Below are 40,657 nucleotides of genomic sequence, written 5' to 3'. Positions count from 1 at the left end.
GCTAATGACCCAAACAGGATAACGCGAGAAGTGGTGGGTCATGATGGATTCGAACCATCGACCAACGGATTAAAAGTCCGCTGCTCTACCAGCTGAGCTAATGACCCAAACAGGATAATGAGAAGTGGTGGGTCATGATGGATTCGAACCATCGACCAACGGATTAAAAGTCCGCTGCTCTACCAGCTGAGCTAATGACCCAAACAGGATAATGCGAATTGGTGGGTCATGATGGATTCGAACCATCGACCAACGGATTAAAAGTCCGCTGCTCTACCAGCTGAGCTAATGACCCAAACAGGATAATGCGAAGTGGTGGGTCATGATGGATTCGAACCATCGACCAACGGATTAAAAGTCCGCTGCTCTACCAGCTGAGCTAATGACCCACTTCGAATTTACTTGTTTGCGCGATGTTGGTGGGTCATGATGGATTCGAACCATCGACCAACGGATTAAAAGTCCGCTGCTCTACCAGCTGAGCTAATGACCCCCACCGCGGACGCATATCTTACTGATTTACGGAATTTGTGCAACCAAAAACTACGAAAAAAAGCGATCTGGACGCCTGTTTGCTTAAAATGCCAGCGGATTGATGGCGGAGCTCTTGGCAGCAATTAGGTATAAAATTGCTAAACACCATAAAGAAAAAACCCGGCACCAGGCCGGGTTGATCATTTCAGCGCATCTACTCGTTCTTTTGCCAACCTGGCAGCTGTGGAGCTACCATGGGCCGACACGACTTTACGGTAGTGTGTTAAGGCCGCAGCCTTATCATTTTCCCGCTCTGCAATTTGTCCGAGTTTTAACAAGGCATCTGCTACCTTATTTGAGTCAGCAAAGTTATTCACTACGCGCTCAAACTGGGTTTTTGCTTTTGCCAGCTCGCCGTTGTTAAATAACAACTGACCAAGCCAGTAATGAGCATTTGGCGCATACACCGAGTTCGGGTAGGTACGCAAAAAACTCTCAAATTCTGGAATAGCAGCATCATAGCGCCGGTCTTTCAGCACCATGTTGACCGCTCTGTCATAGGCGTCATTTTCCGAGGCATTGCCCGAAACCGTGACTGCCGGGCCACTCGTGGCGTTTGGTGTCGTATTGGCAGTGCTGTTACCAGCACTACCCTGCACGGCACTTACCCGCCTCTCGATTTCCTGGTAAATATCACGTTGCCGCTGAATAATTTCATCCAGCTGATACGAGTGGGTTTCAGTGACCCCGCGCAGCTCGCTTACTTCATCCAGCAAGACCTGCAACTGTTGCTGCATTCTTACCTGCGCTTCGGCGCGGGCTTCAACCACCCGCTCCAGCGCAGCCAGCCGCTGCTCTACCGTACCGGTGGCAGCTGCAGCCGTAGAGGAAGCAACCCTGCCGCTTCTGCTTATCTCAGTAACCGGCGCCGGATTCGCCCAAGCGCCGATACTGACTAAGGACATCGCTATAAGCAGAGGTTTCTTCACTGTCATCCTCACTCGTACCCTTGGTTAATTAGTATACTAAAACTGCGCGACGGTTTTTCGCGTAAGCCGCTTCGTTCGTTTCACGAACTACTGGCTTCTCTTCACCGTAGCTAACAGTAGACAGTTGACCAGCGCTTACGCCCAGGTTCTGTAAGTACTGTACTACAGACAGTGCACGGCGCTCGCCCAGGGCGATGTTGTACTCTGGCGTACCACGCTCGTCAGTGTGACCTTCGATAGTCACGCGAACGCTTGGATTTGAACGCAGGAATTCACCGTGAGCTTGTAATACTTCGGCGAACTCAGGACGGATAGTCGCTTTGTCGAAATCGAAGTATACGGTGTTCTCGCGACGCAGCGCTTCCATTTTCTGACGCATTTGCTCAGCAGCAGTTACTGCTGGATCAACGCGCTCTACCTGTACAGTTTGGTTAGTGGCTGAAGTATCAGCATCACCAGCACCAGTAGAAGATTTAGAGCTACAAGCTGCCAGTGCTAATACTGGAACTGCAACTAATAAACCTTTTAACACTTTGTTTAAGTTCATAATGTTGTCCTTAGATTATATTTACCAAGTTTTACCAAGTTTTTGTTTTATAAAAAAGGTGACCAGGCCGGCGATTTAACTTGTCCATCAGACGCCGGTAGTCGTGCTTTAAAACGCCCATCCATAGAAACCAGTGCCAGTACCTGCGAACGACCATGCATAGTACTGTAAATAATCATTGAGCCGTTTGGTGCAACGCTGGGCGACTCATCAAGGTTCGTCGCGGTCAGCACTTGCAGGTAACGGCTTTGTCTATCCAATCTTGCTAAATGATAGCGCCCATTTGTACGATTTACCATCACAACCGATTGACCATCAGGCGAAAAAGTACCGGCCAGGTTCATTTCACCTTCAAAGGTCAAACGACGGGTATCACCAGTGGCTATATTAACGGTATATAACTGTGGATTACCGCCGCGCTCAGAGCTAAATACAATTTCCTGACCGTCTGGTGACCAACTCGGCTCCGTATCGATAGCACGGTGGCTGGTGATTCGGGTTAAGGCTTTGGTGGCAATATCCATTACGTAAATTTCAGCGTTACCATCTTTTGATAATACCATCGCCATCTTACGGCCATCCGGCGACCAGCGCGGCGAGCTGTTAATACCCGGGAACGCGGTCAAAATGGTACGCCGACCAGTATAGATATCCTGGATATAAATCTGTGCCTGACGCTTTTCAAAAGTCACATAAGCCAGCTTAGTGCCATCCGGTGACCAATCTGGTGACATTAATGGCTCTTTCGAGCGCAGCAATACCTGCTCGTTATAACCGTCGTAATCTGCAACCACTAACTGGTATGGAAATTCTGCGTTCGGCCGTACCAGCACATAGGCAATTTTGGTTAGAAACGCACCGCGCTCACCAGTAAGTTTCTCGTAAACGATATCGCTAATGCGATGTGCATACTGGCGGAATTGACCGCCATTAATGGTGGTTTCACGGGCATCCAGAATAAACTGACTGCTACCGACGAGCTGGCCAGCATTTAACATCTGAGTGCTGATACCGCTATTACCTTTAAGCACGTCAATCAATTCAAAACTTACCGAATAGCGGTCAATCCCTACCTCGGTAATTTCACCCATCACAATGGCTTCAACCCCTTCGCGTGCCCAGGCTGAAAAATTTATTTCTGCGGACTTTGACGGCCGCTGCGGCATTTTAATAAAAGGGATCGGGCTGAACTTGCCACTGCGCATTAAGTCTGCGGCAACCACTTCGGCGATATTTTCTTTCGGTAAGGTCGTACCCCGGAAGGTAAAAGGCAGGACGGCGATAGGCCGCGCTGAATCCACACCGTCAGTAATAATAATTTCCAGTGAAGCTTGCGCCTGCACTGTGACCAGCAGCAAAACGCTGCAAAATAGGCTTCGTAATAACTTTGTCATCATCAGAATTCAGGTGCCACCGTTAAGTTTATATCTTTTAACTGATTATACACATCCGGATCCTGCGACATAGGGAAGGTTCCGGCCCGGTTTACCGCCCGCACTGCGGCGTCACATACTGCGCGATCGCCATTGACCACGCTAACACTGGTTACAAAGCCGTTCGACGCCAGACGCAAATTCAAGCGGCAGGAACGCCCGCGCATCGTCGATTCATCTTTGATCAGATTACGGGTAATCGCATCACTGATCATCGCCGTGTAACGTTGTACTTCTGTTACCGCTTGTTGCGCTCTGGCCCGACGACGGGCATCGGCTTCCGCAGCCATTTGCTCTTGTAACATTCTTTCCTGCTCAGCACGTTCGCGTTGCTCCCGCGCCTGACGCTCGCGTTCAGCCTGGGCTTTGGCTAATGCCTCCTGCTCAGCTTTGCGTTTCGCTTCAGCGGCTTTCGCTGCTTCTTCAGCTTTTTTACGCTCTTGTTCACGCGCAATGCGCTGCTGCTCAGCGGTGCGGGCTTTAGCTGCTTCAGCTTCCTGTTGTTTTTTCGCTTCGGCTGCCGCTTTACGCGATGCGGCAGCTGCCTCATCGGCTTTACGCTTTTCTTCCGCTACCCGCTTTAAGCGCGCTTCTTCCTGTGCTCTGGAACGTTCAGCCTGCTGCGCCCGACGCTCTAAATCGCGGATCCTTTGCTCTTCTGCTTTACGAGCATCATCCTGCTGCTTTTTGATCTCAGCAACCCGCTGCTCTAACACATCTTTGTCTATCGCCACTGCCTCTACCGGTGCCGGCGGCGGTGGCGTACTGCTGGCAGCGCCAGCTTCACCAGACAGCGTTATTTGCGTTGGCTTAGGCCAAAAGCTCAGGCTGCTGATGGTTAACCCCAGCACTATGCCCAAATGTACCCAGGCCGACTTTGCCCAAGCCGTTTGCCACCACTTTTCGGTTAACTCAGACTTCATTATCAGTCATCAACCCGACAGAGGGTGCTCCGGCTTGCTTTAATACATTGATCAGGCGGATCACAGAATTGTAATCAACACGACCATCGCCCTTCACGATAACCTGAGTGCCAGGCTCAATACTTAACCAACTGGCCACTTCGACCTGTAACTGCGACGCGGTAAAAGGCCCCTGTTGGTTACCGTCTTTTTCAAAATAATACAAACCGGCTTCATCTACCGTGGCAACCAGCGGTGTTTTGCCATCTTTCATCTGTTCAATCGGCTCAGCTGCAGACTTCGGCAACTCAACCTTGACGCCCTGAGTAATAATTGGCGTCGTAATCATAAAAATCACCAGCAACACCAGCATCACGTCGATGTAAGGCACGACGTTAATTTCGGCGACCGGACGACGTTTTTTACGGGTATACATCAGGCGGCTTCTCCGCTGCTAACCTGTCGATGCAGAATATTGGCAAACTCTTCGACGAAATTCACATAGCTGCTTTCCAGCTGTTCGACCTGATGTGAAAATTTGTTATAGGCAATAACGGCTGGAATAGCGGCAAATAAGCCAATAGCTGTTGCAATCAAGGCTTCTGCGATACCAGGCGCGACCATCGCTAACGTGGCTTGCTGCACCGCACCCAGCGCAATAAACGAATTCATAATACCCCATACCGTACCAAACAAGCCGATATAAGGGCTGATCGAGCCGACGGTCGCCAAAAACGGTAGGTCTTGCTCCAACCGTTCGACTTCACGCGATAAACCAACGCGCATCGCCCGATGGGTACCATCCATCACAGCGGTCGCCTGGCGACTGCTCTTGTGCAGGCGGGCAAATTCCTTAAAGCCGGCTTTAAACAGCGACTCCAGGCCATCAACTTGCTGGCGGGCACTGACTTCGGCGTATAGCTTTGACAAATCGATACCAGACCAAAACCGGTCTTCAAACTTACGGGCGTCTTGCAGGGCTTCTTTTAATACTTTTTTGCGTTTGAAAATCATCGCCCAGGAGGTTACAGACATACCAACCAGGATCAACATCACTGCCTGCACCACAATACTGGCATCGAGTAATAAATGCAGAATCGAAATTTCACCTGCCACGCGTTAGTACCTCTGTAACTATATTGTTTAAAAATCTTATCAGACCTCGTTAAGGTACTGATTTGCTTGTACAGCGTCAACCTTTTACCGGCCTGCGAACCTATGTTCAGCGTTATACAAACACAAAATTTGCGCCACTGTTTCCATCTGCCAGATTTTACACCATCAAACTGCCATCCGCCCTTCTATGCACCCAGCCATTAGCTGCGCGTTTTATCCATATAATTCAGGTGGTTAGTTTGAAGCACCAAACTTACCGAAGTGCGTTTTGTCTTGATAAACCGCACTGTGGTGATGAGGTGGTTTTACTGCGTCTGGATCCATGTAATTTCGCGCCTGTATGATAATTAAGCCTGCAACGGAACTCAATCAGCCAACTGCCGTTTTGGTAACTATATTTTTTTACTTCGACCACTTGTTTTTTTACAAAATTTCAGGGCTTGCAGCCATTGACCCGATAGCCAGGCTGAAGTTCCGTTGTACCGTCAATATTTCAGGGACAGCAGATACCTTTCACTGCAAAAAAGTAATCTGGCGTCTATCTTCTGTCCTTTAGCTGAACCCCAGATGAACATTGCAACTAAAAGGCTGTTTTATTATCACAGCGAGAACACTCAACACCTTTATTTGTGATATTGCATTAGTTTTTCTTATAACAAAGCGCCAGTTTTTCTCGTTTGAAGTAATTGCTCCAAATCTTTAAGATACGCAGGTGTTCTGAGCTAGCGCAAAGACAATCAGAAAGTTGGTAGCGAGTTTTGGTTGTTTAGACAGTTCACTTAACAATGAGACTTTGTGAGAGAGGTTTTGTTGTTTGCTCCAAACATGTTCCCTGGATTTATTGAAGCACTCCTTCAACTTGTTGCTTGCCCGCTCATTGAGCGGGCTTTTTTTTTAACTCGACTTATTTCGATTCAGGCAAATCAAAGCCCAGATGACGATAAGCTCTTGCTGTGGCGATACGGCCACGCGGTGTACGCTGAATAAAACCCTGCTGAATTAAAAAGGGCTCTATCACATCCTCAATGGTTTCTTTCTCTTCCCCGATGGCGGCTGCCAGGTTATCCAGCCCGACCGGCCCGCCCATAAAGCTGTCAATAATCGCCGTTAACAGCTTACGGTCCATATAATCAAAGCCCTCGGCATCAACATCCACCATTTTTAACGCGGCTGAGGCAACCTCGATAGACACGATACCATTGGATTTTACCTGCGCATAATCGCGCACCCGGCGCAGTAGCCGGTTCGCAATACGCGGTGTTCCGCGGGAGCGGCGGGCAATTTCGGTCGCCCCTGCCACGTCCAGCTGCATATTCAGATAATGGGCCGAGCGCTGAATAATCTGGCTCAGTTCCTCGACCTTATAGAATTCCAGCCGCTGCACTATGCCAAAGCGGTCGCGCAGGGGTGAGGTTAAGGCACCGGCACGAGTGGTGGCACCCACCAGCGTAAAAGGGGGCAGATCGAGCTTGATCGAGCGGGCAGCAGGCCCTTCGCCAATCATAATATCCAGCTGATAGTCTTCCATCGCCGGATACAGGATTTCCTCTACTACTGGGCTTAAGCGATGGATCTCATCAATAAAGAGCACATCATTCTGCTCCAGATTGGTTAGCAACGCGGCGAGATCTCCGGCTTTTTCCAGCACCGGGCCAGAGGTAGTTTTAATATTGACACCCATTTCGTTAGCGACAATCATCGCCAGCGTGGTTTTACCCAGACCCGGCGGGCCGAAAATCAGTAAGTGATCCAGTGGATCGCCCCGGCCGCGGGCAGCTTCGATAAAGATCGCCATTTGTTCGCGCACATGCTGCTGACCGGTATAATCTGCCAGACTTTTTGGCCGTATCGCACGGTCAATCACTTCTTCTTCTTTTAATATTCCCGGCTGCAGCAGGCGATCGGCTTCAATCATGGCTTAAATCATACTCTTTAAGGCTGCCTTGATTAGCTGCTCGCTGCTAATCCCCGGCGTCAAATACTGTTTTACCGCTTTCGCGGCCTGTGCCTGACTATACCCCAAGGCCAGCAAAGCGCCAATCGCATCCTGCTCAGCGGTGGCTGGTGGCGCGAAAATGGCTTCATCATCACTGAGCAGTAGTTTATCGGTTACCGGTGTTTGAGGTGTCACACCCCAATCCTTTAAGCGATCGCGCATTTCAATTACCAGCCGCTCGGCCGTTTTTTTACCGACCCCGGGTAGCTTAATTAAGGTGCTGATATCGTCAAACTGCACACAACGCACAAAATGTTGCGCGGTCATGCCGGATAAAATAGTCAGCGCCAGCTTGGGGCCGACGCCATTGGCTTTAATCAACTGGCGAAATAAACTGCGCTCGGTCGGATTGCTAAAACCATAGAGCAGCTGTGCATCTTCACGCACCACAAAGTGGGTATAGAGGATAGCGGTTTTGCCCACTTCCGGTAATTCATAAAAGCTGGTCAGTGGCAGCTGCACTTCATAACCCACACCACCGACATCAATAAGCAGGTCCGGGGGTTGTTTTTCCAGAATAGTGCCTTGTAAACGACCAATCATCAGCTTTCCTTATTTACGTAAACGACCGCGTACCGTTTTACTAGCCTGCCCGGCCAGACTGACCAGACTTTGCTGGGTATGGCCATGGCACAGCGCTACTGCCAGTGCATCGGCGGCGTCGGCTTGCGGGTTGGCCGGCAGCTTTAACAGATAGCGCACCATATGCTGTACCTGCGCTTTATCGGCCGCGCCCGTGCCAACCACGGCTTGTTTCACCTGGCGGGCAGAATACTCAAACACCGACAACCCGGCATGGCAGGCAGCGACGATGGCCGCCCCCCGTGCCTGCCCCAGCTTTAACGCCGAGTCAGCATTACGCGCCATAAAGACCTGCTCAATCGCAAACACAGTGGGCTGAGTTTGGGCAATAATCTCACTTACGCCATTAAAAATGCGGATCAACCGCTCTGGCAGCTCATCGGTACCGGTACGGATACAGCCGCTGGCGACATAACTAAAGTTACCGCCAAGCTGCTTAATCACGCCATAACCGGTCAGCCGGCTGCCGGGGTCAATACCCAGAATAATGGCCAAGCTTACTCCAGAGTTGCCATAATGTCGTCGCTAATGTCGGCATTATGGTAAACGTTTTGCACATCGTCAGAGTCTTCCAGCGCGTCGAGCATTTTAATAAACCTGGCCGCGGTATCGGCATCAAGCTCAGCGCGGGTGTCCGGTAACAAGGTAATTTCTGCTGATTCGGCAGTAAAACCGGCCGCCGCTAACGCATCTTTGACGGCACTGAAGGCGTCCGGGCTGGTCAGCACTTCCTGACTGCCATCATCATGGCTTTGGACATCATCGGCACCGGCATCCAACGCTAATTCCAGCAGCTGGTCTTCATCAATGCCCGGCGCAAACAACAACACGCCCTTGCGCTGAAACATGTAAGCGACTGAACCGCTGGTACCCAGGTTACCACCGTATTTGCTAAAGGCATGCCGTACATCCGCCACAGTGCGCTTATTATTGTCGGTCATGGTTTCAACGATCACCGCGACACCGCCCGGCCCATAGCCTTCATAGACCAGCTCTTCGTATTGCTCACCGTCCTGCATACCGGCGCCGCGTTTAATGGCGCGCTCAATGGTATCGCGGGTCATATTTTCACTTAAGGCTTTGTCGACGGCCAAACGTAAGCGTGGGTTGGCGGCAACATCGGGGCTGATGCGGGCTGCGGTGGTCAGCTCGCGGATCATCTTGGTCCAGATTTTGTTTTTCTTCGCATCCTGGCGGGCCTTACGATGCTTCATATTGGCCCATTTACTATGTCCAGCCATCGGTGCTCCTGTGCTTGTAAAAACTGCGGGGTAAAGACGCAGTGGGCAATGCCCACTGCACAAGCTTAGCGATTGTTTCGCTGCTTAAACTCAGGCTTTGACCGCCACCTGAATACCCAGTTCGGCTAGCTGGGCTGGATTAGCGGCACCCGGTGCGTCCGTGAGCGGACAGGCTGCAGTAGCGGTTTTCGGGAACGCCATCACATCACGGATTGAGGTCGCGCCGGTCATCAACATCACCAGGCGATCCAGGCCAAAGGCCAAACCGGCATGCGGCGGCGCGCCGTATTTTAAGGCTTCGAGCAGGAAACCAAATTTCTCGGCCGCTTCTTCATCGCTAATGCCCAATAAGGTAAAGACCTTGGCCTGCACTTCAGCGGTGTGGATCCGCACTGAGCCACCACCTAATTCAGTGCCGTTTAATACCATGTCATAGGCATTGGATAACAGCTCACCAAGCTTGAGCTCGTTATTCGGGGTATTCAGGAAATGCGCCGTGTCCAGTGGCGAGGTAAACGGATGGTGTACTGCCGAGTAGCTGCCATCATCGTTTTCTTCAAACATCGGGAAGTCTACCACCCATAACGGTTTCCAACCCGGTACCGTCAGTTTTAAGTCTTCGCCCAGCTTTAAGCGCAGTGCCCCCATGGCTTCGCAGACAACCTTGTAACTATCGGCACCAAAGAAAATTAAATCGCCATTTTGAGCGCCGGTGCGGGCCAGAATTTCGGTAATGATCTCTGCGCTTAAGAACTTAGCTACCGGTGACTGGATACCTTCAGCGCCTGCTGCCAGATCGTTAACTTTCAACCAGGCTAACCCCTTGGCGCCATAGATGCCAACAAAGCTGGTGTAGTTATCGATATCTTTGCGGGAGATTTTCTCGGCAGCGCCTGGCACTTTCAATGCCACAACGCGGCCTTTTGCATCATTGGCCGGGCCAGAGAAGACTTTAAATTCAACGTCTTTTAATAAGTCAGCCACATCGACAAACTGCATCGGGTTGCGTAAATCCGGCTTGTCGGAACCGTATAAGCGCATCGCTTCCCAATACGGCATCCGTGGGAAATCGCCTAAATCGACATTCAGCAGGCTCTGGAACATCTCACGTACCATCTGCTCTGTCACCGCCATCACTTCCGGCGCCGTCATAAAGGAGGTTTCGATATCGATCTGGGTAAATTCCGGCTGGCGATCGGCGCGTAAGTCTTCATCACGGAAGCATTTCACGATCTGGTAGTAGCGATCCAGACCTGACATCATCAACAGTTGCTTAAACAGCTGTGGTGATTGTGGCAACGCAAAGAACTGGCCTTTGTGCGTGCGGCTGGGTACCAGATAATCGCGCGCGCCCTCTGGCGTGGCCTTGGTCAGGATCGGCGTTTCGACATCTAAAAAGCCCTGGCTGTCCATAAAATTGCGCACAAAGCTGGTGACCTTGGCGCGGAATTTCAGCCGGTCGCTCATCAGCGGCCGGCGTAAATCCAGGTAGCGGTATTTCAGGCGCTGCTCTTCACTGTTTTCGTGGTTAAAGTCCAGCGGCAGCGGCGCGGCTTTATTCAGAATAGTCAGCTCACTGGCATAAACTTCTACCGCACCGGTGGCCATCTCCTGGTTTACCTGCGAGGCCGGGCGCGCCCGCACCTGGCCTTTTATCTGAATGCAGTATTCATTACGCACGGTATAGGCAACATCGAACAAATCTTTTAAATCCGGGTCACAAACGACCTGCACCAGACCTTCACGGTCACGCAAGTCAATAAAAATCAGACCGCCCAGATCCCGCCGCCGGTTGACCCAACCACTTAAGGTGACGTCTTGCCCAACTTCTGTTGCCGTTAACTTACCGCAATAATGGCTACGCATTAACCTTTCCTTTCATTCAAGCTGAAGTGCTACACCTGTCATCTGGCGACAACCACGGTTTTTGTCTGCGCGGCTGTCGAAATTGATAGTGTATCTATTTAATGGGCGCTAATTATAGCGAAATGCGCTTTAATGTCACTGCCCGCTTTGGAAAAGCAGTTAATGCGTGTTGCTAACCATCTTGGGCAGCGATTAACTGCAGAAAAGTACCCGCCTTTGCGTTAAAATGCTGCCCATATCGTGCCCTTATTGAGAAATTAAGATGCAAAAAGATCAGGTATATGCCGATCCGCTGGCCCATATTGCCGATTTTCGCTTTGACGCGGCCGTGGCCGAAGTATTCCCGGATATGATTCAGCGCTCGGTACCCGGCTATCAGACTATTATTCAGACCATTGGTAAGCTTACCGCCCGCTTTCAACAGCCGGACAGTCATTATTATGATCTCGGTTGCTCACTGGGCGCCGGTACGCTAGCGATGCGCCGCAATATTAGTGCCGCTAATAGCAGGATCATTGGTGTCGATAACAGTGCAGCCATGGTCGAGCGTTGTCAGCTGCACTTACAGGCATTTCGCTCTGAGGTGCCGGTGGAGATCCTGCTGGCCGATATCCGTGATGTGGCGATTGAACATGCCGCCGTGGTCGTGGTGAACTTTACACTGCAGTTTTTAGCGCCTGAGGATCGTAGTGCGCTGATTAATAAAATTTATCAGGGCCTAAAGCCAGGGGGCCTGCTGCTCTTGTCCGAGAAATTTATTAACGACGATAGCCTGACCAATGAATTGCTGATTGACTTGCACCACGACTTTAAACGCGCCAATGGCTACAGCGAGCTGGAAATCAGCCAAAAGCGTACCGCACTGGAAAATGTGATGCGCCCGGATAGCCTGCAAACCCACCGCAGCAGACTGCAGCAAGCAGGTTTTAACACGCAAACACTGTGGTTTCAGTGTTTTAATTTCTGCTCGATGCTGGCGATTAAGGATTAAGCATGCTGGATTTTTCTCCCTTTTATGCCGCCTTAGCGCAAAACCAGTTAAGCGCCTGGCTGGAAACCTTACCGGCCCAACTGGCCAACTGGCGCAAAGAAGCGCTACATGGTGACTTTGCCAGCTGGCAAAAGGTGTTGCAGCATTTGCCCGTAACCAGGCCCTCGGTCGTTGAGCTACAGCAGGAGGTGAAATTCGGTACCGCCGCTGATATCAGCGCCGGCGAAGCCGAACGCATTCGCTATTTATTACAACAATTAAAGCCCTGGCGCAAAGGCCCCTTCTCTATTCATGGTATAGAGATAGATACCGAGTGGCGCTCGGATTGGAAATGGCAGCGCGTATTGCCGCATATCCGTAATTTAACTAACCGCACTGTGCTCGATGTCGGCTGTGGCAGCGGCTATCACTTATGGCGGATGCGCGGTGCCGGCGCCCGTTTTGTAGTCGGTATCGACCCGTCGCAACTGTTTTATGCGCAGTTTCAAGCCATTAAACACTTTAATCCGGATCCGGCGGTGAATTTAATCCCGATTGGAATCGACGAGATGCCCGCCTTAAAGCAGTTCGATACGGTGTTTTCAATGGGGGTGTTATACCATCGCCGCTCACCGCTGGATTTTTTACAGCAATTAAAACAACAACTGCGGCCGGGCGGCGAGCTGGTGTTGGAAACCTTAGTCGTCGAAGGCGACGAGCAGACGGTGTTAGTGCCGGGTGAGCGCTATGCCAAGATGCGTAATGTCTGGTTTATTCCCAGTACCGCCGCCTTATGCCATTGGTTAACCCGGCTTGGCTTTAAAGATGCACGGGTGGTTGATTTAAATACCACCAGCCTGGAGGAACAGCGCGCCACGGCCTGGATGGAAAATGAAAGTCTGATTGATTTTCTCGATCCGAATGATCATAGTAAGACCATTGAAGGTTATCCGGCACCGATACGTGCCGTTGTGATTGCCGGCGTTTAACGCCGGCATAGCTGCAGCAGGAGCGCACCAGCACTATGCCCTACCGTCCCAAGTCAACGCTGGAACAATGGCGAATTTTACAGGCTGTGGTCGATGCCGGCGGTTATGCCCAGGCGGCGGATCTGCTAAATAAAAGCCAGTCGTCGTTAAACCATGCCGTCGCTAAGTTGCAATCACAACTGGGAGTCGAGCTATTGGAAGTGATTGGCCGCAAAGCACAGCTTACCCCAGCGGGCGAGGTCATGCTGCGCCGCTCACGCATTCTGACCCAGCAAATTGAAGATTTAGAGCTGTTAGCCGATAACCTTGATAAAGGCTGGGAGCCAGAAATTCGTATCGCTACTGAACTGGCCTATCCGAAACCCTTTTTATACCAGGCGCTGCAGGCCTTTTACCCAATTAGTCGTGGCAGCCGGGTGCAAATTATTGATACGGTACTCACTGGCACCAGCGAGATTATTACCCAGAAAAAAGCGGATCTGGTGATTACCGGCGTAGTACCCAAAGGCTATTTAAGTGAACCGCTGTATGTGACCCGCTTTATTCCGGTGGTCGGTTGCCAGCATCCGCTCGCCAGTATAGACAGCCTGGATCAAAATGAGCTAAGCCAACAGCTGCAAATTGTGATCCGCGATACCGCCGTCAAGCCGCAGGAGCATATGGGCTGGCTAAAAGCGGAACAACGCTGGACCGTGAATAATTTTCACGAGGCAGTCGATATCTTACAGCTTGGCTTAGGATTTTGCTGGTTACCCGACTTTGTGGTGAATCCACAGTTGGAAACAGGTCAACTGTGCCGTTTACCGCTAAAACAAAGTACTGAACGCCTGGTGCCAATGAGTTTGCTGGCACCACAAGAAGAAACTCTGGGGCCGGGTAGCCGGCAATTACGGCAGTTGCTACTGGCCGCACATCAAAAATAACAAGGACCTTTTATGCAAGCGCAGGAACTACATACCCTGATGCAACAATCGGCAGCCGATGCCGTCAACTTTGCGGCTGAGCAATATCAATTAACGCTGGATGGCAGTGTGGAAAGTCTGCATCAGGTTGATACGTTGCTGGCCAAGTTGTATCAGGATCAACAGGCAAAACCGCACTCCAGTGAAATGCTTTTTACGCTGTGTAATATTATTGGTGCCTATGTTGGGGAAGTTTTTATCCAACACGTCGGTGGCCAGTGGCAAAATAATACGCAAGATCAAAGCGCCCCTTACCTGGCAGTAGGCTTTGCCGATAAAGAATTTCCATTTGCATCAGTGTGTTACCACAAGATTGTTAATGATAACAGCATCAGCCTGCAAGATTACCTGCGCCAGGCACGTGAGAATGCCACACAGTAAGGCTTTTGTCGGCGCCGTTAAAAAGGTAAAATGGTGCCCTCTTTAGCCAACCCCCAAGCCATTCGAGGAAAGCCGTGAGCGAGCAGAAAACATCTTTAAGCTATAAAGACGCCGGAGTAGACATAGACGCAGGTAATGCGCTGGTTGATCGGATCAAAGGCGCGGTAAAGCGCACCACCCGTCCGGAAGTCATCGGTGGCCTTGGTGGTTTTGGCGCGCTATGCCAAATCCCTGCCGGTTATAAAGAGCCGGTACTGGTGTCAGGTACTGACGGTGTCGGCACCAAATTGCGCTTAGCGATGGATTTAAAGCGCCATGATGGTGTGGGTATCGATTTGGTTGCGATGTGTGTGAACGATCTGGTAGTACAGGGTGCAGAACCGCTGTTTTTCCTCGATTATTACGCTACCGGTAAATTAGATGTCGATACGGCGTCGCGGGTCGTTGCCGGTATTGCGGAAGGCTGTGTGCAGTCGGGTTGCGCCTTGGTTGGCGGTGAAACCGCTGAAATGCCAGGCATGTATCATGGTGATGATTACGATATCGCCGGTTTCTGCGTTGGTGTGGTGGAAAAAGCCGATATTATCGATGGCTCCAAAGTCCAACCCGGTGACCAGTTGATTGCTCTGGCCTCTTCTGGTCCACACTCCAATGGTTTTTCACTGATCCGCAAGGTACTGGAAGTGTCAGGTCAATCTCCTGAGACCTTACTGGACGGTAAGTCGATTGCCGACCACCTACTGGAACCGACCCGTATCTATGTGAAAAACCTGCTGGCACTGTTTAAAACCACACCGGTACATGCGCTGTGTCATATCACCGGCGGTGGTTTCTGGGAAAATATTCCACGGGTACTACCGGCTGATACCAAAGCGGTGATTAATGGCAAAAGCTGGCAGTGGCCGGCAATTTTTGACTGGTTACAGCAACAGGGTAATATCAGCCGCCATGAAATGTACCGTACCTTTAACTGTGGTGTCGGTATGATCGTGGTGGTCCCTGCCGCTGAGTTAGATCAGGCGCTGTCGAAGCTGCAACACGCTGGCGAAACCGCTTGGCATCTGGGTGAAATTCAGGCCGCTGCGACCGGCGAGCAACTGGTTATTATCAACGAGTAAGAAGGCAGCATGAAATCTATCGTCGTGCTGATCTCAGGCAGTGGCAGCAATTTACAGGCCCTGCTGGATAGCTGTGCTGCGGGTTTTATCCCCGGTAAGATTACCGGGGTGATCTCGAATAAAGCCAATGCCTATGGCTTAAAACGGGCTGAAGCCGCAGGTGTCGCGACTGCGGTCCTCAGCCACAAAGGCTTCGACAGTCGGGAAGATTATGATCAGGCGCTGATTGCGGCGATTGAGCAATTTAAACCCGATTTAATTGTGCTGGCCGGTTTTATGCGCATTCTCACCGCAGAGTTTGTGCAACATTTTTCCGGTAAATTATTGAACATTCACCCTTCTTTGTTACCTAAGTATCAGGGATTGGCGACGCATCAGCGGGCGATTGACGCCGGTGATACCGAACATGGCTGCAGTGTGCACTTTGTCACTGAACAGCTGGATGGCGGGCCGGTAATTTTGCAAGCCAAGGTGCCAATTTTCCCAGGCGACGATGCTTCAGTCGTGGCAGAGCGGGTGCATGCACAAGAACACCAAATTTATCCGTTGGTGGTGCGTTGGTTCTGTCAGGGCCGTTTACATCAAAAGGTAAATGAGGCATGGTTAGACGGTAACTTACTTCCAGCACAAGGTTATGCCCAGGATGAGGATGATGTCGAGGTGGCGCCGTAACGCAGCCGTTTTGTTTACCACCTTTCTAATCAGCACTGCAGTTTCAAGCACTGCAGTTGCAGAATCTACAATAGAAAGCCCTGCTTTTAGTACTTTTAATGCCGAATATCTGATTTACCGTGGCGGTAAAAATCATGGTAAAGCCAAACGCTATCTACACCAGCAAGCAGACCACTATGAAATGGGTTACAGCAGCGATATTAGCTGGCTGGTATTTAGTGATAAACGCAGTGAAACCTCAACCTTTATCGTGCAGGATGCGCAGATCCGACCGCTACATTACCTGATGAAACGCAGTGGTACCGGCAGTAACCGCCATTATGAATGGCGTTTAGACTGGCAACAGCAACAGGTACTTACCGGTAAGAAAGCAGCCGTAAAAGCCATACCGTGGCAGGATAACTGGCTGGATCCGCTCAGCTATCATCAGCAGTTGATTAATGATTTGAAAGCGGGTAAAACCGAATTCAGCTATGACGTACTCAATCGTGATGGCAATAGCCGTACCTACCACTACCGGGTAGAACTGGAAGAACCGCTGGCGCTGCCCTACGGCAATGTGCGGGCAATCCGTATTGCCAGAGTGGAAGAGAACAGCGAGAAACAAGTGTTGGCCTGGGTCGCGCCTGAGCTGGACTATATGTTAGTGCGACTGTGGCGCGGTGAAGACAACGTGGAACAGTTCGATGTCCAGCTGCATAAATTAGAGTGGTTACAGCGCTCGGAGCACGAGCGGCTCACCGAAACGGAATAACTGCGCCTCGCCTGGCCGCATCTTATGCCACTGCTCGTTATTGGTCAGTGGCTCAGTGGCAATGATGGTGACCACATCCTTGGGGGTGGTTTCCCGGCTAAAATCAATATCGACATCCACATCCGACAGCCGTGCCACACCAAAGGGCGCGCGTCGGGTGATCCAGTGCAACTTGGTAGTACAAAATGCCAGCACGTACTCACCGTCACTCAGCAGCATATTAAATACCCCCAATTGTTGCAGCTTGGGTAATAATCCGGCGATAAAGCGCATTGCCGCTTTAGGTCCCGGGCTTTGGCCGGGATAACGTTTTACTAACTCACTTAATAAGTAACAAAAGGCGCGCTCACTGTCTGTGGTTCCGACAGGCTGAAAGCGCTCAACCGCTAACTGGCGGAAATCTTTTAACTGACCATTGTGAGCATAGGTCCAGTAACGGCCCCATAGCTCGCGGGTAAAAGGATGGGTATTCTCCAGCCCCACCCGGCCACTGTTAGCCTGCCGCACATGGGCTACCACGGCCATACTTTTAATCGGATAATCGGAAACCAGGCGGGCAATTTCCGACTGATAGCTCGGTAAAGCATCCTTAAAGGTACAAACGCCCTTCCCCTCGTAAAACGCCACGCCCCAGCCGTCTTTATGCGGGCCAGTTCTGCCACCGCGCTCTTTTAGTCCTTTAAAGCTAAAACAAATATCGGTTGGCACATTGGCTGACATCCCCAGTAATTCACACAAGTGCCACACTCCCATTCCGGCAAAACAACAGTCTGGTTGCTATGCTAGAACGTACAAACAGTGTCTGCAACTTTTGTTGACAGTTATAGCTAGTGCGCTGCGGCACGAAGTGCTTGCAACTTGGCGCAAAGCATTCTAAGCTAAGACTTTAGTGGTCAGACCTCTTATCACAGGAGTTTACAATGAGTGTGTTTCTGTTTTGTATGGCATTGCTGGTAGCGACAGGCGTACTCGCCTATCACCGCGCCAGCCTGACATTATTTACCGCGGTACTTGGCGCTATTCTGTTAGTAGGTACCTTTAGTGGTGTGGCCGGCTTTTTTGCCTGGTTGGTATTTTTAGTTATCGCGCTGCCGCTGAATATCGCCTCGGTACGCCAGCAGCATCTGACTAAGCCGCTGTTAAAGCTGTACCGCAAAATTATGCCGGAAATGTCCAGCACCGAAAAAGAAGCTATTGATGCCGGTACGACCTGGTGGGAAGGGGATCTGTTCCGCGGCAATCCGGATTGGCAAAAAATGCATAACTTCCCGCAACCACGCTTAAGCGCTGAAGAGCAGGCGTTTTTAGACGGCCCGGTAGAAGAAGTGCTGGCCATGTTTGATGACTGGCATGCCACCCATGAGCGGGCCGATCTGGCACCAGAAGTCTATCAGTACCTGAAAGACAAAGGCTTCTTTGCCATGATCATCAAGAAAGAATACGGTGGTCTGGAATTCTCTGCCTTTGCCCAGTCTTGCGTGCTGCAAAAGCTGACCAGTAAGAGCATGATGTTATCCAGTATCGTCGGCGTACCTAACTCCTTAGGCCCGGGCGAACTGTTGCAGCATTATGGTACGGATGAACAAAAAGCTTATTATTTACCGCGTCTGGCGAAGGGTATCGATGTGCCTTGCTTCGCCCTGACCAGCCCGGAAGCCGGCTCAGACGCCGGTGCTATTCCGGATTTTGGTGTGGTCTGTAAAGGTCAGTGGAATGGTGAGGAAATCCTCGGCATGCGCCTGACCTGGAATAAGCGCTATATCACACTGGCGCCGATCGCCACTGTACTGGGCCTGGCTTTCAAACTGCAAGATCCGGACAAACTGCTGGGCGATAAAGAAGATCTGGGCATTACCTGTGCGCTGATCCCTGCTAATACCCCAGGTGTCAAAATTGGCCGCCGTCACTTCCCGCTGAATGTACCATTCCAGAATGGTCCAACGCAGGGTACTGAGGTCTTTGTGCCACTGGATTATATTATCGGTGGTCCGAAGATGGCTGGCCAGGGCTGGCGGATGCTGGTGGAATGTTTATCAGTGGGCCGGGCTATTACGCTGCCATCGAACAGTACTGGTGGTATCAAGGCTGTGGCGCTGGCGACCGGTGCCTATGCCCGTATTCGTCGTCAGTTCAAATTACCTGTTGGTAAGATGGAAGGCGTAGAAGAAGTGATGGCGCGGATTGGCGGTTATGCCTACATGGCCGACGCGTCAACAGCAATGTCAGTGAGTTCAATTGACCTGGGCGAAAAGCCGTCTGTGATCTCAGCCATTACCAAATACCATATGACCGAACGCATGCGTCAGGCGATTATTGACGCGATGGACGTGCATGGTGGTAAGGGGATCTGTATGGGTCCGAACAACTACCTGGCCCGTGGTTATCAGGGCGCACCGGTCGCGATTACTGTAGAAGGCGCGAATATTTTAACCCGCAATATGATTATTTACGGTCAGGGCGCGATCCGTTGCCATCCTTTTGTACTGGCTGAATTGCAGGCAGCCCAACTGACGGACGAAGGCGCAGCGGTCACGGCTTTTGACAAGGCACTGTTTGGCCATATCGGCTTTGCAATCAGTAATTTCTTCCGCACCTTCTGGTTATCGTTAACCGGCGGCGCCTTCAGTCACGCCCCTTACAACGATGATACCGCCCGCTACTACAAGCAAATGAACCGCTTTAGCGCAGCACTGGCACTGATGTCTGATGTGGCCATGGGCACCCTGGGTGGTGATTTAAAACGTCGTGAACGGATTTCAGCGCGCCTGGGTGATATTCTGAGTATGCTGTATATCACTTCGTCCGTGTTAAAACGTTATCAGGACGAAGGCCGGCAGGTGCAGGATTTACCGCTGGTGCAGTGGGCCTGTGAAGATAACCTGTTCCGTGCGCAGCTGGCGTTAACAGAGCTGTTCGATAACTTCCCGAACCGCGTTGTCGGTGTCGTGTTAAAGCGTATTGTGTTCCCGTTTGGCCGTACCCTGCGCAAACCGTCCGACCAACTGGATCATCAGGTATCACGCATTATGATGACACCATGCGAAGCGCGTAACCGCTTAGGTAAACACCTGTATCTGAAAGTTGAACCACTTAATCAGTTAGGCCGTGTTGAGCAGGCGCTGCTGGATGTGTTGGCCGCTGAGCCTCTGTTCGATAAAGTCAGCAAAGCCTCGGGCAAACGCCTGCCGTTCTTCCGCCTGCATGAAGTGGCGGATGAAGGTCTGAAGCTGGGCGTGATTAACCAACAGGAAGCCCAAATACTGCGCACAGCTGAAGAAAGCCGTTTATTTGTGATTAATGTTGATGATTTTGAGCCAGAGTATCTGGCTGCGGATAAATCATTAAAACAGCAGGCTAATGGCGCAGAGGCGCTAAATGCCGCCGAGAAAAAATCAAAGGCGGCTTAATAACAGCCAAGTCAGAAAAATTAAAAGGCCGGTTATCGCAACCGGCCTTTTTTTACGAACAAGCAATAAAGACTTCTAAACGTCTAAATAAAGCTGGTCAAATATCAAGTTTTAGGTTTTACTGACAGCAGATAACTTGAGGAGAACGAGATGTTTAAAGTCAACCAGTATTTTGATGGTAAGGTGGCGTCTATCGCCTTTCAGGGCGAGCAACTGCCTGCCACCGTTGGCGTGATGGCACCGGGGAATTATGAGTTTGGCACCAGCCAGCACGAAGTGATGACGGTAATCAGCGGCGAGTTAACCGTAAAGCTGCCGGGTAGTGACAGCTGGCAAACCTATTCGCGCGGCCAGGCCTTTCAGGTGCCTGCTAATAGCAAGTTTCAGTTGCAAGTCGCCCGTGATACCGCTTACCTTTGCACCTATCAGTAAGCCAGCCGAACGAGTGAACTATGCGTGGCATGCGCAGCGCAGCCAAACAGCCTGAACCACAAAAACGCAGCTATGCGATGCCACTTAGCCAGAGCGTAAAAACGCTCTGGCCTTATTTAATGCAGTTTAAAGTCAGGGTCCTGCTGGCACTGCTCTGTTTGATCGGCGCCAAGGCTGCGACCTTGCTAGTGCCCTTCGCATTAAAAGAGATTGTAGATTCGTTGGATTCCGGTCGCCAGGCTTTGCTGGTGTTGCCCGTGGCCTTGATCCTGCTGTACGGCAGCCTGCGTTTTCTGACGGTATTTTTAGGCGAACTGCGCGATGCACTCTTTGGCCGGGTGACCGAACATGCGATGCGTCAACTTGGCTTAAAGGTATTTCAACATCTGCATCAGCTGGAACTGAGTTTTCATCTCGACCGGCAAACCGGCGGTATCAGCCGCGATATTGAGCGTGGCACTAACGGCCTCAGCTTTCTGATGCGGTTTTTAATGTTCAATATTGTGCCGACGCTGCTGGAAATTCTGGCCGTGGCCGTGATCTTCAGCGTGCTGTTCTCCCCTGTTTATGCGCTGATTACTGTGGTCGCGGTTGCTCTCTACATCTTTTTCACGATCTATGTCACGGAGTGGCGTAATAAATTTATCCGTGAAGCTAATCAGGCTGATAACACCACCAACAGCCGCGCCATCGACAGTCTGCTGAACTATGAGACAGTTAAATACTTTAATAATGAACAGCATGAAGCGAAAATTTACGATGGCTTTCTAGCCAGCTGGGAGCAGGCGCGGCTAAAGAATAGACTCAGTTTATTGGTGTTAAACTCAGGTCAGGCGCTGCTCATTGCGTTGGCCGTAACCGCTTTGATGTATCTGGCAGCACGCGATGTGGTGAATCAGCAACTGAGTCTTGGCGAATTGGTGATGCTAAACGCCTACTTGATCCAACTGTTTTTACCGCTGAACTTTCTTGGCTTTGTCTATCGGGAAATTCGCCGCGCCCTGACCGATCTGGAAAATATGCTCGGGCTATTGACCCGAAAACCGGCCATTATTGATGCAACAGATGCGCAACCACTACAACTTAATGGGGCCGATATTCGTTTTGAGAACGTCAGTTTCCGCTATCAAACAGAGCGGCCAATATTACAGGATCTGAGTTTTCATGTGCCTAGCGGCAGTAAAGTGGCGATTGTCGGTGCCTCAGGCGCGGGCAAAAGCACCATTGCCCGCCTACTGTATCGCTTTTATGAGCTAGAGGCCGGACGGATCCTGATCGATGGTCAGGATATCCGTAAAGTCAGCCTGGAATCACTACGTCGCGCTATTGCCATAGTGCCGCAGGATACGGTGCTGTTTAATACCAGTATTCGCGATAATATTGCCTATGCCAAACCCGACGCCAGCGCCGCCGAAGTGGACCAGGCTATCGCTATGGCGCACCTGCAGGATTTTATTAACAGCTTGCCGCAGGGCGACCAAACCCAGGTAGGCGAGCGCGGTTTAAAAGTTTCAGGTGGCGAAAAACAGCGGATAGCCATCGCCCGCGCCATGCTGAAAGGCTCACCCATTTTAGTGTTTGATGAAGCCACATCGTCTTTAGATTCGGCCTCGGAGCAGGCGATTCTCAAGGCGATGCGCGAGGTGGCACAGCAGCATACCAGCCTGGTGATTGCGCACCGCTTATCTACCATTACCGACGCCGACCAGATCCTGGTGTTGCAGCAGGGACAGTTAGTCGAACAAGGGAGTCACCTGCAACTGCTTGCCGCCAATGGCCGCTATGCCAGTTTATGGCGGCAGCAAGCTGAACAGTCGGACTAACCGCATGCGCTGCACATTTTTTGTGCGCCAGATCAACAGCAGCTTGTAACGGCTCTGCTACAGTTTAAGTTGGTAGAACAGCAAACAGGAGCCGCAAATGCCATTTCAGGAATTTAAAAGTCGCCTGCTAGCCCGAAAATTAGAATTGGAGCGCCAGGTCGCTGCCATTGAGCGCGACTTTGCGCAAGGTCGCAGTGCCGACTTTGCCGAACAGGCAACCGAACGTGAGAATGATGAAGTATTAAGCGCCATAGAACAAAAAGATCGGCAAGAACTGGCACAAATCAACAGAGCGCTTGGCCGAATGGAACACGGCACTTACGATAAATGTGCCCAGTGTGGCGAGGCCATTAAATTGGCACGTCTTACCGCTATCCCCTTTACTGAGCTTTGTATTCGCTGCGCCAAGTAGCCACCGGGCCGGCAAAACCGGCCCTGTTTTAACCAGCTCAGGCCGGTTTTATCCGAAACAGCATGGCATACAGTACCGGCACCGCGACCAGGGTTAATACCGTGGCAAAGGCTAGGCCGGCCATTATCGTTACTGCCATACTATTGAAAAACGCATCCCAAATCAGCGGCAACATCCCCAGAATCGTGGTCAAGGCTGCCAGTAATACCGGCCGGATCCGGCTAACGCTAGCCTGGACTATCGCCTGAACCTTATCGCTGTTTTGCTGAATTTGCAGGTCAATTTCGTCTACCAGTACGATGGCGTTCTTCATCAGCATACCTGATAAGCTAAGGAAACCGAGCAACGCCGTAAAACCAAAGGGCAGACCCGTTGCCAATAAACCGGCGGTCACGCCACAGATAGACATCGGGACAATTAACCAAATCACCAGCGGCTGCTTCAGCGCACCGAACAGCAGAATACTGATCACCAGCATCACGATAAAACTTAAGGGTAATTGCGCGGCCAGCGATTGCTGAGCTTCAGCAGAGCTCTCATATTCACCACCCCAACTCAGTTGATAACCACTGGGTAATGGCAGCGCCTCGATTTTCGGACGGATCAACTTTAAAGCCTGATCGGCGGTATAACCCAAGGCCGGCTCAGCTTCGACAGTAAGGGTTCTTAACCGGTCGCGGCGCTGAATTTTCGCTTCTTCGCTTTGGGTTTGCAGCCCATTAATCACCTGCGTAATCGGAATATAGGTATTATCGTTAGCACTCCAAATCATCCGGTCCTGCAGCCGGTCGATATCGAAACGCTCTGACGCCGGCGGCCTGACCACGATGGGAATTTGCTTGTCATGTTCGCGGTAGACACCACTGCGTACTCCGGTGCTGGCAAACTCCAGTGTTTGCGCCAAATCAGTGCGATTAATACCGGCAACCCGCGCCCGCTCTTCGTTAAAGTCCGGTACGATCACCAGCTCCCGTTGCCGCCAGTTTTGCCGTAAATCGGTGATAGCCGGCTCTTGGCGCATTAACTCGGTAATTTGCTGGCCGAGCTGCCGTAAGATGCGTTCATCCGGGCCAGATACCCTGGCTTGCAGCTTGGCACCACTGCCCGGCCCAAACATCAGTTGCTGGGTGTAGATCTCAGCCTGCGGTAAGCGCGGCGGCAGTTCAGTGCGCAGCCGCTGCATCAGCGGTGGGATCTGGTCACGGTGTGCGGTACGGATAATCAATTGGCCATAGGCGGCATTCGGCTGCTCCGGTGCGTAAGTCAACATAAAGCGACTGGCCCCCGAGCCAACGAAGCTACTGACTGATTCGACTTCGGGTTGCGCCAACACCAAGGCTTCGATTTCTGCCAGATCACGCGAGGTAGCGCGAATATCTGAGCCCTGGGGCAAAAAGTAATTCAGATAAAAAATCGGCGTATTGGAGGCTGGAAAAAATACCTGTTTCACTTGCCCGAAACCGATAACACTAATTAGCGTTAGCAGCGCCAAACCACCCAGAGTTAGCGCTCGTTGGCGCAAGGCAAAGCGCAACACCCTGACATAACGCTGATAAAAACCGGCCGCATAGGGATCGGTAGCAGCACTATTGGCATCGACTTTAAACAGATAATGCGCCAGCAAAGGCGTAACACTAATCGCCAGCACCCAACTTAACAGCAATGAAATCGCGATGACGGCAAACAGTGAAAACAAGAACTCACCGGTACTATCCGGCGACAGGCCAATACCAGCAAAGGCCATAATGCCAATCACGGTCGCGCCTAACAGCGGGATCTGGGTTCGACTGGCCGCTTCATCCGCCGCCTGCCGTGAACTCTGGCCACGCTGCATATTAATCAACATGGTTTCCGCCACAACGATGGCGTTATCAACTAACATTCCCATGGCGATAATCAGGGCACCGAGCGAAATCCGCTCCATTTCGATATTCGCCAGCTTCATAAAGAATACGGTACCCAAGACGGTAAGTAACAAAGTACCGCCAACGACTAAACCAACCCGCCAACCCATGGTCAGACACAGCACCGCAATAACAATGACCACGGACAAGATCAGGTTAACAATAAAGTCGTTAATGGCGTTATCCACCACGACATGTTGCTGATAGATCGGATGTAGGGTTACGCCAAGCGGGATACGCTCTGCCAGTTTCGCCAGATGCCGGTCAACCGCTTTACCTACATCGACAATATTGGCATCAGTCAGGCCGGAAATCGCCAACGTAAAGGCCGGTTTGCCATTAAAGCGGATGAGTTGCGACGGCACTTCAACTTCATCCCGGCGCACTGTTGCAACATCAAAAATGCTTAGTTGCTCGGTTGAGCCCGGTTTGCCAATCCGTAAATTTTCAATTGCCTCAATTGAATCCAGACCTGGTTTGCTGTTCAGGCGAACCCTTTTGTCCCCCACCTGCACCGAGCCGGCTTGTGCTACTGCATTTTCGGTTTGCAGGGTGTTGACCACCAATTGCAATGGCAGGCCAATCCCAAGCAAACGCTCATGTGAGATTTCTACGCTGATTTGCTCTTCCGGTTCGCCGGCGGTCTGGACTTTTGCCACCCCAGGCACCGTCAGCATCTCACGGCGTAAAAAAGTAGCCAGCTCGCGCACTTCGCGATCGGAAAAACCGTCAGTTGTCACGGCATAAAAAATACCAAATACATCACCGAAATCGTCATTAACGATCGGTTTCATCACGCCTGAAGGTAAGCGAATACTGGCATCATTAACCTTACGCCTGAGCTCATCCCAAATCTGTGGCATCTGACTGCCGTCATACTTATCCTGAATTTGCACCCGGATTTCCGATTTACCCGGCATCGACTTGGAGGTAATACGCTTTAATTGTGATAATTGCTGAATACCGGATTCCAGCAATTCCGTCACTTCCTCTTCCACTTCCAACGCAGTCGCGCCCGGATAATGGGTGACAATAATCGCCTCTTTCAGCGTAAAGGCCGGATCTTCTAAGCGGCCAATACTGACCAATGCCCAAAGTCCGCCCAAAAAGCACAGCATAATAAACAGCCAGGTATTAACCTGCTTTTCAATTGCATAACTGGCAATCCGCATCAGAAGGCTCCTTAGTAGGCCACAAAGGGCTGCACCTGCTGCCCGGGCTGTAACTGATAAATCCCGGCAGAAACCACCTGCTCGCCACGATTCAAGCCACTGAGCACTTCAATCTGTTGCTCACGCACCGTGCCAACCTGTACGGCAATGCGCTGCACAGTTTGGGTTTCGGGCTGATAGCGCCAGACATAAAATTGTTCCGGTGTCGCGGTATCCAGTGCCGAGACCGGAATAAGGACGGTGCTGTTAGTGGCAACTTTTTCGGTCACCACATTCACCGTCATACCAGGCAATAAATTAACATCCGGCAAACGTGGCATCGCAAACGAGACCTGATAAGTCTGAGTTAAGGGATCAACTTCAGTGGCATGTTCACGGTAAGCCAGAGGATAGCGTTCGCTGGCGGCTTCTGATAACCGCACTGAAACCAGATAGTCACTGGTATCCCTGACCTGGCGCATAATCTGTTCCGGCACGTTAATATGTACACGCAATTCGGTAATATTTTGCACTCGTAACAATGGCGTACCGGCAGCAACAGTGGCAAAACGCTCGACCAGCCTGCGGGTAACCAGCGCATCAAAGGGCGCTTTAAGTTGAGTGTAGTCCAGATTACGGCGGGCATTTTCCAGCGCCACCCGGGCAATTTCGTAGTTGGTCTGCAACTGATCAAAGGCTGATGGCGTTAAAATACCTTGCTCACGCAAGGGTTTGCCACGCTCCAGATCACGACTGGCCTGCGCCAACTGCACTTCAGCCTGCTCGACGGCCAATTGATAGTCTGCCGGGTCCAATGCGGCCAGTAATTCTCCGGCAGGCACGACTTGTCCTTGCTGCACCGGTAATTCGGTTACCCGGCCACCGACCTGAAACGCCAGATCCACTGTACTGACCGCATCAATACGCCCGACAAAATGCCGGCTATTGGCTTGCTCTTCGCCATTAATGGTATAGAGCTTTACTGTCGGTACTATCACAGTGGCAGGCGGCGTCGCGTCTGAGCAGGCAGTTAAACCAATAACGATACTCAAAACCCAGCAGGGTGATTTAAATGCCATCTTCATACTTGTAGCTCCCGTGCCTGTTGCACTAATTGTTGTTCCAGCGCGCTGCGCTCTGCCGCGGTAAAAGGGGATAAATTAAGTAAATCGTGATAAATCAGTGCTTCACTGGCCAGTAACAGTAAGGTTGCCTGCAGCGCATTGCCATGTTCAGCCTGAATTTGCTGCAGCACATCCTTATTGTGTTGCTGCACCGGCTGTAACAAGGCGGGCTGCTCTGCGGCCGCGGCCAGAATCGCCATCGCGGTATTGCCGGCAATCTGCCGGGTAAAGTGAGCGCGGGTTTGTAATACCGCCGCCAACGCCGAGCTTTCTGTGCGCTCCTGCAAGCTACGCTGGCACTCAGCTTCCTCTATCAACTGTTGCACCATGGCACTAATTAACGCCTCTTTACTGGGGAAGTGATAAATCAAACCACCTTTACTGACACCAGCGGCTTTGGCAACCGCATCCAGCGTCACTTTACCGGCGCCTTTTTCAGCGGCAACACTGAGTGCGGCCTGAATGATTTGACTGTTAGTAAGTTGAGATTTTTTATTCAAGGATAAGCTCCCGTGCCGAGGCCGGTTTGAGGCCACTGTAGCCACAGCAAAAAACCGACCAGTTGGTACAGTAAATTATTATAGATCAGCCGTAGTAAACCGCAACACTGGGATCGAAAAATGACTATATTATGGTGAACCTGACTAATGCTTCGCCGACATAAAATTTATTTCTGTTAAATAACAAACATTTAAAATATGGCATAGAATTGGCATCAGCATAACAGCAAATTCCATAGTGACTTTCGCAACAGCAAAAAGGAAAAACAAATGAGCGTGTTACGATTAATTTTTAACTTCTTCTGGTTTATTTTGGGTGGCTTTGTGATGGGGTTGGCCTGGTGGCTAATTGGTCTGCTTTGTTTTATCAGTATTATCGGCATCCCCTTTGGCCGCGCTTGCTTTGTGATGGGTGAACTGGCGTTCTGGCCCTTTGGTCAGGATGTGATCAACCGGCGTTATCTGAATAAAGTCGACGACATTGGCACCGGTGCCTTTGGCACCCTGGGTAATATTATCTGGTTTGTATTTTTCGGGATCTGGCTGGCGATCGGGCACTTATTTCATGCCATTGTCTGCTTTGTCACTATTATTGGTATCCCGTTTGGTTTACAGCATCTGAAACTGGCCGGTTTGGCGGTGGCCCCGATTGGTAAAACCGTGATTAATAAGCAGCGTATGGTCTGATCCCTGCCGCTATCCGGGGCGTAAAAGCGACATCACAGGATTTATATTTAATGTCGATGATTACGCCTCTGGGTTATGCGGGATTACTCCCTTTTATACTATTACCACTCTGCAGCCTGCTCTGGCCGTTAATGGCGCCGGCACAGGCGATGTTGTTATTCCAATTCTACAGCTGTCTGATTTTAGGTTTTATGGCCGGCGTGCTCTGGCCTGTGCTGTATCAATCGCCGGAGCCGGCAAGCCGTGCTTTGTGGGCGGTGAGTTTTCCGGTGTTGGCCATTCTGGCATTAGCGCTGTTACCAGCCTATAGCGTGCTGATTTTGGCAGCACTCTTTGCTGGTTTACGTTGCTATGAAATAATCAGCGGCGTCAATCTGCGCTATACAGCACCTTACCGTAGTCTGCGTAATCAGCTGACGACTGTGGTGGTGCTGTGTCATCTGGGGTTTTATGTCGCTTACTAATTACAACTCTACTGCGTTGAATAAAAAACTGTTTTTTGATGGCAGCTGCAGGCTTTGCCGGCATGAAATTAACTGGCTGGGGCCGAAACTGCGCGGCAAAATCGAACTGGTTGATATCAGTAAGCCTGATTTTACCGGTTTTGCCGGCGTCAGTCGTAGCCAGATGATGGCCGAAATTCACCTCTGGGATGGCGAACGTTATCTCACCGCCCTACCCGCTACGCTCTATTACTGGCGCACCGCCGGCCTGCGCTTTTTACCCTGGCTGTTAAGCCTGCCACTGGTTAATACCCTGGCCAACAAGGCTTACCAGTTTTGGGCCGCTCGTCGCCAACGTTGTGTCAACGGCCAATGCGATCTTTAAACGGTCGCCGTTCCCGTCGCCCGCCCAGCCGGGCGCAACAGCACAATGACCAACAACTGCTTGCTCTGCATCAGCTTATCGCCGAAAAACTGCTGGCTCAACCAGACCTGGCCCTACCTTTATTGGAAAAGTTGGAACTGCGCTACCAAAGTGGTCTGATTAAACACTGGGGCTATATTCGCTGGTACAGCATGCTGACCCAGCTCGACCAACCGGAGCTGTTTCGCCGTGCCCTGCTGGAAGATAGCGAAAGTATGCGCCGGTTACGCCGCAAAACGCTGCTAACCGGCATTCTGACCGAAGATGAGCGGCAACAGGTGTTAAGCAGCGAGATTTCTGGCTAAGATAAAGCGATTAAGATAACAACTAAACCAAAAACGAAGGAATTGCTTATGCACGCTCGATCTTATCTGGCGCTGTGCTGCACGCTTGCCCTGTGCGGTACCGCTATGGCCAGTGAAGGCAGCCGGCTGTTACGTCAACCTGATATCTCCGCCAATCAGTTGGTGTTTGTGTACGGTGGTGATCTTTGGATTGCCAACCGCGATGGCTCAGCACCGCGACAACTGACCAGCCATCCGGCAGCTGAGTTTGCGCCAAAATTTTCACCCGACGGTAACTGGATCGCTTTTTCAGCAGCCTATGATAATAACACCGACGTTTACGTGATGCCTGCTACGGGTGGCGCCGCGAAGCGCCTGACCTGGCACCCCGGTGCCGATACCGTCAACGGCTGGAGCCCTGATGGCAGCAAGGTGTTGTTTGCTTCAAACCGTGAGGTAGCCAATAGTCGCAGTAATCAGCTATATCAGGTCGCAGTAAGCGGCGGTTATGAACAAAAACTGATGCCAGCCGTGGCCTTTGAAGGTGAGTTATCTGCCGATGGTAAGAAACTGGCTTACCGGCCAAATAATCTGGCCTATAGCGGCAGCAGTGGCTGGCGGCTGCATCGTGGTGGCAGTACGCCACCGATCTGGATCCTCGATCTGGAACAACAACAGCTGGAAAAAATACCACAACCCAATGCCAACAACCTCAATCCGTTTTGGTTAAATAATGAGGTGTATTTTTTATCGGACCGTGATAATCAGGCGGTTAATCTGTTCCGCTATCGCAACCAGCAGGTAGAGCAGTTAACCACACTGCGTGATTGGGATATCCGCTCGGCAGCCGGTTTTGATAATCAGGTGGTATATGAGGCTGGGGGATATTTATACCAGCTGGATCTGACCAGCGGCCAGAGTCAGCAATTGGTGGTGCAACTTAATACCCAATCGGAACAACGGCGGCCGCAGTGGAAAGATGCCAGCAAAACCCTGACCTCAGCCCGTTTATCTGCCACCGGCCAGCGAATTCTGGTTAGTGCCCGCGGTGATATCTTTACCGTACCGGCCAAAGAGGGTTCGACACGTAATCTGACGCAAAGTGCGGGCGTGCGGGAATTTGATGCCCACTGGAGCCCGGACGGCAGCAAAGTGGCCTATATTTCTGATCAGGGTAACCAGCATCAGCTGGTGATCAGCAATCAGGATGGCAGCAGCCAGGCAACCACTATTGCTCTTGGGAGCAGCGGTTACTACAACCTGCTGAGCTGGTCACCGGATGCCAATGTGCTGATATATCAGGACAGCAACCTGAATTTGTATGCTTATGATTTAAAGCGCAAACGCGAAGCCAAACTGGATACGTCATTACGCCGGCAGAATTTTAGCGTCAGTTTTTCACCGGATAGCCGCTATCTGGCCTATACCACAGTGGGCGAAAATTACTTTAGCCAAATCAAGATCTATGACTTTACGCTGCAACGCAGTCAACAGTTAACCGATGGCTTAAGCCATGCCACCAGCCCGGTGTTTAGCCAGGATTATCTGTATTTTGCTGCGTCTGTAAATACGGGGCCGGCGCAGGTAGGTTTGGATCTGTCTACCCGGGAACGGCCGGTGCGCTCAGCGCTTTATGCTGCAGTGCTTGCCGCTAACGGCAAGTCGCCGTTGTTGCCTCGCAGCGACGAAGAAAGCCCGAAAAAAGCTGCCGCCAAAACCGATACCGATGACAAAGCCGCTGTGGTTAAACCGGTACAGTTGGATTTTAACGGCATTCAGGATCGTATTGTTGGCTTGCCAGTGGCCGAGCGCAATTATAGACGACTGGAAGTTGCCAGTGACGGTGCCCTGTTCTATCTGGAGCTGCCACAAAGCGGTGCCAGTAACGAGCCACCAGGCAGCGATAACCGCAATAGCGCCAGCTTGTATCGCTTTGATTTTACAGAGCGCAAAGCAGCGTTAGTTCAGCAAGGGCTGAATGACTACGAGCTGAGCAGTGATGGCAAAAAATTGTTACTGGTCAGTTTACCGAACCGGCTGCAACTGGCTGATGCGGTCGCCAAGCCTGAACCTAAAGCCCTGGATCTGAGTCAGGTGCGTAGCTTTATCGATCCGGCTGTGGAATGGCAGCAAATCTTTGATGATGCCTGGCGGATGCAGCGCGATTACTTCTACGATCCGGCACTGCATGGTATTAACTGGCAAGGTATTTACGATAAGTACCAGCCGATGCTGGCGCATGTGCAGCGCCGTGAAGATCTGAACGACGTGCTGGTCGAGATGATTGCCGAGCTACAGGTTGGCCATAACCGGATTGGTGGCGGCGATATCTACCAGGCTGCCAGCACCGGCGTAGGCTTACTGGGTGCCGATTTTGCAATTGATAATAATCGCTACCGAATCCAAACTGTATATCAGGGCGATCGCTGGAGCCCCTTCCTGCGCGCGCCGCTGGCGACGCCTGGCGCCAGTGCCAAGGCCGGTGATTACCTGCTGGCCATTAACGGTGTCGAGCTCACTGCTGCGCAAAATATCTATCAGTTGTTAGATAATACGGCCGGCAAGCAAGTTCGCCTGACACTGGCCGACGATGTGCGTGGCCGTAACAAACGCGATATTACTGTAGAGCCAGTTACCGATGAAAGTCAGCTACGGCTCTGGCATTGGGTAGAAAACAATCGTAAACGGGTTGAAGAAAAGACCCAGGGCCAGGTTGCCTATGTTTACCTGCCAAATACGGCCGATGGCGGTTTCTACTTCTTTAACCGGATGTTCTTTGCGCAAACCGAAAAGCCGGCGCTGATTATCGATGAGCGTAAAAATGGCGGCGGTCAGGCGGCGAACTATATCACCGAAATTCTGGCCCGCCCCTTCCTGGCTGGCTGGAAAGATCGGGCCGGCGCCGGCTTTACTACGCCGGGAGCGGGTATCTATGGCCCGAAAACCATGTTAATTGACCAGGATGCCGGCTCAGGCGGCGACTTCCTGCCCTGGGCTTTTAAACGGTTGGGCCTGGGCAAAACCATAGGTACCCGTACCTGGGGTGGTCTGATTGGTATTTCGGCTAATCCAGCGATGATCGATGGCGGCTTCCATGTGGTGCCCTATTTCCGCTTCTATACGCCGGATGGCGAATGGCGGGTGGAAAACGAAGGGGTGGCGCCGGACATCGAGGTAGAGCTGGATCCGATAGCCGTTAACCGCGGCATCGATGTGCAGCTGGAGCGTGCAATTGAACACACGCTGCAACAGCTAAAAGCCAACCCACCGCAGGACCACCGGCAGGCGCCAGCCATGCCAACCAAGTTGGGGTTGTAAGCATTAGTGCTGCATACAAACGCAGCACGCTCTAATCAAACGCCGGCACAGATTTCACGCTGTTGCCGGCGTTTTTTCGCCCGCTGCCACTATACTTAACTCAGTATTGCAGTCGGAGCCAAAGATGCCAATGGAAGTTCCCTCTAAAGCACAGATCCTCGACACCGCCTTACAGCTGGCTGCCACCAGCAGTTGGGAGCAATTGCGGCTCTGCGATATCGCTTCAGCCCTTAACTGTCCGCTCAGTGCGCTTTATCAACAGATCAGCACCAAAGATCAGCTGGCCGATGCCTGGTTTGACCGTGCCGATCAACAGATGCTAAGCCACAGCTATCAGGGGCGGTCAGCAAGCGAGCGCTTATATTTGGCCATTAGCAGCTGGCTTAATGCTCTGGCCCCTTATCAACAACAAACCGGGCAAATGTTGCTGTATAAGCTGGAACCGGGTCATGTTCATCTGCAGGCAGCGGCGCTGCTTAGGATCAGCGCGACGGTGCAGTGGCTGCGCGAAGCGGCAGCACTAAGTGCCAGTGGCCTGGCGCGAATTGGTCAGGAACTGGCACTCAGCGCGCTTTTTGTCGGGGTTTTTGTGCATTGGTTAAATGACCGTTCAGACGGGCAACAGCAAACACTGCAGCTGCTGCAACGAAAACTGAGTGCCGGCGATAAGCTGGGCTTGTGGCGCTGATGTTGGTAAGCTAATGACCGCGCCTTTGCTGCCACAGCAGATACAAACCACAGAGCATAATAACAGTGGCACCGAGCAAAACACTGCGCCCCGGATACAGTTGCCATAACGCAATATCAAAGCCTATGCCCCACAGCAGCGCCGTATACTCAAAGGGCGCGACTATTGCCGCCGGCGCAATGCGAAAGGCTTCGGTAATCGTAATTTGCCCCAGAAAGCCACAGACACCAATCAGCAGATAGACCGGCCATAGCTGCGCTTGTAACGGCTGCCAGTTCGGCAATGCCAGCGCTGTGGCACCCAGGGTTAAAAAGGTCATCAGCCAGAACACCATATTGGCAGCGCTGTCTGAGCGCGCCAGCACCCGCACCGTAATCGCTGACACCGCATAGCAACAGGCCGCCAACAGTGCCGCTAAAGCCCCTAAACTTAGCCACTGCCCGGCATCCGGTTTTAACATATAACACACCGCCGCCAGGCCAATCACCAACACCAGATACTGCCGCGGTGCCACATACTCTTTCAGCCACCAGGCCGACAGCAGGGTAATAATAAAGGGCGCAGCAAAGAAAATGGCATAAGCATCGGCCAGTGCCAGCGTTTGCAAGCTAAATACAAAGGCCCACAGCATGGTAATACCGAGTGCAGCGCGCAGCAGATGCAGCGACCAGCGGGTTTGAAATATGTGTTTAATAGCGCCACTGCTGCACAACCACAGCAAAACTAATGGCCAGGCTAAGGCACCACGTAGCGCGGTGATCTGCATCGGGCTATGATACGCCGTTAAAGCTTTCATACCGGCATCCATCGCCGAAAAAAACGCCACCGCCAGCAGCATAGCGATAATACCGCGCAGTGGGCGGTCAATCAGGGGTTGCGACATTAAGCAGGACCTTAAACAAGAAACAGCAGTAGGATCGGGCGGCAAATTATAGCAATTGGTGTAAGCCGCTGCACCAACAGCCGCGCCAGTTTATTAGCGTTTAGGTATGAAAGACAAAAATACCTTGCTTAACACCTGATTTTTTAGTCGGGTTTCGGGTTACAATTGCGCCGGTTTTATTATTCGTCTTAACCAATACCATACTTTTTAGGATGCATCGTCATGTTAACCTGGTTAATGCTTGCTGCTGGGCTTATTTTACTGGTGATCGGCGCGGATACCTTAGTCAAAGGTGCTGCCCGCTTAGCTGCTTCTTTTGGTGTGCCAACCTTAGTGATCGGTTTGACTGTGGTCGCCTTTGGCACCAGCGCTCCTGAGCTTGCCGTTTCAGTGAAAGCCGCCTATTCCGGCCAGGCTGAGCTGGCTATCGCCAACGTGGTTGGCAGTAATATCTTCAACGTTCTCTTTATCCTAGGCGTGTCAGCACTGATTATGCCACTTATCATTTCCAAGCAACTAATTCGCCAGGACGTGCCTATTATGGTACTGGTTTCAGTTGTTGCGATGTGTATGGCGTTAAATGGTCAGATTTCACGTTTTGAAGCCGCTATATTGTTTGCAGGTTTACTCGCATACACCGCTTTTCTGTTTTATCAGGGCAAATCACAGCCCGCTGCAGAAATGGAAGATGACGAAGTCGGCGAGATGCTGAAAGAGAAAAAACCTGCCTGGCACAGTGCTATGCTGGTCGTAGGTGGTTTGGTGTTACTGGTGTTGGGTGCACGTTGGTTAGTACAAAGTGCCATTGAACTGGCTACCGCTTGGGGTGTTAACGAAGCCGTGATTGGTCTGACCATCGTTGCTGCCGGCACATCTTTGCCAGAAGTAGTCACATCGATTATCGCAACGATTCGCGGCGAGCGTGATATTGCCGTCGGTAACGTAGTCGGCAGTAATATCTTTAATATCCTCTGTGTATTAGGTTTATCTGGTTTAGTCTCACCCACGCCGCTGCTGGCTGGTGCCCAAATGTCTGCGATTGATATTCCGGTGATGGTAGCCGTGGCAGTGCTTTGTGTGCCGTTTTTCTTTGCCGGTGCAATTCTCAACCGGATAGAAGGTACATTATTCCTGCTGTGTTATGTGGCTTATACCTGGTTCCTGATTGCTCTGTCACTAAAACTGGATTATCTGCCAAGCTTACAACAAGGTATTCTGTTTGGTTTGGTACCAGTCGTAGCGCTATATGTCGTTTATAGTCTGACGATGGATCTGCGGCAGCGGATGAAACACCGAACCAATTAACGAACAGCGCACTCATCGTCGTAATAGCCTCCGGTTTCGGTTTGCAAGTCTTACCTGTATCGGAGGCTAAAATTAGCGTGAATTGACTTTTTGGCCAATCACGCGGCTTAATTAGACGCAACGTTGTAACGAAGCATGGTGGACGCTGAAGCCTTGCTGTTCCAGCCAGTTAAAAGCATCATCTTCATTCGCGTACCCCCGCCGCTCAAAGGTCGGAGTTTTCTCGATAATCATTTTATCCAGTTGATAGCGCTTAACACTGTGCGGGCAATAAACCTGAGCGGTAACAATCAGACCATTTTGCAAACACCAGCCCACCAGTTCCTGCACTATCGGCTCAATATCGGGCGTACCCAGTTGCCAGTCATCCAGATACACGATATGCGCCCAAGGCTGACCGGTAAGCCTGCTGGCGGCAGCCTTAAAAGCCCGGCTATAATCCTCAGCCGAAAAACGATCCCAGCAGCCACGAATACAAGCCAGAACTACCCTGTTTTCAACCCAAATCTGAAACGCTTTTGCTTCGACCATTAATAGTCCCCTACCTGCCTGCCTAAAGCATAGCAGCTGAGGATCTTACTGCTTAGCGCTAACTTGATATGGCTTAAGGATTGAGCTTATAAATGACATTCACGCTTTTTTGCAGCGTAATCTGTTTCGGCGCTAACAAGGCCCCGGCCATGCCGCTGTCGGCACTCATTTTCTCCATCCGGCCATAACTTACCTGGCCACCGCCAAAGCCAAAATCACCGGCCAGATTACCGAAACCAGCGTTCTCGGTAATGGCAAACACGGTGCTGAGTTTTACGCCTTGCGCCGCGGCTAAGCGGTTGGCACGGGCACGGGCATCCGCGCCGGCTTTTTCACTTAGCGTCAGTTCAAATTCCTCGCGTTTGCTGTGATCAAAGCTGCTGTGAATAGAAAAAATCTGTGGCTGGGTAAACAGATAATCCATTACCGTCACATACTGCTCCAAATTCGTCAGTGTCAGGGTGATCGGCTGACTGGCTTCATAGCCGGTGATGGTTCTGTCCTGGTAGTCTTTATACAGCGCTTCTTTATTGATCTGCGCCGCATCCAGTGCTTTCTCAGTTAAGCCTTGCGCTTGCAAAAACTTCAGCAAACTTTCGCCTTGCTGATACACAGCCCGGGTAGCCTGTTCAGCAGTTGCCCCCGTCTGGCGCAAGACAAAGCGGATCTGAGCTTTGTCGGGGGCCACTTCCAACGTCGCCTGACCGGTAACATTGATAAACGGAAAATCAGGTAACGGACTGGCGGTGACACTGGCAGCAGCAACTAACAGACTAAAAGCGGTGGTTAATCTCAGCATGATGGTTCTTCCCTTTACATAAGTGCGACTATTACATACCTTGTTGACTGTACTTTAGCTGAATAAGAATAAGGTTTGCTATGTCGTTACGTTTTTCTGCTCTATCTTGTGCACGTGCTTCTGCACTGGGCGCGCTGCTGTTAGGTAGCTCATTAATCCAAGCCGCTGATGATGCCTATACCTACGCCAATTTACAGGATGTGAAAGTCAGCCATCTCTATCTGGATTTGGCGGTCGATTTTGAACAAAAAGCCCTGACCGGTTTTGCCGATCTGACGTTAAACTGGCAAAACCAAACGGCGAACACGGTTTATCTGGATACCCGGGATTTAGTCATTAAACAGGTGTATGCCCGCCGCGCTGATGGCCAGTGGCGTAAAGTGCCCTTTAGTTTGGCCGCCGCTGAGCCGGTGCTGGGTAGTAAGCTGACGATAGAGCCGGGTTTTCAGGCCGATACGCTACGTATTCATTATCAGTCACAACCGCAGGCCTCAGGCTTGCAATGGCTGAGCAAAGAACAAACCGCTGCGAAAACGCAACCCTTTATGTTTAGCCAGAATCAGGCGATCCATGCCAGAAGCTGGATCCCGATTCAGGATACGCCCGCGGTGCGCCTGACTTATAGTGCCCGCATTCAAACTGACAAAGACCTGCTGGCGGTAATGAGTGCGCCAACCGCCCCCGGCGCAGTGCGCAGTGGCGATTACCGCTTTACTATGCCGCAGGCGATCCCGCCCTATTTGCTGGCCATCGCCGTCGGTGATCTCGAATTTAAAGCCATGAGTGAGCAAACCGGCGTTTATGCCGAAGCTTATATTCTGGAGGCCGCGGCCAAAGAGTTCGCCAGCACGCAACAGATGATTGATGTAACCGAACAGCTATACGGTGACTATCGCTGGGGCCGTTATGATTTACTGATCTTACCGCCCAGCTTTCCGTTTGGTGGCATGGAAAACCCGGTGTTGTCTTTTATTACACCCACGGTAGTGGCTGGTGATAGTAGCTTGGTTAATCTGATTGCCCACGAGCTGGCGCATTCCTGGTCCGGCAATCTGGTGACCAACGCGACCTGGCAGGACTTGTGGTTAAACGAGGGCTTTACCTCCTATGTTGAAAACCGCATTATGGAGCAGGTGTTTGGCACCGATCGCGCCATTATGGAGCAAGCCCTGTCGGTGCAGGATCTAAAGCAAGAATTGTCCAGTCTGGATCCGGACGATAGCCGGCTCTACCTCGATCTGAAGGGCCGCGATCCGGATGATGCTTTTAGTGGCGTGCCCTATACCAAGGGACAACTGTTTCTGATGTTTTTGGAAAGCCGCTTTGGCCGTGAGGTCTTTGATCCTTTCGTCAGAAAATACTTCGACGATCATGCCTTTCAAAGTATCACCACGGCGGCCTTTGAAGCTTACTTAACAGCGAATTTGCTGGATAAGCATCCCGGAAAAGTCAGTGCCGCCGAAGTGCAGGAATGGATCCATGGCCGGGGCTTACCGGCGACAGCCCCCAACCCGCAATCAGATGCCTTTGTCAGGGTACAACAACATAGCAATGCCTGGTTATCAGGTTTACGCACCCTCGATGAGCTGCCGACGGCAGACTGGACAGTGCATGAGTGGCTATATTTTATCAATAACCTGCCGCTGAGCATTAGTCCCGGCCAGTTACAGCAGCTGGATAATGGCTTTAACCTGACGCAATCGACCAATAGCGAAATTGCCCACGCCTGGTATCTGTTAGCCCTAAAAACCGGCTATCGCGAAGTGCTACCGGCATTAGAGCGCTATCTGATTAGCATCGGGCGGCGCAAACTGATCCTGCCACTGTACCGCGAGCTGGCGAAAACGCCGGATGGCCTGGCCTTCGCCCGTAAGGTCTATCAACAGGCGCGGCCAGGTTATCACCCACTGGCGCAGGGTAGTGTCGATGAGATTCTAAAGCAGTAACTAAGGGGCTCTACAGCACCCTTACCATACCAATCAGGGCGCCAGCCAGCACCAGTAACCAGGCTGGCAGGCGCCAGAATTGTAGCGCAATAAAACCCAGCAGTGCCAGCGCAAAATCAGTGGCTCCGAACACACTACTTTGCCAGATTGGCTGATACAGCGCTGACAGCAGAATGCCGGTGACGCTGGCCCCCACGCCGGCCATTAAGCGACTGACATGGATAGAAGCGCGCAGTGTTTGCCAGTACGGCAGCACCGCCGCCAACACCAGAAAAGACGGTAAAAAGATGGCCAGCAGCGCTACTACCCCACCCCAAACACCGCTTAGTTCACCATTACTGGCGGCACCTAAAAAAGCGGCAAAGGTAAACAAGGGGCCGGGTACCGCCTGCGCTGCCGCATAACCGGCAATAAAGTTATCGGCGCTGACGAGATCCGTTGGCACCACTTCGGCCTGTAACAGTGGCAATACCACATGCCCACCGCCAAATACCAGCGCACCGGCACGGTAGAAAATATCGAACATGGTGACAACAGCACCGGGATAGAGCTGCGCCACGAGCGGTAAACCGAATAACAAGACCAGAAATAACAGACCGTAAGCCTTGGCTGCCGTATTCGACACACTAAGAGGTAAGGCAGAGGCCGCAGCGGCTGCTTCCTGCTTTAACAGAAAATAACCGAGCAGTGCACCAAGCAGGATCACTACAGGTTGCAACCAGATAACCGGAAATAACAGCAACAACACCGCACTTAGCGCCATAATGCTGACTTTTGGCACCGTATTACATAAACTTTTTGCCATCCCCCAAACCGCATGAGCGACCACAGCAACCGCCACCAGCTTTAAGCCCTGCAAGGCGCCCTGCAACAGCGGGCTTTGTAAAATCGCCAAACTTAGGCTAAACGCAATCAAAACCCCAGCCGATGGCAGTGTAAAACCCAGCCAGGCAGCCAGCGCACCGCGATAGCGCCCGCGCAATAACCCAAGCGCTAAACCAACCTGGCTACTGGCCGGGCCGGATAAGAACTGGCATAACGCCACCAGTTCAGCATAGTCGCGTTCAGTCAGCCATTTACGTTTTTCAACAAACTCGGTACGAAAATAACCAAGATGCGCTACCGGCCCGCCGAAGGAGGTCAGGCCCAGTACCAGGAAAATCCGGAAGATGCTCCAGAAGTTATTTGTCGATGTCTCAGTCATGTTTTTAATCATTATTCCTTGCTAAATTCTGCTCGCTCGCAGATGTCATTTAAGCCCTTAGCCACTCTATTTTAAACGCTACCGCTACACATAGTTACGCAGATTCAAACCCGTTGCATCCGGCGGCAAGCACACCGTACAACTTTGACGGGACACGCTGTGAATACATCCCTGTACGGTTACAAACTTCATCCTGAAGTTTGCCCTACGGGCCAGCTAAAGCTGTTCAAATTTGCTCCCGGCAAATTTGTGTCATTTTTCATCCCTGAAAAATACATTCCCTTACAAAGTGCACGGAATGCTTACCGCCTAGTCTTGTGCAGGTGACGCTCTGAGATATTATTCGCGACGCCTCACCGATATTAGTTAAGCCCTTAGTTGCGGTAGAATTTTCGTAACA

The 40,657-nt window shown here is 51.4% G+C and carries 38 protein-coding genes and 5 tRNA genes; 19 read left to right on the top strand and 24 right to left on the bottom strand.

The genetic code is table 11. From position 1 onward, the window contains the following. Positions 1–31: 31 nt before the first annotated feature. The 16 genes from AAY72_RS05190 to aspS form a co-directional block, all read right to left on the bottom strand. A tRNA-Lys gene (locus AAY72_RS05190) sits at positions 32–107 on the bottom strand. 18 nt (positions 108–125) lie between these two features. Further along, positions 126–201 (bottom strand) — tRNA-Lys (locus AAY72_RS05185). A gap of 18 nt (positions 202–219) precedes the next feature. Next, positions 220–295: transfer RNA gene (locus tag AAY72_RS05180), tRNA-Lys, on the bottom strand. A gap of 18 nt (positions 296–313) precedes the next feature. Further along, a tRNA-Lys gene (locus AAY72_RS05175) sits at positions 314–389 on the bottom strand. A 28-nt stretch (positions 390–417) separates the two neighbouring features. Then, positions 418–493: transfer RNA gene (locus AAY72_RS05170), tRNA-Lys, on the bottom strand. Between the two features lie 181 nt (positions 494–674). After that, complete coding sequence (ybgF, locus tag AAY72_RS05165) at positions 675–1,469, bottom strand: tol-pal system protein YbgF (protein WP_040291480.1); 795 nt, start codon at positions 1,467–1,469, stop codon at positions 675–677. A 22-nt stretch (positions 1,470–1,491) separates the two neighbouring features. Continuing rightward, positions 1,492–2,010, bottom strand: a complete 519-nt coding sequence (pal, locus tag AAY72_RS05160; RefSeq protein ID WP_008983926.1) for a peptidoglycan-associated lipoprotein Pal — start codon at positions 2,008–2,010, stop codon at positions 1,492–1,494. Positions 2,011–2,057: 47 nt separating this feature from the next. Next, complete coding sequence (gene tolB / locus AAY72_RS05155) at positions 2,058–3,404, bottom strand: Tol-Pal system beta propeller repeat protein TolB (RefSeq protein WP_040291482.1); 1,347 nt, start codon at positions 3,402–3,404, stop codon at positions 2,058–2,060. A 2-nt stretch (positions 3,405–3,406) separates the two neighbouring features. Further along, positions 3,407–4,366 (bottom strand): cell envelope integrity protein TolA, encoded by a 960-nt coding sequence (gene tolA, locus AAY72_RS05150; RefSeq protein WP_008983928.1) that lies wholly within the window; start codon positions 4,364–4,366, stop codon positions 3,407–3,409. Continuing rightward, a complete protein-coding gene (tolR, locus tag AAY72_RS05145; RefSeq protein WP_008983929.1) occupies positions 4,356–4,781 on the bottom strand; it encodes a protein TolR in 426 nt (141 codons plus the stop codon). The genes tolA and tolR overlap by 11 nt, the downstream gene beginning before the upstream one ends. After that, positions 4,781–5,461, bottom strand: coding sequence for a protein TolQ (gene tolQ / locus AAY72_RS05140; RefSeq protein WP_008983930.1), 681 nt, complete (start codon positions 5,459–5,461; stop codon positions 4,781–4,783). Before tolQ ends, tolR begins: the two co-directional genes overlap by 1 nt. A 904-nt stretch (positions 5,462–6,365) precedes the next feature. Then, positions 6,366–7,376: a Holliday junction branch migration DNA helicase RuvB gene (gene ruvB, locus AAY72_RS05135; protein WP_008983931.1), complete on the bottom strand. Its 1,011-nt coding sequence runs from the start codon at positions 7,374–7,376 to the stop codon at positions 6,366–6,368. 3 nt (positions 7,377–7,379) lie between these two features. Then, positions 7,380–8,000 carry a Holliday junction branch migration protein RuvA gene (gene ruvA, locus AAY72_RS05130; protein ID WP_057785845.1) on the bottom strand — a complete coding sequence of 207 codons (621 nt, stop codon included), beginning with the start codon at positions 7,998–8,000 and terminating at the stop codon, positions 7,380–7,382. Between the two features lie 9 nt (positions 8,001–8,009). Beyond that, entirely contained in the window at positions 8,010–8,534 is a 525-nt protein-coding gene (gene ruvC / locus AAY72_RS05125) for a crossover junction endodeoxyribonuclease RuvC (RefSeq protein ID WP_008951678.1), read from the bottom strand. A gap of 2 nt (positions 8,535–8,536) precedes the next feature. Then, positions 8,537–9,280: a YebC/PmpR family DNA-binding transcriptional regulator gene (locus AAY72_RS05120; protein WP_008951677.1), complete on the bottom strand. Its 744-nt coding sequence runs from the start codon at positions 9,278–9,280 to the stop codon at positions 8,537–8,539. Positions 9,281–9,370: 90 nt separating this feature from the next. Then, the gene (gene aspS / locus AAY72_RS05115; RefSeq protein WP_057785844.1) at positions 9,371–11,146 is read right to left on the bottom strand and encodes an aspartate--tRNA ligase; all 1,776 of its coding nucleotides are present in this window, start codon (positions 11,144–11,146) and stop codon (positions 9,371–9,373) included. A gap of 262 nt (positions 11,147–11,408) precedes the next feature. On the opposite strand from aspS, the gene cmoA reads away from it, so the two are divergent. The 7 genes from cmoA to AAY72_RS05080 all read left to right on the top strand — a co-directional run bounded on the left by cmoA (position 11,409) and on the right by AAY72_RS05080 (position 16,992). After that, a complete protein-coding gene (gene cmoA / locus AAY72_RS05110; RefSeq protein WP_057785843.1) occupies positions 11,409–12,137 on the top strand; it encodes a carboxy-S-adenosyl-L-methionine synthase CmoA in 729 nt (242 codons plus the stop codon). 2 nt (positions 12,138–12,139) lie between these two features. Further along, positions 12,140–13,105 (top strand): tRNA 5-methoxyuridine(34)/uridine 5-oxyacetic acid(34) synthase CmoB, encoded by a 966-nt coding sequence (gene cmoB, locus AAY72_RS05105; RefSeq protein WP_057785842.1) that lies wholly within the window; start codon positions 12,140–12,142, stop codon positions 13,103–13,105. A gap of 35 nt (positions 13,106–13,140) precedes the next feature. Continuing rightward, positions 13,141–14,028, top strand: a complete 888-nt coding sequence (locus tag AAY72_RS05100; protein WP_008983937.1) for a LysR family transcriptional regulator — start codon at positions 13,141–13,143, stop codon at positions 14,026–14,028. Between the two features lie 12 nt (positions 14,029–14,040). After that, on the top strand, positions 14,041–14,448 hold the full coding sequence (locus AAY72_RS05095) for a hypothetical protein (protein ID WP_057785841.1): 408 nt from the start codon (positions 14,041–14,043) through the stop codon (positions 14,446–14,448). 74 nt (positions 14,449–14,522) lie between these two features. After that, a complete protein-coding gene (gene purM, locus AAY72_RS05090; RefSeq protein ID WP_057785840.1) occupies positions 14,523–15,566 on the top strand; it encodes a phosphoribosylformylglycinamidine cyclo-ligase in 1,044 nt (347 codons plus the stop codon). A 9-nt stretch (positions 15,567–15,575) separates the two neighbouring features. Then, positions 15,576–16,238, top strand: a complete 663-nt coding sequence (gene purN / locus AAY72_RS05085; protein WP_057785839.1) for a phosphoribosylglycinamide formyltransferase — start codon at positions 15,576–15,578, stop codon at positions 16,236–16,238. Next, complete coding sequence (locus AAY72_RS05080) at positions 16,219–16,992, top strand: DUF3108 domain-containing protein (protein WP_057785838.1); 774 nt, start codon at positions 16,219–16,221, stop codon at positions 16,990–16,992. The genes purN and AAY72_RS05080 overlap by 20 nt, the downstream gene beginning before the upstream one ends. On the opposite strand, the gene AAY72_RS05075 is transcribed toward AAY72_RS05080, so the two are convergent. After that, positions 16,951–17,730 (bottom strand): class II glutamine amidotransferase, encoded by a 780-nt coding sequence (locus tag AAY72_RS05075; protein WP_057785847.1) that lies wholly within the window; start codon positions 17,728–17,730, stop codon positions 16,951–16,953. The two genes, AAY72_RS05080 and AAY72_RS05075, sit on opposite strands and share 42 nt — an antisense overlap. Before the next feature lie 182 nt (positions 17,731–17,912). Here AAY72_RS05075 and fadE point away from each other — a divergent pair, with 182 nt between their 5' ends. From fadE to AAY72_RS05055, 4 genes are all read left to right on the top strand, one after another. Continuing rightward, on the top strand, positions 17,913–20,399 hold the full coding sequence (fadE, locus tag AAY72_RS05070) for an acyl-CoA dehydrogenase FadE (RefSeq protein ID WP_057785837.1): 2,487 nt from the start codon (positions 17,913–17,915) through the stop codon (positions 20,397–20,399). Between the two features lie 150 nt (positions 20,400–20,549). Beyond that, positions 20,550–20,831 carry a pyrimidine/purine nucleoside phosphorylase gene (locus tag AAY72_RS05065; RefSeq protein WP_008951668.1) on the top strand — a complete coding sequence of 94 codons (282 nt, stop codon included), beginning with the start codon at positions 20,550–20,552 and terminating at the stop codon, positions 20,829–20,831. A 20-nt stretch (positions 20,832–20,851) separates the two neighbouring features. Beyond that, the gene (locus AAY72_RS05060) at positions 20,852–22,654 is read left to right on the top strand and encodes an ABC transporter ATP-binding protein/permease (RefSeq protein WP_008983946.1); all 1,803 of its coding nucleotides are present in this window, start codon (positions 20,852–20,854) and stop codon (positions 22,652–22,654) included. A 97-nt stretch (positions 22,655–22,751) separates the two neighbouring features. Beyond that, positions 22,752–23,066 carry a TraR/DksA family transcriptional regulator gene (locus tag AAY72_RS05055; RefSeq protein ID WP_008983947.1) on the top strand — a complete coding sequence of 105 codons (315 nt, stop codon included), beginning with the start codon at positions 22,752–22,754 and terminating at the stop codon, positions 23,064–23,066. Between the two features lie 37 nt (positions 23,067–23,103). On the opposite strand, the gene AAY72_RS05050 is transcribed toward AAY72_RS05055, so the two are convergent. The 3 genes from AAY72_RS05050 to AAY72_RS05040 are packed head-to-tail and all read right to left on the bottom strand — an operon-like array spanning position 23,104 to position 27,745. Then, positions 23,104–26,142, bottom strand: a complete 3,039-nt coding sequence (locus tag AAY72_RS05050) for an efflux RND transporter permease subunit (protein ID WP_057785836.1) — start codon at positions 26,140–26,142, stop codon at positions 23,104–23,106. Positions 26,143–26,153: 11 nt separating this feature from the next. After that, positions 26,154–27,206: an efflux RND transporter periplasmic adaptor subunit gene (locus AAY72_RS05045; RefSeq protein ID WP_057785835.1), complete on the bottom strand. Its 1,053-nt coding sequence runs from the start codon at positions 27,204–27,206 to the stop codon at positions 26,154–26,156. Further along, positions 27,203–27,745, bottom strand: a complete 543-nt coding sequence (locus AAY72_RS05040; RefSeq protein ID WP_057785834.1) for a TetR/AcrR family transcriptional regulator — start codon at positions 27,743–27,745, stop codon at positions 27,203–27,205. The genes AAY72_RS05045 and AAY72_RS05040 overlap by 4 nt, the downstream gene beginning before the upstream one ends. Before the next feature lie 270 nt (positions 27,746–28,015). On the opposite strand from AAY72_RS05040, the gene AAY72_RS05035 reads away from it, so the two are divergent. The 6 genes from AAY72_RS05035 to AAY72_RS05010 all read left to right on the top strand — a co-directional run bounded on the left by AAY72_RS05035 (position 28,016) and on the right by AAY72_RS05010 (position 33,589). Then, entirely contained in the window at positions 28,016–28,432 is a 417-nt protein-coding gene (locus tag AAY72_RS05035) for a YccF domain-containing protein (RefSeq protein WP_008983951.1), read from the top strand. Positions 28,433–28,482: 50 nt separating this feature from the next. Next, positions 28,483–28,896, top strand: a complete 414-nt coding sequence (locus AAY72_RS05030; protein WP_008983952.1) for a DUF3429 domain-containing protein — start codon at positions 28,483–28,485, stop codon at positions 28,894–28,896. Further along, a complete protein-coding gene (locus AAY72_RS05025) occupies positions 28,883–29,260 on the top strand; it encodes a thiol-disulfide oxidoreductase DCC family protein (RefSeq protein WP_008983953.1) in 378 nt (125 codons plus the stop codon). Before AAY72_RS05030 ends, AAY72_RS05025 begins: the two co-directional genes overlap by 14 nt. Continuing rightward, entirely contained in the window at positions 29,248–29,604 is a 357-nt protein-coding gene (locus AAY72_RS05020) for a hypothetical protein (protein WP_057785833.1), read from the top strand. Before AAY72_RS05025 ends, AAY72_RS05020 begins: the two co-directional genes overlap by 13 nt. Before the next feature lie 48 nt (positions 29,605–29,652). Further along, positions 29,653–32,901 carry a S41 family peptidase gene (locus AAY72_RS05015; RefSeq protein ID WP_057785832.1) on the top strand — a complete coding sequence of 1,083 codons (3,249 nt, stop codon included), beginning with the start codon at positions 29,653–29,655 and terminating at the stop codon, positions 32,899–32,901. Positions 32,902–33,025: 124 nt separating this feature from the next. Next, positions 33,026–33,589, top strand: a complete 564-nt coding sequence (locus tag AAY72_RS05010; protein WP_231728899.1) for a TetR/AcrR family transcriptional regulator — start codon at positions 33,026–33,028, stop codon at positions 33,587–33,589. A gap of 10 nt (positions 33,590–33,599) precedes the next feature. Here the strand turns inward: AAY72_RS05010 and AAY72_RS05005 are convergent, their stop codons facing one another. Beyond that, positions 33,600–34,472: a DMT family transporter gene (locus AAY72_RS05005; RefSeq protein WP_057785831.1), complete on the bottom strand. Its 873-nt coding sequence runs from the start codon at positions 34,470–34,472 to the stop codon at positions 33,600–33,602. A 222-nt stretch (positions 34,473–34,694) separates the two neighbouring features. Here AAY72_RS05005 and AAY72_RS05000 point away from each other — a divergent pair, with 222 nt between their 5' ends. Further along, positions 34,695–35,777: a calcium/sodium antiporter gene (locus tag AAY72_RS05000; protein ID WP_082628940.1), complete on the top strand. Its 1,083-nt coding sequence runs from the start codon at positions 34,695–34,697 to the stop codon at positions 35,775–35,777. A gap of 111 nt (positions 35,778–35,888) precedes the next feature. Here AAY72_RS05000 and AAY72_RS04995 read toward each other — a convergent pair whose 3' ends face one another. After that, entirely contained in the window at positions 35,889–36,308 is a 420-nt protein-coding gene (locus AAY72_RS04995; RefSeq protein ID WP_057785829.1) for a hypothetical protein, read from the bottom strand. Positions 36,309–36,381: 73 nt separating this feature from the next. Then, complete coding sequence (locus tag AAY72_RS04990) at positions 36,382–37,107, bottom strand: SIMPL domain-containing protein (protein ID WP_057785828.1); 726 nt, start codon at positions 37,105–37,107, stop codon at positions 36,382–36,384. Positions 37,108–37,187: 80 nt separating this feature from the next. Between AAY72_RS04990 and AAY72_RS04985 the strand changes: the two genes are divergently transcribed. Then, positions 37,188–39,053 (top strand): M1 family metallopeptidase, encoded by a 1,866-nt coding sequence (locus AAY72_RS04985; protein ID WP_057785827.1) that lies wholly within the window; start codon positions 37,188–37,190, stop codon positions 39,051–39,053. Between the two features lie 10 nt (positions 39,054–39,063). Here the strand turns inward: AAY72_RS04985 and chrA are convergent, their stop codons facing one another. Then, a complete protein-coding gene (gene chrA, locus AAY72_RS04980) occupies positions 39,064–40,269 on the bottom strand; it encodes a chromate efflux transporter (RefSeq protein ID WP_057785826.1) in 1,206 nt (401 codons plus the stop codon). Positions 40,270–40,657: the final 388 nt, after the last annotated feature.

The sequence above is a fragment of the Alishewanella sp. WH16-1 genome (assembly GCF_001441695.1).
GTDB lineage: Bacteria > Pseudomonadota > Gammaproteobacteria > Enterobacterales > Alteromonadaceae > Alishewanella > Alishewanella agri.
This window is presented reverse-complemented; position numbering and strand designations above follow the sequence as displayed.

Bases quoted from the DNA above. Each gene is read 5' to 3' on its own strand.
- ybgF (WP_040291480.1), bottom strand. From the start codon at position 1,469: ATGACAGTGAAGAAACCTCTGCTTATAGCGATGTCCTTAGTCAGTATC.
- pal (WP_008983926.1), bottom strand. From the start codon at position 2,010: ATGAACTTAAACAAAGTGTTAAAAGGTTTATTAGTTGCAGTTCCAGTA.
- tolB (WP_040291482.1), bottom strand. From the start codon at position 3,404: ATGACAAAGTTATTACGAAGCCTATTTTGCAGCGTTTTGCTGCTGGTC.
- tolA (WP_008983928.1), bottom strand. From the start codon at position 4,366: ATGAAGTCTGAGTTAACCGAAAAGTGGTGGCAAACGGCTTGGGCAAAG.
- tolR (WP_008983929.1), bottom strand. From the start codon at position 4,781: ATGTATACCCGTAAAAAACGTCGTCCGGTCGCCGAAATTAACGTCGTG.
- ruvB (WP_008983931.1), bottom strand. From the start codon at position 7,376: ATGATTGAAGCCGATCGCCTGCTGCAGCCGGGAATATTAAAAGAAGAA.
- ruvA (WP_057785845.1), bottom strand. From the start codon at position 8,000: ATGATTGGTCGTTTACAAGGCACTATTCTGGAAAAACAACCCCCGGAC.
- AAY72_RS05120 (WP_008951677.1), bottom strand. From the start codon at position 9,280: ATGGCTGGACATAGTAAATGGGCCAATATGAAGCATCGTAAGGCCCGC.
- aspS (WP_057785844.1), bottom strand. From the start codon at position 11,146: ATGCGTAGCCATTATTGCGGTAAGTTAACGGCAACAGAAGTTGGGCAA.
- cmoA (WP_057785843.1), top strand. From the start codon at position 11,409: ATGCAAAAAGATCAGGTATATGCCGATCCGCTGGCCCATATTGCCGAT.
- cmoB (WP_057785842.1), top strand. From the start codon at position 12,140: ATGCTGGATTTTTCTCCCTTTTATGCCGCCTTAGCGCAAAACCAGTTA.
- AAY72_RS05100 (WP_008983937.1), top strand. From the start codon at position 13,141: ATGCCCTACCGTCCCAAGTCAACGCTGGAACAATGGCGAATTTTACAG.
- AAY72_RS05095 (WP_057785841.1), top strand. From the start codon at position 14,041: ATGCAAGCGCAGGAACTACATACCCTGATGCAACAATCGGCAGCCGAT.
- purN (WP_057785839.1), top strand. From the start codon at position 15,576: ATGAAATCTATCGTCGTGCTGATCTCAGGCAGTGGCAGCAATTTACAG.
- AAY72_RS05080 (WP_057785838.1), top strand. From the start codon at position 16,219: ATGTCGAGGTGGCGCCGTAACGCAGCCGTTTTGTTTACCACCTTTCTA.
- fadE (WP_057785837.1), top strand. From the start codon at position 17,913: ATGAGTGTGTTTCTGTTTTGTATGGCATTGCTGGTAGCGACAGGCGTA.
- AAY72_RS05065 (WP_008951668.1), top strand. From the start codon at position 20,550: ATGTTTAAAGTCAACCAGTATTTTGATGGTAAGGTGGCGTCTATCGCC.
- AAY72_RS05060 (WP_008983946.1), top strand. From the start codon at position 20,852: ATGCGTGGCATGCGCAGCGCAGCCAAACAGCCTGAACCACAAAAACGC.
- AAY72_RS05055 (WP_008983947.1), top strand. From the start codon at position 22,752: ATGCCATTTCAGGAATTTAAAAGTCGCCTGCTAGCCCGAAAATTAGAA.
- AAY72_RS05050 (WP_057785836.1), bottom strand. From the start codon at position 26,142: ATGCGGATTGCCAGTTATGCAATTGAAAAGCAGGTTAATACCTGGCTG.
- AAY72_RS05045 (WP_057785835.1), bottom strand. From the start codon at position 27,206: ATGAAGATGGCATTTAAATCACCCTGCTGGGTTTTGAGTATCGTTATT.
- AAY72_RS05035 (WP_008983951.1), top strand. From the start codon at position 28,016: ATGAGCGTGTTACGATTAATTTTTAACTTCTTCTGGTTTATTTTGGGT.
- AAY72_RS05030 (WP_008983952.1), top strand. From the start codon at position 28,483: ATGTCGATGATTACGCCTCTGGGTTATGCGGGATTACTCCCTTTTATA.
- AAY72_RS05025 (WP_008983953.1), top strand. From the start codon at position 28,883: ATGTCGCTTACTAATTACAACTCTACTGCGTTGAATAAAAAACTGTTT.
- AAY72_RS05020 (WP_057785833.1), top strand. From the start codon at position 29,248: ATGCGATCTTTAAACGGTCGCCGTTCCCGTCGCCCGCCCAGCCGGGCG.
- AAY72_RS05015 (WP_057785832.1), top strand. From the start codon at position 29,653: ATGCACGCTCGATCTTATCTGGCGCTGTGCTGCACGCTTGCCCTGTGC.
- AAY72_RS05010 (WP_231728899.1), top strand. From the start codon at position 33,026: ATGCCAATGGAAGTTCCCTCTAAAGCACAGATCCTCGACACCGCCTTA.
- AAY72_RS05005 (WP_057785831.1), bottom strand. From the start codon at position 34,472: ATGTCGCAACCCCTGATTGACCGCCCACTGCGCGGTATTATCGCTATG.
- AAY72_RS05000 (WP_082628940.1), top strand. From the start codon at position 34,695: ATGTTAACCTGGTTAATGCTTGCTGCTGGGCTTATTTTACTGGTGATC.
- AAY72_RS04995 (WP_057785829.1), bottom strand. From the start codon at position 36,308: ATGGTCGAAGCAAAAGCGTTTCAGATTTGGGTTGAAAACAGGGTAGTT.
- AAY72_RS04990 (WP_057785828.1), bottom strand. From the start codon at position 37,107: ATGCTGAGATTAACCACCGCTTTTAGTCTGTTAGTTGCTGCTGCCAGT.
- AAY72_RS04985 (WP_057785827.1), top strand. From the start codon at position 37,188: ATGTCGTTACGTTTTTCTGCTCTATCTTGTGCACGTGCTTCTGCACTG.
- chrA (WP_057785826.1), bottom strand. From the start codon at position 40,269: ATGATTAAAAACATGACTGAGACATCGACAAATAACTTCTGGAGCATC.